The sequence below is a fragment of the Streptacidiphilus sp. ASG 303 genome, assembly GCF_020991365.1.
Classification (GTDB): Bacteria; Actinomycetota; Actinomycetes; order Streptomycetales; family Streptomycetaceae; genus Peterkaempfera.
This window is the reverse complement of the sequence record NZ_JAJLRA010000032.1, coordinates 1-56,093: the sequence shown is the minus strand read 5'-3', so window position 1 is coordinate 56,093 and position 56,093 is coordinate 1. Positions and strand designations below refer to the sequence as shown.

Sequence of the window (56,093 nt, the reverse complement as noted above, 5' to 3'; positions counted from 1 at the left end):
ACCCGTCACCCCCGCACCTCCCGCCTACCCTCGCCCCATGCACCCCGTCGACCTCCTCGCCCACCTCCGCCGCGAACTCGCCGCCTTCCGCGCCTGCCTCGACGGCGACCTCGCCGCCCCCGTCGCACACTGCGCCCCCTGGACCCTCCACGACCTCGCCGAACACCTCGGCCGCTCCAACCAGTGGGCCACCGCCGCCGTCACCGAGAAGCACGGCGACCACCAGGCACCCCCCGCACCCCGCGACCCCGCCGCCCTCACCCGCTGGTTCGACCGGACCTCCGCCGACCTCCTCCACGCCCTCGACACCGACCCCGCAGCCGAGGCGTGGACCTTCCACCCGCCCCGCACCGTCGCCTTCTGGCAGCGGCGCCGCGCCCTCGAGGCCCTCATCCACCGCTGGGACGCCGAACAGGCCCTCGGGCGCCCGCACCCCCTCGACCCGGCCCTCGCCGACGAAGGCGTCGCCGAAGTCCTCGACACCCTCGCCCCACGCCAGGCCGCGCGCGGCCGCACACACGCGCCCCGCACCGCGATCCGCCTCCACGCCACCGACACCGGCACCACCCGCACCCACGGCCCCGGGCACCCCGTCGCCGAACTCTCCGCCACCGCCGAGGACCTCCTCCTCGCCCTGTGGAAGCGCATCCCCCTCGACGCCCCCGCCCTCACCTGGGACGGAGACCCCGCAGCCGGTCGCGCCCTCCTCACCCACCCCCTCACCCCCTGACCCCGCCGCCCCGCCCCCGGGACACCTTCCGACACCCGCCCCACCCCCGCGCGCCCCGCCGCACCCCCGGACGCCCCGCCGCACCGCACCCCCGCCCCCGCTCGACTAGGCTCGACCGCTATGTCACGCATCGACGGCCGCACCCCCGACCAGCTCCGCCCCGTCACCATCGAACGCGGCTGGAGCAAGCACGCCGAAGGCTCCGTCCTCGTCTCCTTCGGCGACACCCGCGTCCTCTGCACCGCCAGCGTCACCGAAGGCGTCCCCCGCTGGCGCAGGGGCAGCGGCGAAGGCTGGGTCACCGCCGAGTACTCCATGCTCCCCCGCGCCACCAACACCCGCGGCGACCGCGAATCCGTCCGCGGCAAGATCGGCGGCCGCACCCACGAGATCAGCCGCCTCATCGGCCGCTCGCTCCGCGCCGTCATCGACCACCGCGCCCTCGCCGAGAACACCGTCGTCCTCGACTGCGACGTCCTCCAGGCCGACGGCGGCACCCGCACCGCCGCCATCACCGGCGCCTACGTCGCCCTCGCCGACGCCCTCACCTGGGCCCGCGAGAAGAAGATCCTCCGCGCCAAGGGCCAGCCCCTCACCGGCACCGTCAGCGCCGTCAGCGTCGGCATCATCGACGGCACCCCCATGCTCGACCTCTGCTACGAGGAGGACGTCCGCGCCGAGACCGACATGAACATCGTCTGCACCGGCGACGGCCGCTTCATCGAGGTCCAGGGCACCGCCGAAGGCGCCCCCTTCGACCGCGCCCTCCTCGACCAGCTCCTCGACCTCGGCACCCTCGGCTGCGCCGAACTCGACCACATCCAGCGCAAGGCCCTCGAAGGCTGACCCGCACCCCCGCCCCACCGCCCGCGCCCGCCGGACCCGGACCCGCCCGGACCGGCGGGCGCGCCCGCGCGGCCCCCGGCCCGGCCCGCACCGCCCACCCGCATCTGTCAGGTGCCCGCCGGGTGCCCGCCCCGCAGCCCCACCCGGGGATAATCGGACGCCATGAGCACCCAGCGCCTCGTCCTCGCCACCCGCAACCGGCACAAGGTCACCGAACTCCGCGCCATCCTCACCGAGGCCGGACTGGACGTCGAACTCGTCGGCGCCGACGCCTACCCCGACATCCCCGACGTCCGCGAGACCGGCGTCACCTTCGCCGAGAACGCCCTGCTCAAGGCCCACGCCCTCGCCCGGGCCACCGGCCACCCCGCCGTCGCCGACGACTCCGGCCTCTGCGTCGACGTCCTCGGCGGCGCCCCCGGCATCTTCTCCGCCCGCTGGGCCGGCCGCCACGGCGACGACAAGGCCAACCTCGACCTGCTCCTCGCCCAGCTCTCCGACATCGCCGCGCCCCACCGCGGCGCCCACTTCGCCTGCGCCGCCGCCCTCGCCCTCCCCGACGGCACCGAGCACGTCGTCGAGGGCCGTCTCGAAGGCACCCTCCGCACCACCCCCTCCGGCACCAGCGGATTCGGCTACGACCCGATCCTCCAGCCCCACGGCGACACCCGCACCTGCGCCGAGCTGACCCCGGCCGAGAAGAACGCCATCAGCCACCGTGGCCACGCCTTCCGCGCCCTGGCCCCGGTCGTGAAGCAGTTCCTGGGCTGACACGACGCCGAAGGCCCGCCCGGGAAGTTCTCCCGGGCGGGCCTTCGATTCAAAGGAGAGTGCGGCCGAAGGGACTCGAACCCTCACGGATGCAAGATCCACTGGCACCTAAAGCCAGGGCGGCTGCCAATTTCGCCACGGCCGCATGAACTCCATCATGGTACTTGGGTCTTGCTCTCCACGGCACCCTCATGAGACGGCCGGAGGCGAACTTCCCCTCGAGCCCGATTGCCGTTGCACCAGGTGGCGGTCTGGGAGTGGCAGTTGGGGCAGAGAAAACGGAGGTTCTCCAGCCTGTTGTCGAGCCAATTCCCGTTCACGTGGTCGATCTGGAGGGTGAGCCGCCCACCCTGCCACTCGCCGGAGATGCCGCACTGGGTGCAGCGGTAGTCGAGCCCACTGTCCTCCATCGCCCGTCGCAGGCGGAGGTGGCCGATCCGGGAGGACCCCTCGGGCCGGATCCGGAGGATGTCGGTCACATCCCTTCCCGAACGGGGCCTCGACGTGAGGTCCGAGGAGCGATGGGTGAAGTGCGAGGTGTCGAGCTCCAGACGGAGGATGCGGGTGCGAACCTTGCGATGGTTCCCTGGCGTCGTCTCCAGCCCGAGCTTCCGCATGACCTCGGCGAAACTGGTGGACGCGGCCACCAACCTGCGCAGTTCTTCCGGGTCGGACGCGACACGGGCGTGCGAGAAGTGCGACGTGTCCAGCTCCAACTGCCTGACGGCGCGCCCCAGGGCGGCCCTGGTGCCGCTGTCCCCGTTGGTGATGCCGAGGAGCTTGGCGACCTCGCGGATGCTGCGGCCTCCCGCGACGGCGGCCGCGATCTCCTCCGCAGTGAATGGCAGCTCGCTGACCACCTTGTTCATCTGCGGGAAGTGGCCGATGTCGATGCCGGCGGCCTGGATGCGCCGCCTCAGGTGGGACATCGTCCCGCTCGCCGGAACGGCACCGAGCCGTCGCGCCACCTCTCGCATCGTGGTGGATGCTGCAACCGCCTCGGCGATCGCCTGATCGGTGTACCTGGTCCACGGGCTGCGCTGCCTGAAGTGATCGGTGCTGATGCCGTGTGCGGCGACGGTCTTCTGGAGCTGCTTGCGCCGCCCTCCGCTGATCTCCACGCCGAGTCGGCGCATCAGGTCGTTCCAGTTCCTGGACCGGGCGACCTCCTCGGTGAGGCGGTCGCGGTCGTAGACACCGTCCATCGGGTTCCCTCCCCGCCGTGGCGGGAGGGGTGGGCGCAGCGCGACTCCCCGATCCGCCGTGGCATCAGTGAGTCGTCGCATGTGCGGCCGTGTGGTCGGCCGTCGTACGGGAGAACGAGGGAGGGGCCGTCCGGGTTACGGGTCAGGAGAAGGGATTTGCCGAAGATCGGTTGACATGGTCCATACCAATCCGCGACAGTCCTTGTCCTGCGGTGGCGGAGAGTCCTGTCGGGGGGCCCGCCGCCACCGCTCCGCCCTGCCCGGGGGCCCGCCCGGGGAGGTCGGCCCGCCCGGGGCCGGGCGCGGGGGCCGGATCCCGGGCCGGGCGCCGGGTTTCAGACGCCGAGGTCCTTGAGGAGCTTGGCGACGTGGCCGGTGGCGCGGACGTTGTAGAGGGCCCGTTCGACCTTCCCCTCCTCGTCGACGACGACGGTGGAGCGGATGACGCCGGTGACGGTCTTCCCGTACATGGTCTTCTCGCCGAAGGCGCCGTAGGCGGTCAGGGTCTCCTTGGACGGGTCGGCGAGGAGGGTGACCCTCAGGTCCTCCTTCTCGCGGAACCTGGCGAGCTTCTCCGGCTTGTCGGGGGAGATGCCGAGGACGTCGTAGCCGGCGCCGGCGAGCACCTCGAGGTTGTCGGTGAAGTCGCAGGCCTGCTTGGTGCAGCCGGGGGTGAGGGCGGCGGGGTAGAAGTAGACGATCACCTTGCGGCCGCGGTGGTCGGCGAGGGAGACCTCCTTGCCGTCCGCGTCGGGCAGGGTGAAGGCGGGGGCGGTGTCGCCGGGCTGGAGTCGCTCGCTCACGGGGGATTTCTCCTCGGGGTGGGATGCGGCCGTGGTATCAGGAAAGGTACTCCGGTGGCGGGGTGCCGCTGAGCACCGAGGGACCGCGCCTGACAGACTGTTCATCATCGGACGAATACGGCACGGGTGAGTGAGGTGGCCCTCTTGGGCGAGGTCGGGACGCGTGGCAGGAGCGGCGGCCCGGACGGGCGTTCCGCCGCCGAGATCGAGGCGTCGATCGCGGCGACCCGCCGCCAGCTGGCGGCGACGCTGGACGAGATCGCGGTGCGGGTGCACCCGTCGACGGTGGCGGCGCAGGCGAAGGCGCGGGTGGCGGCGGCCGCCGACCGCACGGTGGGCCGTGCGTACGTGGCGGCGAACCGGGGTGTGGAGCAGGTGCGGGCGCAGTTCGTGGACGAGAAGGGCGGTCTGCGCCCGGAGCGGGTGCTGCCGGTGGCGGCGGTGGCCGTGGCCGCGGTGGCGGCCGTGGTGCTGCTGCGGCGCCGGGGCCGGTAGGAGGGGCGCGGCTTCTGTGCGCCGAGGGCCGGACCGGGCGGGTGCCCGGTCCGGCCCTCGCGTGTCGGGGGTGGGGCGGGGGAAGGTATTTTCGGGGTGTGAGTGAGACCAGGCTGGACGAGAACCTCGGCGAGAAGCTGCCGATCCGGATGCTGCACGACCGGGTGCTGGTGCGCACGGAGGGCGGGGAGGGTGAGCGTCGTTCGACGGGCGGCATCCTGATCCCGGCGACGGCGGAGCTGTCGAAGCGGTGCGCCTGGGCGGAGGCGGTCGCGGTGGGGCAGAACGTGCGCTCGGTGGAGCCGGGTGACCGGGTGCTGTTCGATCCGGAGGACCGCGCGGAGGTGGAGGTGCGGGGGACGGTGTACGTGCTGCTGCGGGAGCGGGACATCCACGCGGTGGCGGCGGAGCGGATCGGCGACGGCGGCGGGGGCACGGGCCTGTACCTCTGACCCGGGTCTCCGGTCCGTACCTCTGACCCGGGTCTCCGGCCCAAGACTCCGGCCGGTTCCCCGCCACCGGCCTCCGGCTGTTCCGGCGGGCGGCTGTTCCGGCCGGGCCCCGGGGTCTGCGGGGCGGCCGTCGTGGCGGTGTTCCCCGTCCGGGTCCGTGCCGGTGGTGCGGTTCCCGGGTGCGGCTGCGGGCCGCCTCCTCCGGTGCGGAGGGGGCGGCCCGCCGGTGTGTCCGGGTGCGGGTGCGGGTGTCCGGGCCGGAGGCGGGGGCCGCGTGTGCGGGCCTGCCGCGTGGTCCGGGCTGTCCACGGACCGGTGCGGGTGCGGCTCACGGGCGGACGGGGCTCACGAACGGACGGGGCTCACGAACGGACGGGGCTCACTGGCCGGTGAGGGGGACGGCGGGGCCGCTGCTCTGGCTGCCCTCGCCGCCGGGTGTGCCGCCGCTGCCGCCGCCGGTGTCGTTGGCGCCGATGGAGCCGCCGTCGCCGCCGCTGCCGCCGGCGGGTCCGCCGTCGCCGCCGCCGAGGGCGCCGCCGATGAGGCTGCCGCTGCTGGGCGGGCCGGAGGGCGGGGTGCTGTCCTCGGGGCTGCCGGGTTCGGTGGAGGGGCTGCGGGAGGGCTCGGGGGCGCTGGGGGTGCCGCTGGGGGAGGGGGTGCTGCTGGGGCTGGGGCTCGGGCTGGGTGAGGCGGTGGGGGAGACGAGCGGGGCGCCGGTGTTGCCGTTGCTGGGGGCGAGTTCGAACGCGGCGGTCGGTGTGCCCTTGAGGGCGCCGCGCATGTAGGCGGTCCAGATGCGGGTGGGGAAGGTGCCGCCGTTGATGCGGGCGAGGCCGGCGGTTCCGTTGAGGGAGAGGTGGTTGTGGGTCCTGGCGTCCTCGCGGAAGATGCCGACGGCGGTGACGAGCTGGGGGGTGTAGCCGGCGAACCAGGCCGACATGTTGGCGTCGGTGGTGCCGGTCTTGCCGGCGGCGGGGCGGTCGAGGTCGAGGGCGGCGTAGCCGGTGCCGCGGGGTGAGACGACGTCCTGGAGGACGGAGGTGACGGCGTCGGCGGTGCCGCGGTCGACGGCCTGGACGGGGTTGTGGGCGGGGAGGGGGGTGGCGGTGTTGTCGCGTTCGAGCTTCTGGACGGACCAGGGGGTGACGCGCCGGCCGTGGTCGGCGAGGGTGGCGTAGGCGCCGGCGAGGTCGAGGGCGCTGGGGGTGGCGGTGCCGAGGGCCATGGAGCTGTTGGCGGGGTTCATGCCGTCGACGGTGGAGGGGATGCCGAGGGCGATCGCGGTGTCGCGGACGTGCTGGAGTCCGGCGTCGACGGCTTCCTGGGCGTAGACGGAGTTGACGGACTTCATCATGGCGTAGCGGAGGGTGACGGTGCCGTAGTCGACGTCGTCCTCGTTGGGGGGTGCGTAGCGGCCGGGGCCGCCGGTGACGGGGCGGCGGCTGGTGCCGTCGTAGTAGGTCTGGGTGGTGATGCGCCGGCCGTCCTGGGTGGTGTGCTCGCCCTCGAGGCCGGCGGTGAGGTCGAAGACCTTGAAGGTGGAGCCGATGGGGTTGTCCTGGCGGGTGGCGTCGTTGAAGGGCTGGGTGGTGTAGTCGGGTCCGCCGTAGACGGCGACGACCTTGCCGGTGCGGGGGTCGACGGAGGCGCCGGCGACGCGGACGTCGGTGTCGGTCCTCGGGCGGCCCCGGGGGTCGAGCTGGTCGGTGAGCTCCTTCTTGACGGCGGCGGCGAAGGCGTCCTGCTTCTTCTTGTCGAAGGTGGTGGTGATCTTCCAGCCGCCGGCCTGGAGGGTGGCCTCGTCGACGACCTTGTTCCTCAGGAGGTAGTCGCGGGCGATGTCGACGAGGTAGCCGGCCTGGCCGCCGACGCCGGGGGTGGGCTGGCGTTCGAGCGGCTGGGGGAAGGCCATGGCGGCGCGGCGGGCGGGGGCGAGCCAGCCTTCCTCGACCATGCCGTCGAGGACGTAGTTCCAGCGGGCGACGGCGGCGCGGCGGTTGGCGGGGGTGGTGTTGCGGACGTCGTACTGGCTGGGGGCCTGGAGGAGGGCGGCGAGGTAGGCGCCCTGGGCGGTGGTGAGCCGGGCGGCGTCGGTGCCGTAGTAGGCGCGGGCGGCGGCCTGGATGCCGTAGGCGTTGCGGCCGAAGTAGCTGGTGTTGAGGTAGCCGTCGAGGATCTGCTGCTTGCTCTCGGTCTGGTCGACCTTGAGGGCGATGAGGATCTCCTTGGCCTTGCGGGTGAGGGTCTGCTCCTGGGTGAGGTAGTAGTTCTTGACGTACTGCTGGGTGATGGTGGAGCCGCCCTGGGTGCCCCGGCCGGTGACGGTGTTGAGGGCGGCGCGGAGGCTGCCCTTCACGTCGACGCCCTTGTTCTTGTAGAAGCTGCGGTCCTCGGCGGAGACGACGGCGTGCTGCATGTCGAGGGGGATCTGGTCGAGGGGGACGGACTCGCGGTTGACGTCGCCGGTGCGGCCGAGTTCGGTCTTCCCGTCGGAGTAGTAGTAGACGTTGCTCTGGGCGACGGCCTGGGCGTTGGCGTCGGGGACGGCGACGGTCAGGTAGAGGAGGACGAAGGCGCCGGCGCCGACGAGGACGAGCAGGAGGAGGGCGGCGAGGAGGCCGCGCCAGGTGGGGAGCAAGCGTCTGAGGCCGGTGCGCCGGGCGCGGCGCGCTTCGTGTGCGGCCTGTCGGCGGGCGCGGCGTGCGGCGCCCTTGCTCTGCTCGCTCATGGCTCCTGCTCGGTGTCGTGCATCGGGGCGCGGCCGTTGGGGGAACGTCCGGCTCCTCCAGGCTCACACCTTCGCATCATCGGTAACGATTGCCGGGGCGGCGCGCCCCCGGCGCCGGTTGTGGCGGTTCTGTGACGGGGGGTGTGGCGGGGGCCACTCGGGAGGGTGGCGGAGGGGGCCGAAGGGGGAGTAATCGGGTGCGCCTGCGGGAGGTGGGCGCTACCCTGCGAGCACAACCGAAGACCGTGCGCGTGCGGCCGTGCCGTGCGCGCGCTGCTGTGCTCCGCGCCGACTCCCGGGACCCCCGGGGTGTCCGGGTGCGGGGCCGTTCGGCGTGCCCGGGTGCGGAAGGCCCGTTCGCGCGTCGACTTGTCGACATGGAGGTCGTGTGCTGCTCACCCTCTACGGCTCCGTGGCCCGCGGATCGTTCCGCCGCCACGCCACCTACCGCGCGGCGACCTTCGCCGGCGCGTTCACCAACACCGCCTTCGGCTTCATCCTCAGCTCCACCTACCTGGCCCTGTGGCACGCCCGGCCGGGCCTCGGCGGCTACAGCGCGGAGGCGGCGGTCACCTACATCTGGATCGGCCAGGCGCTGCTGGCGACCGTCGCGGTGTGGGGCGGCGGCTTCCAGGACGAGCTGCAGGCCCGCATCCGCAGCGGCGACGTGGCCGTCGACCTGTACCGGCCGGTGGACCTGCAGGCCTGGTGGCTGGCGGGCGACCTGGGCCGGGCCGCCTTCCAGCTCCTGGCGCGGGGCGCCGCGCCGCTGCTGGTGGGGGCGCTCGCCTACCGGCTGCGGCTGCCGCACGCGGCCGAGACCTGGGCGGCGTTCCTGCTGTCGGCGGCGCTGGCGGTGACGGTCAGCTTCGCGGTCCGCTACCTGGTGTCCCTCACCGGCTTCTGGCTGCTGGACGCGGACGGGGTACGGGCGCTGGTCGGGATCACCGGGATGTTCCTCTCCGGGATGCTGCTGCCGCTCGCCCTCTTCCCGGGGGCGCTGGGCGCCGCGGCCCGGGTGCTGCCGTGGTCGGCGATGGTGCAGGTCCCGTGCGACGTGCTGCTGGAGCGGCGTACCGGCGGGGCGCTGGCCCGGGCGCTGGGCTTCCAGCTGCTGTGGGCGGTGCTGCTGCTGGGGGCGGGCCGGGCCGTGCAGGGGGCGGCGACGCGGCGGGTGGTGGTGCAGGGTGGCTGATGTCGAGGACGGGCCGGGCTCCCCTGCCGCCCCCGGCGCCGGGGGCGGCTCCGCTCCCCCCGTCGGGCGGCTGCCGGGCCGGACGGCGTGGGGGCTGCGCGTGTGGTGGATGACCGCCGCGATGTGGACGCGTTCGGCGATGGCGTACCGGACGTCGTTCGTGCTGATGACGGTCGGCAACCTGGCGGCGACGGGGATGGACTTCGTCGTGATCGCGCTGATGTTCCGGCACACCGGCAGCCTCGGCGGGTGGGGGCTGCGGGAGGTGGCGTTCCTGTACGGGACCGCGGGCCTGGCGATGGGCCTGGCGGACCTGCTGGTCGGCAGCATCGACAAGCTGGGCGAGCGGATCCGCCTCGGCACCCTCGACGTGGTGCTGGTGCGCCCGGCGCCGGCCCTCGCGCAGATGGCCGCGGACCGCTTCGCGCTGCGCCGGATCGGGCGGCCGCTGCAGGCGTCGGCGGTCCTGGCGTGGGCGCTGGCGGGGCTGCACGTGGACTGGACGTGGGACCGGGTGCTGCTGCTGCCGGTCATGGCGGTCTGCGGCACGGTGATCTTCGCGTCGCTGTTCGTGGCCGGCTCCTGCCTGCAGTTCTGGGCGGCGGACGCGGCGGAGGTGCAGAACACCGTCACCTACGGCGGCGCCACGCTCCTGCAGTACCCGCCGACGGTCTTCGCCCGGGAGCTGGTCGCGGGCACCGTGTTCGGCGTGCCGCTGGCCTTCGTCAACTGGCTGCCGGCGCTGCACGTCCTGGGCCGCCCCGACCCGCTGCACCTGCCAGAGGCGTTCCGCTTCGCCTCCCCGGCGGCCGCCGCCCTGGCGGCGGCCGCGGCCGGCCTGCTGTGGCGGGCCGGTCTGCGCTCGTACCGCGGCACCGGCAGCTGAGCCCCCGTCGCGGACCCCACCGGACACGAGAGGACGTGAGAGGGACCATGGCACTCATCGAGGTCGACGGCGTCAGCCGGACCTTCACCGTGCGCGCCCGCGCCGGCCGGTTCAGGAGGACCAGGAGGGAGGTGCGCGCCGTCGACGGGCTGGACTTCACCGTCGAGGAGGGCGAGTGCGTCGGCTACATCGGGCCCAACGGCGCGGGGAAGTCCACGACGGTGAAGATGCTCACCGGCATCCTGGTGCCCAGCGCCGGGCGGCTGCGGGTCGCCGGCGTGGACCCGGCGCGGGAGCGGGTGCGGCTCGCGCACCGCATCGGCGTGGTCTTCGGGCAGCGCACCACCCTGTGGTGGGACCTGCCGCTGCGGGACTCCTTCGAGCTGGTGCGCCGCGTCTACCGGGTCCCCGCGGACCGCTTCCGCCGCAACCTGGACCGCTGCCTGGAGATGCTGGACCTGGGGCCGCTGCTGGACACCCCGGTGCGGCAGCTCTCCCTGGGCCAGCGGATGCGGGGCGACCTGGCGGCGGCGCTCCTGCACGACCCGAGAGTGCTGTACCTGGACGAGCCGACGATCGGGCTGGACGTGGTCAGCCGCAACCGGGTCCGGGAGTTCCTGCGGGAGGTCAACACCGGGCACGGCACGACGGTGCTGCTCACCACGCACGACCTCACCGACGTGGAGCGGCTGTGCTCGCGGGTGATGGTCATCGACCACGGCCGGGTGGTCCACGACGGGGGCCTGGCGGAGCTGCACGCGGTGGGGGAGAGCGAGCGGACGCTGGTGGTGGACCTGGCCGCGCCGCACCCGCCGGTGGAGGTGGCGGGGGCGCGGGTGGTGCGGGTGGAGGGGCCGCGGCAGTGGCTGGCGTTCCCGGCGTCGCGCAGCGCCGCGCCGCTGGTGGCGGAGGTCGCGGCCCGCTACCCGCTGGTGGACCTGTCGGTGCGGGAGCCGGCGATCGAGGACGTGATCGCGCGGCTGTACTCGGGGGAGCGGGCCGGGGCGGCGGCCGGGGCGGGGGAGGGGGCCGCGGTGCGGTCGGGCTGACGGGGGTGTGCGGGCGCCGTCCGGCCGGTCCCCGCGGGCCGGCCGGGCACCGCATACGGTGGGCTGCGGGCCCGGGCGTCTCCTGCCGGGCGTCCGGGTCGGCGGCCTTCGTGCGGCCGGAGCGGGGAGGATCGGGGTCGTGACGGGTGCGGACGGGAGCGCGGGCGTGGACGTGGGTGCGGGCGGCGGCGCGGAGCAGGGCGGGGGCGGCGGGGTGGACGCGGGCCCCGGCGGCGCCACCGCCGTGTCGGGCGTGCGGTTCACCGCCTCCGACGAGGCGAAGCGGCGCGGGGTGCGCCGGATGAAGGTGCTGGCCACGGGCCTGCTGCTGGTGGCGACGGTCGTCTACGGGCTGGCCCGGTGGGCGGGGGCGTCGGGCGCGGGCGCCTGGGCCGGGTACGTGGAGAGCGCGGCGGAGGCGGGCATGGTGGGCGCGCTCGCCGACTGGTTCGCGGTGACGGCGCTGTTCCGCCGCCCGTTCGGGCTGCCGATCCCGCACACCGCGATCATCCCGACGAAGAAGGACGTCTTCGGGCGGAGCCTGGGCGCGTTCGTGGGGGAGAACTTCCTGGCGGCGCACGTGGTGCGGGGGCGGCTGCGGGCGCTGGGGGTGGGCGGGCGCGTCGGCCGGTGGCTGGCGGCGCCGGGCAGCGCGGAGCGGGTGACGCGGGAGGCGTCGGCGGCGCTGCGCGGCGTGCTGGCGGTGCTGCGCGACGAGGACGTGCAGGCGGTGGTGGGGGAGGCGGTGACGCGGCGGTTCTCCTCGCAGCAGGTGGCGCAGCCCCTCGGCCGGATGCTGGGGCGGGTGGTCGCGGACGGCGGCCACCGGGGCGTGGTGGACCTGGTGGCGGTGCGGCTGCACGACTGGCTGGTGGAGCACCGGGAGGAGGTGGTGCAGCGGATCGCGGAGGAGTCGCCGGGGTGGACGCCGAAGTTCATCGACCACCAGGTGGGGGTGCGGGTCCACAAGGAGCTGCTGCGGTTCTCCGCCGAGGTCCGGGACGACCCGGCGCACCCGGCGCGCGGCGCGGTCGACGGCTTCCTGGCGGACTTCGCGCGGGAGCTGCGGACCGACCCGGGCACGATCGGCCGGGTGGAGCGGGCGAAGGAGCAGCTGCTGGCGCGCCCCGAGGTGCAGGAGCTGATCGCCTCCTCGTGGAGCGCGGTGCGGTCGCTGGTGCTGGCGGCGGCGGAGGACGAGGACAGCGAGCTGCGGCGGCGGATCCGCGACGGGGTGCGGTCGCTGGGGGAGCGGCTGGCCTCGGACGGGCGGCTGCAGCGGAAGGTCGACGGGTGGCTGGAGGACGCGGCCGAGTACGTGGTGGACACCTACCGGGACGAGATCACCTCGCTGATCTCGGAGACGGTCGCGGGGTGGGACGCGGTGGAGGCGTCGCGGAAGATCGAGGCGAACGTGGGGCGCGACCTGCAGTTCATCCGGATCAACGGCACGGTGGTGGGGTCGCTGGCGGGCCTGCTGATCCACACGGTCTCGGTGCTGGCCGCCGGCTGAGGCCGTGCGACGATGCGGGGGTCGTCACGGACGGGGAGCACGAGGAGCGAGGGATGTCGTCGGTGGGTGCAGGGAACGGGACGGGAGCGCAGGCCGGGACGGGTGCGGAGGCGCGGACGGTGGACGCGGCGGGCGCCGCGGGCGCGGACGGGCTGGGGGCGTTCATCGCGGGGATGCCGAAGGCGGAGCTGCACGTCCACCACGTCGGCTCGGCGTCGCCGCGGGTCGTCGCCGGGCTCGCGGCCCGGCACGAGGGCACCACGAAGGTGCCGTCCGACCCGGGGCTGCTGGCGGAGTACTTCACCTTCCGCGACTTCGCGCACTTCATCGAGGTGTACCTGTCGGTGGTGGACCTCATCCGCGACGCGGAGGACGTGCGGGCGCTGACCTACGGCGTCGCCGAGGACATGGCCCGGCAGAACATCCGGTACGCGGAGCTGACGGTGACCCCGTACAGCTCGGTGCGCCGCGGCATCCCGGACGTCGCCTTCATGGAGGCGATCGAGGACGCGCGCCGGGCCGCGGAGGCCGAGCTGGGCGTGGTGCTGCGCTGGTGCTTCGACATCCCGGGCGAGGCCGGCCTGGAGTCCGCGGAGGAGACGGCGCGCCTGGCGCTGGACCTGGCCCCGGAGGGCCTGGTCAGCTTCGGCCTGGGCGGCCCCGAGGTGGGGGTGCCGCGGCCGCAGTTCAAGCCGTACTTCGACCGGGCGCGGGCGGCCGGCCTGCACAGCGTGCCGCACGCGGGGGAGACCACCGGTCCGCAGACGGTGTGGGACGCGCTGCGGGACCTGGGCGCGGAGCGGATCGGCCACGGCACGCAGGCGGTCCGCGACCCGCGGCTGGTGGACCACCTGGGCGAGCACCGCATCCCGCTGGAGGTGTGCCCGACGTCGAACATCGCGACCCGGGCGGTGGAGCGCATCGAGGACCACCCGATCCGGGAGATGGTCGCGGCCGGCCTGCTGGTGACGGTGAACAGCGACGACCCGCCGATGTTCGGCACCGACCTGAACACCGAGTACGCGGTGGCGGCGCGGCTGCTGGACCTGGACGAGGCGGGCGTCGCGGCCCTGGCGCGCAACGCGGTGGAGGCGTCGTTCCTGGACGGGGCGGGCAAGGCCCGGCTGGCGGCGGAGATCGACGCGCACCTGGCGCGCCACCGGGGGGCGTGACGCGTCCGGGCGCCGGGGCGTGCACCGGTGCGGGGGGTGCGGGGGGCGTGCGGTGCAGGAGGGCGCGCTCGGCGAGCGTCCAGGCGGTGGTGGTGAGCAGGTAGAGCCCGGCGGCGAGGGGGAGGACGGCGGCGGCCGCGACCGTGCCGAGGGAGAGCCAGGGGGCGACGGCCGCGACGCGCGCGCCGGGGTCGTCCGGGCGGTCGGGGGCCGGGGCGGCTGCTGCCGCGGCCCGGCGGGCCCGGAGGGCCGAGGCGACCGCCACCGCCGCGACCGCGCCGAGGAGGGCCAGGAAGACGCCGAGCTGCTGCGGTCCGGCGGCTGCGGCGTCGGCGAGCCGGGAGCCCAGGGGGACACCGGCCAGCGTGCCGCCGGGCACACCCCCGGGCGCGGTGAAGAGCCGGTACGCCACCGAGAGGACCGGGGCCTGCGCCAGCACGGCCAGGCAGCCCGCGGCGGGGGAGACGCCCTCGTCGCGGTGGAGCGCGCCCAGGGCCTCCCGCAGCCGCTCGGGGTCGCGGCCGTGGCGGCGGCGCAGTTCCGCGACGCGGGGTGCCAGGCGGGCCCTGGCCCGCTCGCCGCGGGCGGCGGCACGGGCCAGGGGGTGCAGCAGCAGCCGCACGCCCAGGGTGAGGAGCACGACCGCGGCGGCGGCGGGGACGGTGTGGGCGAGGCCTGCGACGGCGGCGCGGGCCACGGCGACGGCGGGGTCGAGGAGGTCGAACGGGGACATGGCGGAGAGCCCTCCGGGGTCTCGTCGGGTGACGGGCGGCTGCGGAGGACGGCCGCGCGGCGCGGCGTGCGCGGGAGCGCGGTGCGGTCGTGGGCTTGTCCGGCCGTGCGCGCCGGTCGGGCGCGCGTGCCCCTGCCGCCGGTCGGCGGGGGCCGGTGCGTCGTGCCGTGGGGACGGAGGACCGGCCTCCTGCGGGGAGGCGCCCGGTCGGCTCCGGCGACGGCGGGCCCGCCCCGGGGCGTCCCCGCGCCGCCGGTCGGCGGCGCGGGGGGAGGGGGCGTGCCCGGGGCGGCCCCGGACGCGGTCCGGGGCGCGGCGTGCACCGGGTGGGGGTGGTCGGACGGGCCCTACGCGGCCGTCGGGGCCGCGGCGGAGGGGGCCCGGGGGCGCGACCTGCCCCGGGCGTCCGGGTCGCGCTGGGGGAGGAAGGCCGTGCGCCGGGCGCGCAGGCGCAGCGCCCGGTCCCGGACGGCGTGCGGCGCGGACGCCCCGAGCAGGCGGGCGGTCACGAGGACGCCCGCCACCAGTCCGGCGAGCAGGGCGAGGGTGGCGGCCGCGGCGAGGGCGGCCAGCGCCGCGGGCGCGGCGGGCGCGGCGAGGAGGTGGGCCAGGGCGTGCCACGTCTGGCCGGCGGCGGCTGCGAGCAGCTGCACGGTCCCCCTCCTGACGGTCGGTCGCTTCCCGCAGTGTACGGCGGGGGCGGCCGCCCGGCGGGTCGTTCCGGCGGGTTCCCGGGGCGGGGGGACGGGCCGGCCGGTCCGCGGCCTCCTGGCCGGGCCGGGTCGGGCGGGGAGGCGGGCGCGGAGGCCGCGGGGACGTGCGGTGAGGTGGCCGGTGAGGACGGTCCGCGGCCGGGCACGACGCACGTCGTGCCCGGCCGGCGGAGGGGCGGAGGTGCGGGGCCGGGACCGGGCTGGTGACCGGCCCCGGCCGTGCGCGCCGGGGCTCAGGCGCCCGCGAGGTGGCGTTCGAGCCCGGCGACGACGAGGCGGTGGTCCTCGGCCTGGGGCAGGCCGGAGACCGCGACGGTGCCGACGACGCCGACGCCGGAGACGGTGAGCGGGAAGGCGCCCCCGTGGGCGGCGTACAGGTCCGGGTCCAGGCGGGACTTCTCCTCGAAGGTGGAGCCCTTGGCGAGGAAGCGCAGGCCCACCAGCCAGGAGGCGTGGCCGAAGCGGTCCACCACGCGGGACTTGCGCAGGATCCAGGCGTCGTTGTCGGCGCTGGTCCCGGGCAGGGCGCAGTGGAAGAGCTGCTGGCCGTTGCGGCGCACGTCGACGGTGACGGCGGCGCCGCGGGCGCGGGCGAGGTCGGTGAGGGTGGTGCCGAGGCGCCAGGCGTCGTCGTTGTCGAGGCGCGGCAGGACGAGGCGCTTCTCCTCGGCCTCGACCAGCTGGATGAGTTCGGCGAGGTCGGTGGGGTTCACGCGCGCCCGCTCCCTTCGGCGGTGTCCGTGGTGTCCGTGGTGCCCGTGGTGCCCTGCCCGGCGTCCCCGCCGGTGAGGTGGACGGTGGTGCCGGCGGCGGCCGAGCGGCGGGCGGCCTCCAGGACGGCGAGGACGGCGACCGCGTCGCGCGGGTCGACGGGCGGGGCCGCGCCGTCGCGCAGGGCGGCGGCGACGCCGCGGTAGAAGGCGGGGTAGTCGCCGGCCTCGGTGGGGAGCGGCGCGCTGTCGTCGGGGGTGCCGAGGACGCCGTACGCGGACTCGGGCTCGGTGCCCCAGGGGCGGCCGTCGCCGGGGCGGCGGCCGGCGCGCAGGTCGGCCTCCTGCGGGTCGAGGCCGTGCTTGGTGTAGCCGGCGCGGTCGCCGAGGACCCGCAGGCGCGGGCCGAGCTGGGCGGCGGTGGCGCTCGTCCACAGGTGGGAGCGGACGCCGGAGGCGTGGGTGAGGGCGACGAACGCGTCGTCGTCGACGGCGGCGCCGGGGCGGCGCACGTCGACCTCGGCGTAGACGGCGGTGGCCGGGCCGAAGAGGGTCAGGGCCTGGTCGACGAGGTGGCTGCCCAGGTCGTACAGGGTGCCGCCGACCTCGGCGGGGTCCGCCAGCTCGCGCCAGCCCGCCTTGATCTGCGGGCGCCACCGCTCGAAGCGGGACTCGAAGCGCCGCACGGAGCCGAGGGCGCCGGCCTCCAGCAGGCGGCGGACGGTGAGCAGGTCGCCGTCCCAGCGGCGGTTCTGGAAGACCGTGAGCATCAGTCCGCGCTCCTCGGCCAGGCCGACGAGGGCGGCGGCCTCCGCGGCGGTGCCGGCGAGGGGCTTGTCGACGACGACGGGCAGCCCGGCCTCCAGGGCGGCGCGGGCGAGCGGCACGTGGGTGCGGTTGGGGGAGGCGATCACGACCAGGTCGAGCGCGGAGGGGTCCGCCAGCAGCTCCTCGGGCGCGTCGACGGCGCGGGCGCCGGGGTGCTCGCGGCGCAGCTGCTCGCGGCGCTCCGGGCTGGAGGTGACCACGGCGTCCAGCCGCAGCCCGGGGGTGGTGGCGATCAGCGGGGCGTGGAAGGCGGAGCCGGCGACGCCGAAGCCGACGAGGCCTGTGCGGAGGGGATCGGACATGCCCTCCACTTAAACAACAGTGTTGCGAAAGTGCAAGAATGGCCGCGTGAGCAGTGCACTGAACCTGCCCGCCCTGCGCGGGCACAACGCCTCCGTGGTCCTGGGGCTGCTGCGCGGCCGCGACGGCGTCAGCCGCGGCGAGCTCGCCGCGGGCAGCGGGCTGACCCCGCAGGCCGTCAGCAAGATCGTGGCCCGGCTGCGGGACGAGGGCCTGGTCGCCGAGGCCGGCCGCGGCGAGCCGACCGGCGGCAAGCCGCGCACCCTGCTGCGCCTGGTGCCCGAGGCCGGGCTCGCCGCCGGGGTCCACCTGGACCGCGACCGGGTCGCGGTGCTGGTCGCCGACCTGGCGGGGCGCCCGGTCGCCCTCCGCGAGGCCGGGCTGCACCCGGAGGACCCGGCGGCGGTCGCCGACGGGGTCGCGGCGGTGGTGCGGGAGGCCGCGGCGGCGGCGCAGGGGGCGGCCCAGGGGGCGGGGGCGGCGCGGAGGGCGGCGGCGGAGGGCGGCACCCCCCTGCTGGGCGTCGGCGTCGGCTGCCCGGGGCCGCTGGACCACGCCGCCGGGGTGCTGCACCGGGTGACCGGCCTGCCCCGCTGGGACGGCTTCCCGCTGCGGGACGCCCTCGCCGAGCGGCTGGGCCTGCCGGTCGTCCTCGACAAGGACACCAACGCGGCGGTGCTCGCCGAGCCCGTGCGGGCCGGCTCCACGGTCTACCTCCACCTCGGCAGCGGCCTCGGCGCCGGGCTGGTCCTCGACGGGGCGCTGTACCGGGGGGCCCGCACCAACGCCGGGGAGTTCGGCCACCAGACGGTGCAGCTGGACGGCCCCCGCTGCGACTGCGGCAACCGCGGCTGCCTGGAGGTGCTCTGCCTGGCCGCGCTGCGGGCCGGCGACACGGCGGGTGCGGCCCGGCTGCTGGGCGTCGGCGCGGCCGGGCTGGTCCGGCTGCTCGACGTGGACCGGGTGGTGCTGGGCGGCCGGGCCGTCCTGGCGGCGCCGGACGTCTTCGTGCGGGGCGTCGCGGCGGAGCTGGCCGCGCGCGTCCCCGACCCGGCGTGGCAGGCGGTCCCGGTGTCGGTGGCGCGCGCCGGGGAGCGCGCGGTGGCGCGGGGGGCGGCCGAGCTGGTGCTGGCGCCCCTGTTCGCCTGAACTTCACCTGTCCTGCCGGGTGCATGACACGGTTGCGCTCCTACGGTGGAGGCCCGCCCGCTCCCGTCGCACGGAGGACAGCATGCCCCGCCGCTCCCTGACCACCGTCGTCTCCGCCCTCGGCCTCGCCGCCGCCTCGCTCGGCCTGTGGACCGGCGCCGGCACCGCGCAGGCCGCCGCCGCCGTCCCCACCCCCGACCACACCGTGGTCGTCGTCTTCGAGAACCACTCCTACGGGCAGATCATCGGCAGCTCCAGCGCCCCCTACATCAACTCCCTCAAGGCCGGCGGCGCCAACCTCACCGCCTCCTACGCCCTCACCCACCCCAGCCAGCCCAACTACTTCGACCTGTTCTCCGGCGCCACCCAGGGCATCACGAACGACAACTGCTACACGCCCGGCTTCAGCTCCGCCCCGAACCTCGCCTCCGAGCTGATCGCCGCCGGCCGCACCTGGGCCAGCTACAACGAGTCGCTGCCGAGCCAGGGCTCCACCACCTGCAGCAGCGGGAAGTACGCCCGCAAGCACAACCCGTGGTTCGGCTTCTCCAACGTGCCGACCTCCAGCGCCCGCACCTTCGCGCAGTTCCCCACGGACTACGGCACGCTGCCCCAGGTCTCGTTCGTCATCCCCAACCTGTGCAGCGACATGCACGACTGCTCGGTCTCCACCGGCGACACCTGGCTGAAGAACAACCTCGGCGCCTACGCGACCTGGGCGAAGACCCACAACAGCCTGCTCCTGGTCACCTTCGACGAGGACAACGGCACCAGCGGCAACCACGTCGCCACCGTCCTCTACGGCCAGCCCGTGCTCGCCGGATCCTCCACGGCGACCACCTACGACCACTTCGACGTGCTGCGCACCCTCGAGGACATGTACGGCACCGCGCACGCGGGCGCCGCCGCCACGTCGTCCGACATCACCGGCGTCTGGAACTGACGGCCGGCCCGCCGGCCCGCCGCACCCCTCCCGGGCGTCCGGGAGGGGTGCGGCCCGCCCGTCCCCCACCGGTCCCCGCCGGTCCCCGCCGTCCTCCCGTCCCCGTCCCGCCCCGCGGACGCCTCGTCCCGGTCCGGGAGCTGCGACTACGCTGCGATCGTCGGGGGAGCCATCACGCGGAGAGGCCGGGACGCACGGTGCCCGGGCGCCCGCCGGGAGCAGGGAGAGGCACGTGGCAGACCGCAGGCCCATCGAGTCGTGGCTGACCGACATGGACGGGGTGCTCGTCCACGAGGGCACGCCCATCCCCGGGGCCAAGGAGTTCATCGCCCGGCTCCGCGAGTCGGGCAAGCCGTTCCTGGTCCTCACCAACAACTCCATCTACACCCCGCGCGACCTCGCCGCCCGGCTGGCCGGCAGCGGTCTGGAGGTGCCCGAGGAGTCGATCTGGACCTCGGCACTGGCCACCGCGAAGTTCCTCGACGGACAGCGCCCGCGCGGCACCGCCTACGTCATCGGCGAGGCCGGCCTCACCACCGCCCTGTACCAGATCGGGTACGTCCTCACCGACGTCAACCCTGATTACGTCGTACTCGGCGAGACCCGCACCTACAGCTTCGAGGCGCTCACCAAGGCGATCCGCCTGATCAACGGCGGCGCCCGCTTCATCGCCACCAACCCCGACGAGACCGGCCCGTCCGCCGAGGGCGCCCTGCCCGCCACCGGCTCGGTGGCCGCCCTCATCACCAAGGCCACCGGCGTGGAGCCCTACTTCGTGGGCAAGCCCAACCCGCTGATGATGCGGGAGGCCCTCAACACCCTCAAGGCCCACTCCGAGAGCACCGCCATGATCGGCGACCGCATGGACACCGACGTGGTCGCGGGCATGGAGGCCGGCCTGGAGACCGTCCTCGTCCTCACCGGCCTGACCCGGCCCGGCGAGGTCGAGCGCTTCCCCTACCGGCCGGGCCGCGTCGTGAAGTCCATCGCCGACCTCATCGACGAGGTCTGAGCCGGGGCGGACGCCGAGGAGCCCCTGCCCCGGAGGCCTTCTCCGGGCAGTGGCCCGCCGCCCGGACCGGACCGTCCCCGGGCCGCCGGCCGCGACAGCGGCGGCCCGGAACACCGAGGGCGGGCGGCGCAGGCGGACCGGGCCGCGGACCGTGGACCGGACACCGCCCGGGACCGCTCCACCGTCCGCGCGGCCGATACTCGGATGCGTCCGGCGGGCGGTGCTCCCTATGATCCGACGATGCAGGACGAGGACGATGTGCCGACGGCGGAGCGGGTGCCGTGCCGGCGAGGCAGGCGGACCGCTTTCGCACCACTCGACGTCGATGACGCCGAACTGGTCCACGCATGGCGGTCCGAGCCCGTTGCCGCCCACGAGCTCGGGGTGTGGCCCCGGTCCCTGTCCGCTGTCCGCGAGCGCATCGAGCGCGACCTGGAGGACACGGACCGCGACGACTTCGTGGTCCTGCTGCCCGACGGTACGCCGGTCGGCCACATCGCCCTCGTCGATCAGGACATGGCCGACGGCACCGCGAGCGTCACGATCATGCTCGCGGAGCAGTGGCGGGGACAGGGCCTGGGCACGGACGCGCTCGATGCACTGCTCGACCTCGCATTCGGCGAGCTCCCCCTCCACCGCATCGAGGCCGGCACCCACAGCGACAACACCGCCTGCCTGACCGCCCTCGCCAACGCCGGGTTCGTGCAGGAGGGGACACGCCGTTCGGCCTGCCTGCACAGGGGGAGCCGCAAGGACCTCGCCGTGCTGGGCATCCTGCGGTCGGAGTGGGAGGCGCTCGACCGCCCCCGGGCCTGGGACCTCTGAGGGATTCCCGCGGGGCTGTCCGCGGGCCGGGCCGGTCGGCCGTGTTCCGGTCCGGGGACCTCGCAGGTGGGCCAGGGCGCGCGTACGGCGGCGTCCGCACCAGCGTTCGGCGCGACCGGCCGCAGCCGGGGAGGACGGCGCGCTCCCCGCCGTGATGGCGCACGATGTCTCCGGACGCCGGCGCACCGGCCCGGCCGGACGAGGACCGGCTGACGAGCGCGAGCGGGGGTTCAGGCAGGCGGCGGGAAGCCTCCCCGAACGTGTGGAGCGAGGTTCAGTCCAGCCAGATCAGCAGTGCATCACCCGTGCGTGCTGCTGCTGAGAAGAAGGCCACCAGGGAGTCGTACCGGCTGCGGGCCCACTCCAGGGCCTCGGGGCGGTCCCAGATGAAGGGATAGACCCCTGCCCGGCCCACTTCCGCGGGATCGACTCCTCGGACCAGGTCGTCGTAGCCGACCCGGTCGAGATTCCCGGCAGCGAAGCGGACACGGTCGGCCGGGAGGCACATGGGTGGCCCGTAGCCCCAGTCGTCGTCCGTGACGGGCTCGTCGCCATGCACGACATCGACGGGAAAGGCGGCGCGGCGCAGGAGGAAGCCCAGCACGTCCCAGCACTTGTCGGTGCTGAAGTGCCGCGCTTCCGAGGCGGGGAAGTCCGTCTTTTCTTCTGCGTCCTGAACCTGTTCGATGTGCTCCAGCGCCCAACCCGGGTCCTTGACGGCCCGGTCGAGCTCGGCCGGCGTGACGCGCAGGTAGTGCCCGATCATGCTCATGGCCGCACCGTAAGGGGTGCCGCCGACACCCGGCGCGCCCCGCGCCCCCTCCGCCCGGGTGGCCCGGCGCCTGCCCGCCGTCGAGGAGGACCGCGCGGCACCACGCCCGGTGGTGCGCCGGAGGGGCGCAGGCCGCAGCCTGCGCCCCTCCGGACCTGCAGAACACGTCAGTTGACGGTGAAGGAGCAGAAGGCCGAAGCCGTCCTGGCCCCGTCCTTGATGGTGCCGTGGACCTGCAGGGCGTACCAGCCGCTCTCGGGCGGGGTCCACGAGATCTGCGCCCCGCTGCGGGCGCCGGCCTGCACCGTGGTGCCCTCGTCCCGGTTGACGGAGTACGTGGAGCTGACCGCGCCCTTGACCTCGGGGGTGAAGGTGAAGGTGCCGGGTACGCCCGCGCCGCCGCCCGAGTCGTTCTCGGGGTAGACGTCCGAGGTCACGGTCGGGGGACGGTCAACGCCTTCCGGGCCGCGGCCGACTGTGGCTTTGTCCCGCCGTTGTGTCATGCGTCCTGAAGGCGGCACCTGCGGGAACCGTGCCTCTTCCCCATTCCCGCCATCGGCCCCCACGAACGGTGGAAAAATTCACAGGGCCTCCACCCAGATCAAGTCGCAGATCCTGATCTGCCGTTCTTCCGGGTAGATGCTGTAGTTGAAGAATACGGGATCGTTGAATACGTGCACGCTGTACCAGGTGACGCCTCGAATGGTCATGGGCAGGCCCGGCGGCGGGTGGCCGGACGTGACCGTGGTGCCGACCTCGATCGCCAGCGCGCGGAGAAAGCGGATGATGCTGTCGCGCAGCTCGACGCGGCCTGCGTCCCGCATCCCGTTGAGCACTTCGGAGGCCGTGATCTGGATGACCGCTTTCCAGCCCGTCGAGTCGGGCTGCATCAGCCTTCCTCCTCCGGAAGCTCGACGAGCCCCACTGCGGCGACGGTGTCGTCGAGGCGCTGGTCCCGCCCGGGGACCGACTCGAACATGGCTTCGAGCCACCATGCGGTCATCACCGTGTCCAGGCCGCCCCCCTCCCCGGCCCCGGCCACGGCGGCGCGGAAATCTCCGCGTCGGGCATGAGGAAGGGCCTCGGTGACGGCGGAAATGGTGTGCGGAATCGCCCGTATCCGAGAGGTGCCGCCCGATGGGGAAGTGCTGTCGGAATTCACCTGAATCTCACATCCTTACCGCCTGAATGATTCAGCACATGTGCTCCCGCGTCAAGTGCCGGGCGAGTTCGAGGATATGAAGAATTGGGGGCCGGTGCGGTCTTCGCGGAGGCGGTGGCGGCCGCTCCTCTCGGAAGGTGCCGCTGCCGTCCGGCAGCGGGCCCGGGCCGCGGCTGGGGACGGGGACGGTTCGCGCGTTCCTCCGCGGCGCCGTGGCGCCGGCGGCCGCGACACCGGTCGACCTCCTCCGGGACCAGGGTGAGGGCGTGTCAGGCGAAGGCGGCGGCGAAGCGGCGCTGCCAGGGCGTCTCGACGGCGCGCGGGTCGTAGTGCGCGCGGACGTAGGCGACCGCCTCGGGCCCGGGAACGCCGTCGAGCACGGCGAGACAGGCCAGGGCGGTGCCGGTCCGGCCGCGCCCGCCGCCGCAGGCGACCTCGACGCGTTCGGACCCGGCGCGTTCCCACGCCTCGCGCAGCGCCTCCCGGGCCGCGGCCCGGTCGGACGGCAGCCGGAAGTCGGGCCATCGCAGCCACCGGGCCTCCCAGGGCACGGGCGCGGGCCGGCGGCCCAGCAGGTGGAGGGCGAAGTCCGGCGGCGGTCCGGGCGGGCCGCGGCCCGGGAGGCGCTGCGCGAGGCGTGGGAACGCGCCGGCCCGAGGGCAGGCGCAGCACACCCGCCGCCGCGGGGTCCCAGGTGGAGGCCGTCACGGCTCGAGCGCCGTGCGGTGGCGCCGTGGCGCTCCGGCGGGAACGGGGAGGGCGCGTTCCCCGGGCGGGAGGGGGCTCAGCGGTAGTCCTCGGGGTGCGACTGCATCCACGTGTTGATCCTGTCCCGGGTGCCGACGAGGAGGTCCTGGTGCCGCCTGAGGTTGGGGAAGGAGACGTCGCCGCCGAGAGCCGCCTGCATGGCCCCGATCCAGGCGAGGGGGGCGTGGAAGTGCTCCGCGCCCTGGGGGTCCGCCTTCATCGACGCGCCGAGGTCGTCGAGGTCGGTCAGCACCCTCGTGAGGAAGTACCGGCAGTTCCCCGGGGTTCCGCAGCCGTCGTTGTAGGTCGCCTGGAGCACGGCGAAGGAGTCGCGGACCGCCGGCACCGCCGCGCCGGGCGCCGCCTCGCTGGTCGGGTAGGGGCTCGACGACCCGGCGGGGGCCGCAGCGGGTGACCCGGAGTCCTCCGCGGCGGGGCCGCCGGGGGAGGCCGGAGCCGCAGCCGGGGTGGCGTCGTCGGAGACCGGCGCCGCGGTGCCGCCGTGCCCTGCCGAGCAGGCCGCCAGCAGCGCGGCCGCCAGCAGGACCGGAGCTCCGCGGCGTGCGAACGCGGTTGTGCGCATGGACTGTCCCCCCGTGGTGATCGATGCGTGGTGGTCGTCTGCCTATCGGTTCGGCCGGTGTGCTGTCCACCGCCTTTCCGTATGCGCACCTTTTGTGCAGGGCCGCCGTCCTCCCGGAGGCGGCCCTGCCGCGCACGGGCCGCCTCGCCGCAACCGCCCCCCCGCCGGGGGCACGGCGCGCCCGCGGGGTGACGGCCGGGCGAGGCGGCCCCGGCCGGGCACGACCCCCCCGGGTCACGCCCGACCATGCGCACGACCGCTCTGTGCCGGCCGGTTCGTACCCGGTCGTCCGCGCGCACCGCGGCCGACGGGAGGCGGGGGCCCGTATCACGTGCCGCCCCTCACCCACGGGTCACTCACGGGCCGCTCGAGGGTCGCTCACGGGACCTTGGGGCCGTCGATGAACGTGCCGTCGCTGTCGTAGACGTACGGGTTGGGCCTGCAGCCCCTGAGGCCTTTGATCTGCTGCATCATCGCCGGTGCCGGCAGGCCGGGGCCGGGGCAGGTGCGGTGGCCGTAGCCCAGGTCGTGGCCGGCCTCGTGATTGATGATCAGCGTGTGGTAGGCGTGGGGGCGGCCGGCGTACTGGGGGCTCAGCTCGATCCAGCGCCTGAGGTTGACGATCAGGTTCGGGGCGACGCCGCAGTTGACCTCGCCGCCCGTGTCGAGCCCCCATCGGGCGCAGAGCCTGTCGGTCGTGCCGGGCGAGGCGAGTGTGACGAGCATCTCGTACGGGGGCCGGTCCACCTGCTGGAAGGAGGCCACGCCGTGCCGGGTCCAGCCCCGGGGGTCGGCGAGGATCCCCTTGATCTCCTTGGCGACATCGTCGACGTCCAGATTGGTGCCGTCCTCCAGCCGGACGGCGTAGCGGATCAGTCTGCCCCTGGTGCCGATGCGCTCCGAGGTGCCCTTGGCCCACGTGTAGGTGCCGGGGCCGTTCACGGGATAGGAGGCTTTCGGGGAGGGCGGGGGGGAGGGCTTCGGGGCGGCCGTGGTGTGCGTCGGGGGGTGCTTCGTGGGGGCGGCGGTGGCCTCCGCGGTGGGCGGGACCGCGACGGTGCGGGCCGGAGCCGGCGTGCCGGGCACCGTGAGCAGATGGCCGGCGCCGCACACCACGGCGACCAGGGCTGTCGTCACCACCGCAGGGAGACGCCACGACCGTCGGCGACGTCTCCCCGCGCGGCGACGTGCGGCGCGGCCCTGACCGGGGGGCGTGCGGCCGGGGCCGGCGCTTCTCCGGGGTGCCCCGGGCGGGCGGCCGGGGCCGGACGAGGCTCTCGTGGTGGATTGCTGCGTGGTCATCTCGGGCGTGTCTTCCGGTGGGGAGCGACGGCAGTGAGGAGGGCGGAGCGAGGAGGGCGGAGCGAGGAGGGCGGAGTGAGGAGGGCGGTCAGTGGGCGGCCAGCGCGGCTGTCGGCGCCATCCGCGCGGCCCGCACCGCCGGGTAGATGCCGGCCAGCGCGCCGATGGCCGAGGTCGCGCCCAGGGCTCCGCAGGGCACCCAGAGGGGAAGAGCGAACGGCCAGCCGCGGGTGGCGGCGAAACCCGCCGTCACGGCCGTGCCGAGCACGACTCCGCCGGCCCCGCCCAGCACGGCCAGCAGCAGCGACTCGACGAGGAACTGCCCGCGGACGGCACCGCGGGTGGCGCCGAGGGCCCGTCTCAGGCCGATCTCCGAACGCCGTTCCAGGACGGAGATCACCATCGTGTTGGCGACGCCGATGCCGCCGACGAGCAGGGCCACCGCGCCCACCCCGAGCAGCAGGCCGGTGAACGCGTCCTCTCCGGCCTGCTTGGCCGTCAGGGCGTCCGACGGGCGGGCCACCTTGACGTGCTCCGGGTGCTCCGGGTCGGCGGTGGCCGCCAGTACGTCGCGGACCGCGGTCACCGCGTCCTCGCGGGCACGGATCCACACGGTGGTCGCGTGCCCGTCGAAGCGCAGATAGTGCTGGGCCGCGGGCCAGCCGACCAGCGCCGCGCTGTCCAGCTCCGGTGCCAGCTCGACCGTGTCGAGAACCCCGACCACGGTGAACCGGCCTCCGCCGATCAGGACCTGCGTGCCCTGGGGCGGATCCGACAGGCCCAGCCGCGCGGCGCTGTCCGCGCCGAGGACCACCGCGGGGTAGTCGGCCTGGGCCGCGTTCGGCCAGTGACCGTGTGCGAGGGTCGCCCGCAGTGCGGGGAGCAGCCCCGGTGAGGCGGCGTAGACCGCGATGCCGTTCGACTCCGCGGCAGGGACCTTCTCGTTGCGGTAGACCAGCGCGTGCTTGACCCGCCCGGTCTCGGCGACCTCCTCCACCGGCCCGATGTTCCTGATCATGGTGGCCGCGCGGCGGGGCAGCACGGTCTCCTTGCCGTCCATCGTCGTTCCCGGGGCCACCCTGAGCAGGTTCGTCCCCAGGGCGTCCAGGCGGTGGTCCAACTCCGCGCGGCTGGACGAGGAGATCCCGATCACGGCCACCATCGCGGCGATGCCGACGGCGATGCCGAGGGCGGACAGGACGACCCGCAGCGGCCGGCTGCGCAGCCCGGATCCGCCGACCCTGAGCAGGTCGCGTCCGGACATCCGCGCCGGAGTGGGCCGACGGCTCATCGAGCGCTCACCTCCCCGGTGACGACCGCCGCGGAGGACACCTCGTGGTGGCCGGGGAGGCCGTGCCGGCCGGCCCCGTCCGAGACGACGCGGCCGTCCCGGATCTCGATGCGGCGGGGCAGCCGGGCGGCCACGTCCCTGTCGTGCGTGATGACCACGACCGTCGTACCGGCGGCGTGCAGTTCACCCAGCAGATCCATCACCCCGGCGCCGGAGGCGGAGTCGAGGCTGCCCGTGGGCTCGTCGGCGAGCAGCAGCGGCGGCTCGCCGACGACCGCCCGGGCGATGGCGGCGCGCTGGCGCTCACCTCCCGACAGCTCGTGGGGGCGGTGCGTGAGCCGGTGGCCCAGCCCGACCCGCTCCAGGGCCGCCGAGGCCCGCCTGCGCCGCTCGCGCAGCGGCGTGCCGGAGTACAGGAGCCCGTCGGCGACCGAATCCCTGATCGGCACGCCGGCCGGCAGGTGGAACTGCTGGAAGACGAAACCGATGGTGCGGGCGCGCAGCGCGGAGAGCGAGCGATCGGGCAGGGACCCGATGTCGTGCCCGTCGACGCGCACACTGCCGGAGGTGGGGACGTCCAGCGTCCCGATGAGGTTGAGCAGCGTCGACTTGCCGGAGCCGGACGGGCCGACGATGGCCACCGCCTCGCCGAGCGCCACCGTGAGGCTGATGTCGCGGACCGCGGCGACGCCGCCGGGGTAGGCGCGGGAGACGTGCTCCAGCACGACCAGGGCCGGGTCGACGTTCACTCGGCCACCTTCACCTTCATGCCCTCGGCCAGGCCGGCACCGCTGACCTCGACCTTGCCGTCGGCATACAGGCCGGGCCTGACGGCGACGACACGGCCGGCTCCCGCGGCGTCGACGACCTCGACTCCGTGACCGCCCCCCGAGAGGGCCAGCAGGGCTTCGACCGGGACGGCGAGCACGCCGGCGTGCCGTTCCTTCACCATCTCCGCGACCACCGGCCCGGTGGCGCCGCGGGCGCGGCTCTGCTCGGTGATGGACGCGGTGACGGTCCTGCTGTCGCCGCCTTCGGCGGAGGGGGAACTCTCCGCGGCGATCGTGGAGACCGTCGCCTCGGTCCGGGTGCCGTCGGCCAGCCGCAGCGTCAGCCCGGTTCCCTTGTGCAGCAGGGCCACATCGTCCTCCGGGACGTTCAGCACGGCGACGCGCGAGGTGCCCGCGACCGACACCACCTGCTCCGCCGCGGGGGTGCCGAGCCCGGAGAGCTGTTTGGTCACGGTGCGTGGCCCGGGCGCGTACACCACGTCGCCGAGCGCGATCCTTCCGGTGACGGGGCGTCCGAGGGCCTTCTGCCACCGGTCGACGGCGGCGACGACTCCGCTGTCGTAGTGGTCCCCCACCGCGAATCCCACGTACCCGAGGGCCCGCAGGTTCGTGGTGAACTGCAGCACGTCCGCACCCGTGGTGCCCTTCTTGAGCTCCCGGTAGGCGGGCAGGCCGCCGTACAGCAGCGTCACCGGGAGGTTGTCGATCCGGACCACCGCGTCACCGCGTCGCAGCACCGACCCGGTGGCGGGCAGCCAGGTGACCGTGCCCTGGGCGCGGACGGGCAGTGCCGTCGCCGTGCCGGTGCCCAGCTTGCCCTGGAACATCACCTGGTCGACGAGGGTGGTGCGGACCACGGTCGCCGTGTGGACCTGGCCCGTGGGCGTCTGCTGCTCGTGCCCGAAGGTCCCGGTGGCGAAGAGCGCCGCACCTGTGGCGGCGAGGGCCGACACCACTGCGGCCGTCGCCCACATCGCCGTGCGGCCGCGCCGAGTACGGCCTTCGTCGTCATGGCTCCGCCCGGAGCCCCGGCGGCGGCTCATCCGCCCGGGTGCTCGTTGACAAGGCCCAGCTTCTGGGTGCAGCTCTGCATGGCCTTCTCGAATCCGGGCTGCATCATGACCTTGCGGATGGACAGGGGGTCCCCCCCATGACCCCGGTTTCGGGATCGGGGTCCGCGTAGTCCTTGACCCCCTCAGCGCGCATGCACTTCGCCAGATCCCTGGCCTGCTGCAGTTCCTTCGCGGTCGGGGGCTCCGGAGTCCACTCCTCGTGCGGCTGCTTGTCCCGGCAGGCGTGATACGCAGGCAGGTCGGACTCCGGAAGCGACTTCCCCTTGGAGTCCACCAGGAGGGGCTGGTCCGGGTCGTGGTCCGGTTCGGGATCCCGCACGTCCATGCCGTGGTCGCGCAGGCACTTCGTGTAGGCGATCCACTCGTCGATGTTCTTCACCTTGCTGGTGGCCGACGCCTTCACGCCGGCTTTCGCCGGCCCGTCGGCCGAGGCGACGCCGACCTGCTTGTCCGCGCCGCACGCCGACAGCAGCAGCGTCGCCGTCAGTCCCAGACCCACCAGGGCCCCGTGCCGTCTCACCCGTGGCGTCACGGCCGCACCACCTCTCGAAGGCCCCGGCCGAGCGCTGTCGGGCTCGTACCACCGGGGCAGTCGGCAGCAGTGAAGCCGTGCGCGGGTGAACCCGCGGTGAGCGATCACGCTCACACCTGCTTCACATCGGTTTCGCATACTGAGGGGCAAGGCTTTCGAACACAGAGCGGAATCGCATGCGCGTACTGGTCGTCGAGGACGAAGAGATGCTGGCCGGCGCGATCGCCGAGGGACTGCGCCAGGAGGCGTTCGCCGTCGACGTCGTCCATGACGGCGCGGCGGCCCTGGAGCGGCTCGCGGTGAACGCCTACGACGTCGTGGTGCTGGACCGCGACCTGCCGGGCGTGCACGGCGACGAGGTCTGCCGGCAGGTGGCCGCCTCCGGCGGGGACGTCCGGGTGCTCATGCTCACGGTCTCGGTCACCGTGGCCGACCGGGTCGCGGGACTCGGTCTCGGCGCCGACGACTACCTCACCAAGCCGTTCGCCTTCGCCGAGCTCGTCGCCCGGGTACGGGCCCTGGGGCGCCGCTCACGACCGGCGGCACCACCTGTCCTGGAGCGCTCGGGCATCAGGCTCGACCCGACGCTGCGGCAGGCGTACCTGGACGGCAGATACCTGCCGCTGTCCCGGAAGGAGTTCGCCGTGCTGGAGGAACTCCTGCGCGCGCAGGGGGCGCCGGTGTCGGCGGAGATGCTGCTGGAACGGGCGTGGGACGAGAACATCGACCCGTTCACCACCGTCGTGCGGGTGACGATCCGCTCGCTGCGGCGCAAACTCGGCGAGCCCGCCGTGATCGAGACCCTCACCGGCATCGGATACCGGATCCCGTGATGCGCCGGTTCCTGGGCGGCAATCTGCGCCTGCAACTCACGGTCTTCTTCGGCCTGATGTTCTTCGTCGCGGGTACGGCGGTGCTGGCGGGTGCGGTGATCCTGGTGCACCACAGCATGGAGTACTCGCTCGAGGTGATCCCCGCGGAGTTCTCGACCTGGTCGACGGACGGTGGCGTGCAGATCCGAAAGGGCCAGATGTCGCTCTTCATCGATCCGGCGAGCCGGCAGATCATCCTCGCGTCGATGGATCACAACCTCGCCGTCAAGGGCGGTCTCACCGTCCTCGCGGTCGGCGTCGTCTCCGCCACCCTCGGCTGGCTCGTCGCCGGAAGGCTGCTGCGTCCGCTCGGACGCATCACCGCCACCGCCGAACGCATCGCCGGCCGCACCCTCCACCGCCGGATCGACCTCGACGAGCCCCCCGGTGAGGTGAAGCGGCTCGCCGACTCCTTCGACAGCATGCTCGACCGGCTGGACCAGGCCTTCGCCAGCCAGGACCGCTTCATCGCCAACGCGGCCCACGAACTCAAGACGCCGCTCGCGGTGGGGAGGACTCTGGTCGAGGTCGCGATGGGGCGCCGTGACGCACCGCCGGCGTTGGTGCGGCTGGGGGAGAACCTGCTCGAGGTCAACCATCGCCATGAGCGGCTCATCGACGCCCTGCTGACGCTGGCCCGCGCCGAGAGCGCGACCGGCGACCGGGTGCCGGTCGACCTGGCGGACGTCGCGCGTACGGTCCTGCGGAACACCGGGCACCTGGCACAGGCGCAAGGGCTCCGCGTCGGTGCCGAACTGTGTGCGGCGCCGGTCGCCGGGGACCCGGTGCTGCTGGAGCAGCTGGTACGCAACCTGGTGGAGAACGCCGTCAAGTACAACAGGCCCGACGGCTGGGTGGAAGTGCGGACCGGGACCAGCGCCGCCGGTTCACGGATCACGGTCTCCAACACGGGCTCCGTCATCGCCGCTCACGAGATCCCGGTGCTCTTCGAGCCGTTCCGCCGGCTCGTCGACCGGGTGGGCTCCGCCCGGGGCAGCGGACTCGGCCTGTCCATCGTCCGGGCGGTCGCCCGGTCGCACGACGGGGACGCCGACGCCCGGCCCCGCCCGGAGGGCGGTCTGGACGTCGTCGCCACCCTGCCCGCCCGGTACCCGGCCGGTACGTAGGGCTCCTCACCCCGCACGGTTCGCGGGCGGCGCCGGCGGACGATCGAGCAGGCGGGCCCGGGGGACGCCTCGCGGATGCCGTCGCGGACCCCCGGCGGATGCGCGGACGGCCGAACCGGTGCAGCGGCACGACGGTCCGCGCGGCCCCGGCGCCCCGCTCTCGGCCCCGCCGCGCCGCTGCGCCGTCCCCTCAGTGCGCGGCGCGGTGCTCGGGCGGGGTGTCGTTGACGGTGGCCAGTTCGGTGACCAGCAGCTCCACCAGCCGGGCCGCGGGCAGGGGCCGGGCCCCGCGGTGCCCGGTGCCCGCCCACAGGGCCATGCCGTCGGGGTCCCCCTGCTCGGCCGCGGCCCGGCGCAGCGGCGCCGTCAGGTGGTGCACCAGGGGATAGCAGGCGGTGGGGGCGGCCGCCCGGTGCTCGGCCACGAACCGGTTGACCAGGGCGCGGGCGGCCCGGCCGGAGAAGGCCGTGGTGACGGTGGTGGACGAGCCGAAGGCGCCGTGCTCCGTCCAGCGGGGGTCGGTCAGCGCGGCCTTGTGCAGCGGGTGGGCGCCGCTCTCCGGCGTGGCCAGGAACGCCGTGCCCAGCTGGGCCGCGGACGCCCCCGCGGCCATGACCGCCGCCATGCCGGCGCCGTCCATCACGCCGCCCGCCGCCAGCAGCGGCATCCGGGCGCCGTCCTCCTCCACCGCCTTGCGGACCGCGGGCAGCAGCTCCAGCAGGCCGGGGCCGGTGTCGGCGATGCCCAGCGGCTCGAAGGAGCCCCGGTGCCCGCCGGCCTCCGGGCCCTGCACCACGAGGATGTCGGCGCCGGCCCGCAGGGCGGCCACGGCCTCCTCGGGGGAGGTGACGGTGACCGCGATCTCGGTGCCCGCGGACTGCAGGCGGGCCACCACGTCGGGGTCGGGGCAGCCGAAGGTGAAGGAGACGAGCGGCACCGCCGTCTCGGCCAGGACGTCCAGCTTCTCCTCGTAGCCGTCGTCGTCCCAGGCGGGGACGTCCGGCAGCGCGGCGCCGTAGCGGTCCGCCTCGCCCGCCAGCTCCTCGCGGTAGCGGGCGGCCTCCTGCGCGGCGTGCGGGTCGGGGCGCGTGGGGGTGAAGACGTTGACGCCGAAGGGGGCGCCGGTGAGCGTCCGGGTCAGCGCGATCTCCTCCCGCAGGGTCTGCGGGGACTGGTAGCCGGCCGCGAGGAAGCCCAGCCCGCCGGCTCCCGAGACGGCCGCGGCCAGTGCCGGGGTGGAGCCGCCCCCCGCCATGGGGGCCTGCACCACGGGGTGCGGCAGGCGGGAGAGGAGGGTGCGGGGGAGCGGGGCGGAATGGTGGTCGGTGCCGTTCACGGCGGCGGCCTCCTCCGGTCTCGGGGCTTCTGGGTGCCGGGACTTGCGGGCGCCCGGGCACCGGGGCGTCCGGACGCCCGGCGGTCCCGCCGCCCGGGCACCCGGGCGGCGGGAGGCGGGGGCACCCGGGCCCCGGCGGCGTCCGGGTCCGGGTGCGCCCGGGATCCCGGGAGCGTCTGGGTCGACCGTACCCGCCCGGGCGCCCCGCACCCGTCTTCGCGCCACCGGGCTCCACCTGCGGCGGGTCGGCCTGTCGGTGGGGGCGTATACGGTGCTGTGTGACGGGGGTGGTCCGCGCGGGCCGCGACGGCCCCCGGACCGTCGTGGGGAACGTGGCCGTGGGAGGTCGTGAGCGTGTCGGAGCAGGATGCCGGTTCGGTCGTGGAGGCGTCGCGGGAGGAGTTCGCGCTGCCGGAGTCGTGGCGCCCCGTGCTGGCCGGCCAGACCGAGCAGCCGTACTTCCACCGGCTGGCGGAGTTCGTCGCCGGCGAGCGGGCCGCGCACCAGGTCTTCCCGCCGCAGGGCGAGGTGTTCTCCGCCCTGGCGGCCACCCCGTACGAGAAGGTGCGGGTGCTGCTCCTCGGGCAGGACCCGTACCACGACGACGGCCAGGCGCACGGCATGTGCTTCTCGGTGCGGCCGGGGACGAAGGTGCCGCCGTCGCTGCGCAACATCTTCAAGGAGCTCAAGTCCGACCTGGGCGTGGAGACCCCGGACAACGGCTACCTGATGCACTGGGCCGAGCAGGGCGTGCTGCTGCTCAACACGGTGCTGACCGTCCGCGCCCACGAGGCCAACTCGCACAAGGGCAAGGGCTGGGAGACGTTCACGGACGCGGTGATCCGGGCGGTCAACGACCGCGAGGAGCCCTGCGTCTTCGTCCTCTGGGGCAACCACGCCAAGAAGAAGCTGCCGCTGATCGACACCTCGCGGCACGCGGTGGTGCAGGGCGCGCACCCCTCGCCGCTGTCGGCGCGGCTCTTCCTCGGCAGCCGGCCGTTCTCGCAGATCGACAAGGCGCTCGCCGACCTCGGGTACGAGCCCCTGGACTGGCGCATCCCGGACCTCGCCGGCAGCTGACCCGGTCCGCGTCCGGCCGTGCGGACGGGCCGCCTGCCTGCACGGCCGTCGGCCCGTCGGCCCCATCAGGCCCGTCGGGCCTGATGACCTGACGGTCTGACAGGTCCGTCGCGCCGTCGGTCGGACAGGGGCCCGGCCGGTGCCTGACGGTCCGTCGTGGAAACCCCCGCCCCGGCCGGGCCCCTGTGCGAAGCTGGGAGCACAGGCGCCTGTCGGGGAGGGGAGGCGGGGTGCGCCGCGTGTGGAGGGCAGCGGCCGCAGCCGCACTGGCACTGGCAGTGGCCGCGGGCTGCACACGCGCCGGTGACGCCCGCGGCGAGCTGCCGCCGTCGGCCTCGGCGGCGGCCCCGCGAGGCCCGCAGGACAGGCCCCAGCCCGCCGGGCAGCAGTTCTACGTCTCCGCGGACGGCTCGGCCGCGCTGCAGGCCGAGGCCCTGCGCCGGGAGGGCCGGACGGACGAGGCCCGGGAGCTGGACCGGATCGCCGACCGGCCCGCCGCGCTTTGGCTGGGCGGACCGGACGCGGCGGCGAAGGCCGAGCGGCTGACCCGGCTCGCGGCCGCGGCCGGCCGCACCGCGCTCCTGGTCGCCTACGACATCCCGCACCGCGACTGCGGGCAGTACTCGGCGGGCGGCGCCGCCGACGCCGCCGCCTACCGCGCCTGGATCGCCGACGTCGCCGCGGGCATCGGCGACCGTCCCGCCTGGGTGGTGCTGGAGCCCGACGCGGTGGCGCACACCCTGGACGGCTGCGTGCGGGGCGCCCTCGCCGATGAGCGCTACGGGCTGCTGGCGGACGCCGTACGGGAGCTCGGGCGCCGCCCCCGGGTGCGGGTCTACCTGGACGCGGGCAACGCCGGCTGGGTGAAGGAGCCCGACCGGATGGCGGATGCGCTGCGCCGGTCCGGCGTCCGCGACGCCGACGGCTTCGCCGTCAACGTCGCCAACTTCTACACCACCGCCGACAGCGCCGCCTACGGCCGCCGGGTCTCCCGGGGCCTCGGCGGCGCCCGCTTCGTCATCGACACCAGCCGCAACGGCAACGGCCCGCTGGGCGGCACCGAGTGGTGCAACCCGCCCGGGCGGGCCCTCGGTGACGCGCCGACCACCCGCACGGGCCTCGAGGGCGTCGACGCGTACCTGTGGATCAAGAACCCGGGCGAGTCCGACGGCCAGTGCCGGCCCGGCGCGCCCGCACCGGGCCGGTTCTGGACCGAGTACGCCCTGGACCTGGTGCGCAACGCCCGGCGGTGACCTGTCCGGCCCCGACCTGTCCGGGACCTCCCGCGCGGATCCACCCGGCCGATCCCCGGCCGCCACCCGTGGACGGGCCGCCACCCGTGGACAGGCTGCCGCCCGTGGACGGGCCGCCGGACCGCCGGGCCGGGGCGGCCCCCGGCCCGGCTGCCCGTCCCGCGCCTCCTCAGACGACCCTCACCCAGCGGGCCACCGACGGCGTGCCCCGCCGGTCCGTCACGAAGAGCATGTACCAGCCGGGCGGCACCAGCGCCGCGTTCCCCGGCACGGAGAGCCGCACCGCGCCGCCGGAGCGGGTGACCCCCAGGGCGACCGAGCGCTGCTCCACGTCGGTGACGTGGGTGACCGAACTGGGCCGCATCAGCCGGGCGGTGGCGATGTCCGCGGGCGCCGGCGTGGTGAACGCGGCGGCCGAGCCGCGCCGCAGCACGGCGGGGCCGCCCGTCAGCCGGGGCCGGTCGCCGTGGAACAGGTACGCCGGGGTGAAGACCTCCACCCGCTGCTCGAAGGTGGCCGGTTCGGTGTCGTCCTTGTCCGCGAAGAGCGGGTCGGATCCCATGGTGACGACCCGCCCGTCCGGCAGCAGCAGCGCCTCGGAGTGGTAGTCGCGCCCCACCGACGGGTCGGCGGCGGGCGTGAAGGCGTTGCTGCCGGGGTGGTAGACCTGCGCCCTGAGGATGTCGCTGCGGTGCTTGCCGCGGTAGTCGGCGGAGCCGCCGGTGGTGAACACGGTGTCGTCCGGCAGGATCACGCTGTTGAGGTAGCGGGTCCCCCCGGCGGGCAGGTCCGGCCCGGGCGTGAAGTGCGGGTCCGGCGCGGACAGGTCGACGATGTCGGTACGGGCGGTGGACCTCGGCGACTCCCCTACGCCGCCGCCGCCGAGCACCATCACCCGCTGCTCCTGGGCCGGCGGCAGCAGCACGGAGGACGAGGTCTCCGTCAGCTCCGGGTCGCGCAGCCCGGGCACGGCGGTGAAGGTGTTCCGCTGCAGGTCCCAGATGCCCGGGTCGCGGCCCTCGGTGGCCGGGCCGTAGCCGGAGTTGGATCCGGAGTAGAAGAGCTGCCCCTTCGCGGTGAGGAAGAGCGACGGGTAGGTGGGGAAGTAGTGGTCCGGGGCCTTGGCCCAGGTCCTCGTCCGCGGGTCGTAGACCTCGTTGTCGTCGCCCGTGAGGATCCGCCCGGTGTCGTCCAGGCCGGAGACGGTGACGACCCGGCCGTCGGGCAGGCCGGTCAGCGTGGGGTACCAGCGGGCGAACCGCATGTCCGGCACCGGCTCGTACTGCTCGGTGACGGGGTCGAACTCGTAGGCGGAGCGGATGCCCTGGAAGTCCTGCTTGTCCAGCGTCATCCGGTCGCCCATGCCGTAGAGGTTGCGGGCGTCGGCGCCGGTCAGGCCCCTGATGGCGTACTGGGCCGGGGTGGCGGTGACGTACCGGCCGCCCTCGGCCACGGCCTCGACGAAGACGTGCTGCTCGCTGGCGGTGACCCTGACCTGCGGGCGGCGCCGGCCGGACCGGTCGGCGGCCCGGACGGTGGTCTTCACGGCCGGGGGCACGACGGCCCTGGCGGTGGAGCGGTACGCGCGGCCGTCGGGGGCGGTGAAGACGGTGCCCCTGGGCAGGACGTGCCCGTGGTCGGGGTCCTCGTTGCGGATCCGCATGGTGCCCGCGGCCCTCGTCACCGCGCTCTTCAGCGCCTCGTAGCGCAGGGTGCCGCCGGCGACCAGGACGCGCCCGTCGGGCAGCGAGGTGTGGCCGCCGCAGAACATGTCCGCGGGGGTGGGCACCAGCTTGTAGGTGTTCCGCACCGGGTCCCAGAGCAGCGACCGGAAGGTGCCCGCGTCGAAGTTCTGCCGGCTGTTCCCCGAGCCGGCGACGATCAGCACCTTGCCCGTGCGCAGCAGCGTCGCGTGGATGGCGTTGACCCGGAAGTGCTCCGGGATGCGGACGGTCTGCCAGAAGCCGTACTGCGCCTTGTAGGCGGGCCTGGAGATCTCGTACCGGTGGTACCGGTCGCCGGCGAAGCCGAGGACCGCGGGCGCGTTCATCCCCGCCACGGCCAGGAGGACCGTGCTGCCCATGGCGAACCGGCGCGTCCTGCCGGTCGTCCGCGGCCACGTGCGGAACCTCATGTCCGGTCACCCCCCGTGCGGCGGAACCGCGGGCGGGTCCGCTCGAAGCCCCATATCAGCAGGGGCAGCAGGCTGAAGAAGAGCGCGATGCACGCCCAGGTGCGCATCGCCGCGTGGGTGTGGCCGGTCACGAAGGAGGCGGCCAGCGAGCCGCCGAAGACCAGCACCCAGAAGAGGTGGATGCGGAAGGTCCGCAGCCGGTCCGGGCTCGCCGAGTCGCCCTTGGGCGTCACGACGAAGCTGCTCCGGCGCCGCAGCAGGGCCTGGAGCAGGGCGGCGGCGTAGATCGGGCCGCAGAGCGCGGACATCATCATGCCCGCGATCCCCGACGACCCCTCCGGCTCGTGCGGGCTCACGTTGTGCCGCCGGTTCCAGGTGTACAGCAGCACCTGCAGGGCGGCGGCGTCGCTGTAGAGCATCATCCAGATCTGCGGGGAGACGTGGACGCCCGAGGCGCCGAACCCCAGGTAGAGCACGCTGGAGACGCCGCCCAGCAGCCAGGTGAGCCCGGCCGTCGGGTAGAAGCAGACCATCAGGGTGTAGTTGAGCAGCCTCCCGGGCGGGAGCCGCCAGGCCGCCCGCCAGAACTGCGTCAGCAGGGTCTCGTAGGTGCCGCGGCTCCAGCGCAGCTGCTGGCTGAAGAAGTCCGTCCAGGAGGAGGGGCCCTCGCCGACGGCGAGCACGTCGGGCGTGTAGACCGACTTCCAGCGGGCCCCCGTCGCGGGGTTCCGCCGGCGGTGGAGCTCCAGGCCGGTCGCCATGTCCTCGGTGATGGAGTCGTACAGGCCGCCGATCTGCTGCAGGGCCCTGATCCGCACCGCGTTGTTGGTGCCGACGAACATCGGCGCCCCGTAGCGGTTGCCGGCCCGCTGGACCAGCGCGTGGAAGAGGAACTGCTGGCTCTCCGAGGCCTTGGTGACGGCGGAGTCGTAGTTGCCGTAGACCTGGGGGCCGACCACGAACGCGACGTCGGGGTCGCGGAAGTAGCCGAGCATCCGCTCGCAGAAGCCGGGCACCGGCACGTGGTCGGTGTCCACGGAGACGAGGAAGTCGTAGCCGTCGCCGTGGGCCTCCAGCCAGCTGTTGTAGTTGCCGTGCTTGGTCCGCGCGCGGAAGCCGCCGCGGTCGGTGTTCCACCGCTCCACGCCCTTGCGGGAGAAGTGCCGGACGCCGAGCCCGGCGCAGAGCTCCCGCATCCGGGGGTCGTCGCCCTCGTCCAGCAGCCACACGTCGTACGGGCCGTCGTGGCGGATCCGCAGCGCCGCGGAGAGGGTCGCCCGGACCATCTCCAGGGGCTCCTTGCCGGGCACGCAGGTGGTGAGGAAGGCGACCCGGGTGCCCGTCTCGGGCACGACCGGGACGGGGTCGCTGGCCACCAGGGTGGCGTGGGTGTTGGAGACCACGTTGACGACGCGGAAGACCTCGATCACCGCGACGATGGTGATCATGGCCTTGTCGCAGACGAGCAGCCAGGTGTGCGTCTCGCCGGGGCGGTGCGGCCAGTGGCTGGGCAGCAGCAGCCAGACCAGCAGCACCGCCTCCAGCACGGGTGCGCCGACCAGGAGCAGGGCGGCCCGGACGCGGTGCCGCTCGCGGCGGAGCAGGCTGCGGTACTCGACCCGGTACGGGCGGCGCGGGCCCGGCCGGGTCAGGGGGCCGGCCAGCCTGCTGTGGCGGGCGTAGTCGTACCCGGGCGGTGCGCCGGCGTCCGCCTCGGGCGGTGCGCCCGGCGGGCCGGGGGGTGCGTCCGACGGTGCGGTGCGCGCTGCGTCCGGCTGCTCGGCGTGCGGTGCGGTGTGCGCTGTGTCCGGCGGTGCGGTGTGCGCTGCGGTGTGCGGGTCGGTGTGCGGTGCGCCGGGCGGTGCGCCCGGTGGTAAGGCGCACTCCGGGCCGGTCCGCTGGGCCGGCACGGTCCCGGGGCCCCCGGACCGGCGCGGCGGTGCGGGCGCGGCGGTGCGGTCCTGCGGGCCGTCGGACGGCGCGCCGCGCGCGGCGCGGTGCGGTCCGGCGGAGACCTGCGTCATGTCGGCTTCTCCCCCCACGGGCGCACGGCGCCCGTCGTCACGGTGCCCAGGGGTTGCCGGAACAGCAGGACTCGCGGGCATGCGGACATGCCCGGACGCGGCCACGGACCGATGCCCCCACGGGCCCGTGACCCCCCCGGGCCGCCTCGGCGGCCCGGGACCATCCCCCCGCCCGGCGCGCGGTGCCGGGACGGACGACTCCGCTTCCCCCCAGAGCCTTTCGGTCGAACTGTGTCGTTCTCCGCGATGCCGTCTCTCTTCGCCGCCCACTGTTGCGGCGGCCGAGGCTTGATCGCAACCGGTTGGGGCGAGGACGGCCCTGCCATGGTGAAGATTTAACGAAGGGCGGGGCGTATGCGCCCGTGCCCGTGATATTCGCGAAACCTTCCGCCCCCGGGGAGCCGCGGACGCCCCGGAGCGCGCCCCCGGCGCACCCCCGGGGAACCCTGACGCCTCCCCGTTCCGCCCCCGGAGGCGGCCCCCGTCGGGAACCCGGAGAACACACGACCGGACGCCCCCGTGGGGACGTCCGGTTGCGGTCGGTGGGCGGAGGGCGTCAGCAGGGAGCGCGCTCCAGGAGGCGCGCGCCGGTGGCCGCCCGCACCTGATCCTCCGTCACCCCCGGTGCGGTCTCGACCAGCCGCAGACCCTCCGGGGTGACGTCGATGACGGCCAGGTCCGTGACGATGCGGTCGACCACGCCCCGGCCGGTGGCCGGCAGGTCCAGCTCCTCCACGATCTTGGGGGAGCCGTCGCGGGCGGTGTGCTCCATCACCACGATCAGCCGTCGTGCGCCGTGGACGAGGTCCATCGCGCCGCCCATCCCCTTGACGCTCCTGCCCGGGATCATCCAGTTCGCGAGGTCGCCGCGGGCGGAGACCTGCATCGCGCCCAGCACCGAGACGTCGATCCGGCCGGACCGGATCATGCCGAAGGAGAGCGCCGAGTCGAAGTAGGCGGCGCCGGGCGCGGTGGTCACGGTCTCCTTGCCCGCGTTCACCAGGTCCGGGTGCTCCTCGCCCTCCTGCGGGTACGGGCCGACGCCCAGGATGCCGTTCTCCGAGTGCAGCACCACCTGCACGCCCGGCGGCAGGTGGTTGGGGATCAGGGTCGGCAGGCCGATGCCGAGGTTCACGTACTGTCCGTCGCGCAGCTCCCGGGCGGCGCGGGCCGCCAGCGCGTCGCGGTCGAGCGGCGCGGCGGCCCCGGCGGCGGACCCGGCGGCGGGGGCGGACGCGTCCGCGGCGGCAGGGACGGCAGGGGCGGCGTTTGCGGCGGGTGCGGCGGCGTTCGCGGGCACGGTCAGACCTCCTGGAGGGCGGCGGGGCGCACGGTGCGGCGCTCGATGCGCTTGTCGGACGGGTCGGCCGGGACCACCCGGTCCACGTACACCCCCGGCAGGTGCACGGCGTCCGGCGGCAGTTCGCCCGGCTCCACGATGCGGTCCGCCTCCACCAGCGTGATCCGGCCGGCGGTGGCGCACAGCGGGTTGAAGTTGCGGGCCGCGGCGTGGAAGGAGCAGTTGCCGTGCCGGTCGGCGACCTCGGCCCGGACCAGGGCGAAGTCGGCGGTGATCGCCTCCTCCAGCAGGTAGCGGCGGCCGCCGAACTCCCGCACCTCCTTCGGCGGCGAGGCCACCGCCACGCTGCCGTCGGGCGCGTACCGCCACGGCAGGCCGCCCTCCTCGACCTGGGTGCCCACACCGGCGGGGGTGAAGAAGGCGGGGATGCCGGCGCCGCCGGCCCGGAGCCGCTCGGCGAGGGTGCCCTGCGGGGTGAGCTCCACCTCCAGCTCCCCGGAGAGGTACTGGCGGGCGAACTCCTTGTTCTCGCCGACGTACGACGAGGTCATCCGTACGATCCGGCCGGCCCGCAGCAGCAGGCCCAGCCCCCAGTCGTCCACGCCGCAGTTGTTGGAGACCACCCGCAGGCCTCCGGTGCCCGCCGCGGCCAGCGCGCCGATCAGCGTCGACGGGATGCCGCACAGCCCGAAGCCGCCGACGGCCAGCAGTGCTCCGTCGGGGATGTCCGCCACCGCGTCCGCGGCCGAGTGCAGGACCTTGTCCATCGCGTTCCTCTCGCTCCCCCGGGTCCGATCGGCCGGCCCGTTCCGCCGGCCCGTTCCGCCGGGCGGGTACGCCGGGCGGGTCCGTCCGGCGTGCCGGTCCGGTGTGCCGTCCGGTTCCCGGTCTTCCGGCCATGACCACCCTTCCCGCGGCCCGTGCCCGCCTTCCATGGCGGCCGTCCACACAACTCCGGGCGGTGAAGCGGTATCCGGCCACATGTCCGCGGCGGCGGGCTCCTCCTACGGTTCCGGCAGCCACCACGCCACCGCAGCCGCCACAGGAGCCGGTCACCATGCCTCAGTCCCGCCGCCCCCGCAGACCCGCCCGCACCCTGACCCTGGCGGCCCTCGCCGCGACCACCCTCCTCGCGGCGGGCTGCGCCAAGGCCGGCACCGCCGGATCCACCACGGACGGCGGCGACGCGGCGAAGGCCCCCGTCAGGATCGGCCTCGTCTACTCCCGCACCGGTCCGCTCGCCGCCTACGGAAAGCAGTACCTAGAGGGCTTCAGGGCCGGCCTCGACTACGCCACCCACGGCACCGGGAAGGTCGACGGCCACCCGGTCGAGGTCGCCGAGCAGGACGACGCGGGCGACCCCGCCAAGGCCGTCTCCGAGGCGAAGGGCCTCATCGGCAAGGGCTACAGGATCCTCGCCGGGTCCACCGCCTCCGGCGTCGCCCTGCAGCTGGCCCCCATCGCCGCCCAGAACAAGGTCCTGTTCATCAGCGGGCCCGCCGCCGCCGACCAGGTCACCGGCATCAACAAGTACACCTTCCGCTCCGGCCGGCAGAGCTACCAGGACATCCGCACCGCCGCCTCCTTCGTCGGCGACGCCAAGGGCCGCAAGGTCACCGTCCTTGCCCAGGACAGCGCCTTCGGACAGGCCAACGTGGCCGCCGTCAAGGCCGTCCTCGGCGGCGAGGGCGCCTCCGTGGGCTCGGTGCTCGCGCCCCCGAGCGCCACCGACCTCACCCCCTTCGCCAAGCAGGCCAGGGCCGCCAGGCCGGACCTGCTCTTCGTGGCGTGGGCCGGCGACACCGCCCCCGCCCTGTGGCATTCGCTCGACCAGCAGGGCGTCTTCGGCTCCACCAAGGTCGTCACCGGCCTCGACCTCGCCGCCTCCTACCCGCTGTTCGGCGCCGCCGGCGAGAAGATCTCCTTCCTCAACCACTACTTCGCGGACGCCGCCGGCACCCCCGTGGAGAAGGCCATGGACGCCGCCCTGCAGAAGGCCGGCGCCAAGGCCGACCTCTTCACCCCCGACGGCTTCACCGCCGCCCAGATGGCCGTCCACGCCGTCGAGGCCGCCAAGGGCAGCACCGCCGACACCGACGCCCTGGTGAAGGCCCTGGAGGGCTGGTCCTTCGACGGCGTCAAGGGCCGGCTCACCGTCCGCGCCGAGGACCACGCGCTGCTCCAGCCGATGTTCCAGGTGAAGCTGACCGGCAGCGGCGCCGCCGCCAGGCCGTCGGTGGCCAGGGTGCTCGGCCCGGACGAGGTCGCCCCGCCGGTCGCGAAGACGGCGGGCTGACCGGTGGCCGACCCCGCAGCCGCCGCGGTCGCCGCGGCGGCCCCCGCCGGAGCCACCGCCGGAGCCCCTGCCGCGGCCCCCGTCCTGCGGCTGCGCGGGCTCGGCTGGGCCGTCGGCGGAGCCACCATCGTCGAGGACGTCTCCCTGGAGGTCGCCGAGGGCGAGTTCGTCGCCTTCATCGGCCCCAACGGCGCCGGCAAGACCTCCCTGTTCAACCTGGTCTCCGGGATCACCGCCGCCACCGCCGGCTCGGTCGAGCTCGACGGCGTCGACGTCACCGCCGAGCCCGTCCACGCCCGCGCCCGCCGCGGTCTCGGCCGCACCTTCCAGACCTCCTCCCTGTGGCCGGGCATGACCGTCGCGGACCACGTCCGCCTCGCCGCCCAGGCGGCGGGCGGCGGCTCCCACCGCATCTGGCGGCGCGCCGGCCGGTACGACCGGCAGGTCGCCGAGACCCTGGGGCGCACCGGCCTCGCCCACCGGTCCGGCACCCTCGCCGGTGCCCTCTCCCACGGCGAGAAGCGCAAGCTGGAGCTCGCCGTGCTCCTGGTCGGCGAACCTCGGCTGATCCTCCTCGACGAGCCCATGGCCGGCGTCTCCGCCGAGGAGGTCCCCGCCCTCACCGACCTCATCCGCTCCGTCCACCGCGACCAGGGCCGGACCGTCCTCATGGTGGAGCACCACATGGACGTCCTGCTCGGCCTCGCCGACCGGCTGGCCGTCATGCACCACGGCACCCTGCTCGCCCTCGACACGCCCGCCGCGGTGACGGCCGACGCCACCGTCCAGCAGGCCTACCTCGGGGAGGCACTGTGACACCCCCCGCGACACCCTCCCCGGCGCCGTCCGGGGGCCCCTCCGCACAGCCGCCGTCCCCCTCCGGGGAGGCGGCCGCGGAGCCCCTCCTCTCCGTCCGCGACCTGCGCGTCGTCATCGGCGGCCGGCACGTCCTGCACGGCGTCGACCTCGACGTCGCCCCCGCCGGCGTCACCGCCCTGCTCGGCCGCAACGGCGCCGGCAAGACCACCACCGTCCGGGCCGTCCTCGGCCTGGTGCCGCGCACCGGCAGCGTCCGCCTCGGCGGCGAGGAGACCGTGCACCTGCCCACCCACGCCGTGGTCCGCCGCGGCGTCGGCTACGCCCCCGAGGACCGCGGGGTCTTCGCCGCCCTCACCGTCGCCGAGAACCTCCGCCTCGCCGAACGCGACCCCGACCCCGACTACGCGCTCGTGCACGGCCTCTTCCCCGAACTGAGGCAGCGCGCCCGGCAGCCCGCCGGCACCCTCTCCGGCGGCCAGCAGCAGATGGTCGCCATCGGCCGGACCCTCCTCAACCGCAACCGCCTGGTCATCGCCGACGAGCCCACCAAGGGCCTCGCCCCCAGGGTCGTCACCGAGGTCGCCCAGGTGCTGGAGCGCGCCGCCGAGGCCGTGCCCGTCCTGCTGGTCGAGCAGAACCTCGCGGTCGTGCGCCGCCTGGCGGGCGGCTGCACCGTGCTCGCCGACGGCCGCACCGCCCACCGCGGCGCCACCGCCGACCTGCTGGAGGACGCCGAGGCCGCCCGCCGCCTCCTCGGCGTCGGCCGCCACCCCGCAGCAGCCCCCCAGGAGGCCCGCCCCTGATGGACACCGTCGTCCTGCTCACCCTCACCGGCCTCGGCCTGGGTGCGCTCTACTTCCTCGTCGCCTCCGGACTGTCGCTGATCTTCGGCCTGATGGACGTGCTCAACTTCGCCCACGGCGCGCTGCTCTCCGTCGGCGCCTACGCCACCTGGTGGGCCGCCGACGGCCACCTCCCCGGCGCGGGCCCCGACGGCGCGGGCTTCCTCCTCTCCGTCCTCTTCGGCACCGCCGTGGGCACCGCGGCCGCCGTCCTGCTGGAACTCGCGCTCATCCGCCCCCTCTACACCCGCCCCCGTGAGCAGGTCCTCGCCACCGTCGGCGTCGGACTCGCCGTCCCCGCCCTGCTCATGGCCGTCTGGGGCGCCGACGCCCGCCCCTTCCCCAAGCCCGCCGCGCTCTCCGACACCGTCCGCCTGCTCGGCGCCGCCGTCCCCGCCGACCGCTTCGTCCTCGTCGCCGCCGCGGCCGCCGTCCTCGTCGTCCTCCGGCTCTTCCTCGGCCGCACCCGGCACGGCCTCGTCGTCCGCGCCGGCGTCGAGGACCGGGCCATGGTCACCGCCCTGGGCATCGACGTCCGCAAGGCCTTCACCCTCGTCTTCGCCATCGGCGGCGCCGCGGCCGCCCTCGCCGGCGCCCTGGGCGGCCTCTACTTCGGCTCCGTCAGCCCCGGGCAGGGCACCTCGCTGCTCATCTTCGCGTTCGTCGTCGTCGTCATGGGCGGCATGGGCTCCGTCACCGGGGCCGCCGCCGCCTCCGTCGCCGTCGGCCTCGTCCAGCAGTTCGCCAACTACTACACCGCCGCCGGGCTGGGCGACCTCTCCGTCGTCGTGCTCCTCGCCGTCCTGCTGCTGGTCCGCCCGCGCGGCCTGGCCGCCGCAGGAGCCGCCGGGAGGCCCGCATGACCACCGGGACCATCATGCAGGCACCCACCGACAACCCCGCCGACGACGCCTCCGCAGCCGGTTCCGCCGGACCCTCCCCCCTGCGCCGCGCCGCCCGCTGGTGGCCCGCCGCCGTCCTGCTCCTCCTGTTCACCGCGCCCTTCAGCACCCTGCCGCTGCCCGGGCTGCTCGACGGCCCCCCCGGCAGCCCCGGAAGCCTCCAGCTCCTCGCCCTGTGCATGGTCTTCGGCGCCCTCGCCACCGGATACGACCTGCTCCTCGGCCGCACCGGACTGCTCTCCTTCGGCCACGCCCTCTGGTTCGCCGCCGGCCTGTACGCCACCGACATCGCCATGCTGGAGCTCCACCTCGGGCTGCTCCCCGCCGCTCTGCTCGGCACGGCCTTCGCGGTGCTGCTCGCCCTCCTGCTGGGCTCGGTGAGCCTGCGCGTCACCGGCATCGGCTTCTCCATGGTGACCCTCGCCTTCGCCCAGGCCGGGTCGATCCTCGTGCAGCGCGACCCCGGCGGGCTCACCGGCGGCGAGGAGGGCCGGTCCGTCCCCGCCGACCGGCTGCCCGGCGCCCTCGTCGGCATCGGGAACACCGCGAACCTGTACTGGATCGCCCTCGGCTACCTGGTGCTGACCCTCGTCGTCGTCCACCGCGCCGTCCACTCGCCCGCCGGCCGCGTCTGGGAGGGCATCCGGGAGAACGAGCGCCGGGTGGAGGTGCTGGGCCTGCGGCCCCACGGGTTCAAACTGGCGGCCTTCGTCCTCGCCGCGGCCCTGGCCGCCGTCGGAGGCGTGGTCTACCTTCTGGTCTCGGGAGGGGCCACCCCCCAGGCGGCCACCTCCGACTTCACCCTGTCCCTGCTCGTCATGGTCGTCCTCGGGGGCTCGGGCACCCGCTGGGGCCCGCTCCTCGGCGGCGTCCTCTACACCTGGGCGGACCACCGGCTCGGCGACCTCGCGAACTCCGACGCCGTCCGGGGCCTGCCCGCCGTCCTGCGCGTCCCGCTCTCCCAGCCGCTCTTCCTCCTCGGCGCCCTCTTCGTCGCCGTCGTCTACCTGCTGCCCGGCGGCGCCGTGCGCCTGCCGGCCCGCATCCGCGAGGCCAGGGCCGCCCGCTCGGGCCGGTCCGCCCGGCCGGAGCGTTCCGGCCGGTCCGCCGACCGGACAGACCAGCCCGACCAGACCGCCGACCGAACCGCCGGAGGCACCACCGCATGACCGCCACCCGTCCCGAGGAACTGCGCGTCCCCGTCCCCGGCGGCGAGCTCGCCGTGCTCCGCTGGCCCGCCGCCGACCCGGCCGCCCCCACCGTCCTCGCCCTGCACGGCATCACCGCCAACGGCCTCTCCTGGGGCGAGGTCGCCGAGCAGCTCGCCGGCCGGGCCGCCCTCGTCGCCCCCGACCTGCGCGGCCGCGCGGGCAGCCGCGACGCCGCCGGCCCCTACGGCCTCGCCCGCCACGCCGACGACGCCGCCGCCGTCCTCGACCACCTCGGCCTGGACGGCGCGGTCGTCGCCGGACACTCCATGGGCGCCTGGGTCGCCGCGCTCCTCGCCGTCCGCCACCCCGGCCGGGCCGGCCGGCTGGTCCTCGTCGACGGCGCCGTCAGCTTCCCCCTCCCGCCCGGCACCGCCGAGGAGGACGCCCTCGCCGCCGTCCTCGGCCCCGCCATGGCCCGTCTGTCCATGGCCTTCCCCTCCCGCGACGCCTACCGGGAGTTCTGGCGGCGGCACCCCGCCCTCCACGACGACCTGTGGACCGCCCGGCTCGACGCCTACCTCCAGCGCGACCTCACCGGCACCGAGCCCGAACTGCGCTCCTCCTGCGTGGAGGAGGCCGTGCGCACCGACGGCGCGCAGGTCCTCCTCGACCGCGAGGCGGCCGCGGCCGTCCACGCGCTGCCCTGCCCGGCCGTCCTGCTCCGGGCCGAGCGCGGCCTGCTGGACCAGCCCCAGGGCATGTACGACGCCGACCGGCTCGCCGCCGCCGGCCTCGACCCCGCCCGCGTCACCGTCCTCGCCGCGCCCGGCACCAACCACTACTCCGTCCTCCTCGGCGCGGCGGGCGCCCGCACCGTCGCCGGCCTGCTCCTGGAGGCGCCCGCACCGGCCGCGTGACCCGGCGGGCGCGGGCCCGCGATGGCATGATCGGGGGACCCGGCCCGCCCTGACACCCGCTCCCCGGCCACCAGCCGTCCGTCACCAGCCGTCCGTCACCAGTCCGCCGTCACCAGCCGGCTGCCACCAGTCGGCCGTCACCGCCTGCGGAGGAAGCCCGTGGCCGCCGACCTCGCCCCTCTGCCCGACGACTGGGGGCGCGCCCTCGCCGTCGTCGCCCACCCCGACGACCTGGAGTACGGAGCCGCGGCCGCCGTCGCCGAGTGGACGGCGCAGGGCCGCGAGGTCGCCTACCTCCTCGCCACCCGCGGCGAGGCGGGCATCGACACGCTCGAGCCGGGGGAGTGCGCCCGCGTCCGCGAGGCGGAGCAGCGGGCGAGCGCCGCCGCGGTCGGCGTCACCGCGGTGGAGTTCCTGGACCACCGCGACGGCGTGGTGGAGTACGGCGTGCCGCTGCGCCGGGACATCGCCCTCGCGATCCGCCGCCACCGGCCCGAGCTGGTGGTCACCCTCAACCACACCGACACCTGGGGCGGCACGGCCTGGAACTCGCCCGACCACTGCGCCGTCGGCCGCGCCGTGCTGGACGCCGCCGGCGACGCGGGCAACCGCTGGATCTTCCCGCCCGCCCCGGGCGGCGGCGACCCCGAGCCGTGGGACGGGGTCCGCCGGGTCGCGGTGGCCGGCGCCGACCCGACCCACGCCGTGGCCGTGTCGCAGGAGTCGGTGGAGCGGGCGGTGGCGTCGCTCGCCGAGCACCGCGCCTACATCACCGCCCTGACCGGGCCGGACGGCGACCCGGCCGCCTACGCGAGGGAGTTCGTCGCGGGGGTGCTGGCCCGCTCCGCCGAGCGGTTCGGCGGCCGGTCCTCCGTCGCCTTCCGCGTCTTCGAGCGCTGACGGAGCGCCGGACGGTGCGGTGCCGGCCGGTGCGGTGCGGTGCGGTGCCGGACGGTCAGGTGTCGGCCCGGCGCAGCACCAGGGTGACGAACCCGAGGACGCCCCGGTAGCCGCGCAGCCACGCCGTGCGGTGCTCCTCCGCGGCCTTCAGCGCGTCGGCGGCGTCCGGGTCGTCCGGGTGGTCGAGCGCCCACCGGGCCAGCGAGCCGGTCCAGGACCACTCGTAGTCGCCCCACTCCTCCGGGGTGCTCGTGTGCGCGTACACCGGCGTCCAGCCGTCGGCCGCGACCAGGTCGACCGTGCCCGGCAGGTCGTCCCACACGCAGGGGCCGTCCAGTTCGGCGCGCACCGCCGCGTCGGGCTCCTGCTCCCAGAACGCCTCGCCCACCAGCACACGGCCGCCCGGGGCGAGGTGCTCCCGGGCGGCCGCGAGGGTCTGCCGCAGACCGCCGTAGGCGTGCGTGGCGCCGACGCTGAGGACCACGTCGAAGCTCCGGGCCGAGGTGAACTCCGCCGCCGGCATGTGGTGCAGCGCCAGCCGGTCGGCGACCCCGCGCCGCGCGGCCTCGTCCCGCACCCGGTCCAGCGCCGCCCCGTCGGTGTCCACCCCCTCGGCCAGCGTCCGCGGGTGCCGCTCCAGGACGCGCAGCAGCCACTCGGCCTGCCCGCAGCCCAGGTCCAGGGCGCGTTCGTCGCCCCGGACCACGGAGCGGTCGAGCAGCCGGGCCACCGAGGCGTCGGCCAGCGGGGCGGCTATCGGATGGTGGGCGTGGGCGAGGGCGCTCATTCTGCGACGGTCCATCCGGGCACCCTGGCACCGCGGGACCCGTTCCGCACCCGGTTTTCGCCGGCGGGCGGCGGGCGGCGGGCTACGGACGGCGGGCGGCGCGCCCCCGGCCCGGCCCGCCGGCGGCCCGCCCCGTCAGCCGCCCGCCGGCGCCGACGCGGAGCGCGACGCGGAGGGCTGCAGGGACCGCGACGGGGACGCCGACCCCGGTGCGGCGGGCGGGCCGGACGGGGAGGGGGAGCCCGACGCCGAGGAGGGCGAGGCGACGCCGAGGAAGGACTCCCAGCCCCCGGCCGGCTTCTGGCCCGGGTTCAGGGTGCGCAGCTTCCGCAGCACCGACGGGTCCTGGGCCTCCAGCCACTGCACCAGCTGCCGGAAGGAGACCATGCGCACCTCCGGGTGCCCGGCGATCTCGGTGAGCGCCTCCTCGACGGCGTCCATGTAGATGCCGCCGTTCCACTGCTCGAAGTGGTTCCCGATGAAGAAGGGCGCGCGGTTGCTGTCGTAGGCGCGGCGGAAGCCGGCGAGGTAGGCGTCGCGGGCCTGGGCGCGCCAGGCGGCCCGGCGGGCGGGGTCGCCCTTGGGGTTCCCGCCGGACTGGTTGGCCATGATGTTGTAGTCCATCGACAGGACCTGGTACGAGTGCCCGGGGAACGGGATGGACTGCAGCGGGAAGTCCCAGATCCGGCCGCCCTGCACCTTGCCCGGCCACATCTGCATGCCCCCGGGGGAGCTGGCGTCGTAGGTCCAGCCCAGCCTGGCGGCGGTCGGCAGCAGGTTGCGCTGGCCCTCCAGGCAGGGCGTGCGGCCGCCGGTGAGCTCCTTCTCGTAGTCGAAGGGCAGCGGTTCCAGGTCGGTGAAGCCGGTGTTGGTGCGCCACTCGGTCACGAACGCCTTGGCCTGCCGGATCTCGCTGTCCCAGTCGGCGGGCGACCAGCGGCCGACGCCGTCCGGGCCGCAGAAGTGCCCGTTGAAGTGGGTGCCGATCTCGTGGCCCTCCAGCCAGGCGAGCCGCACCTGCTGCAGGGTGGCGCGGATGTGCTCGTCGGAGAGGTAGCCGATGGCGGACGCGCCGACGGGGTGGCGCGGCGGGTGGTAGAGGTGCTTCTTCGACTCGGGCAGGGTGTAGATGCCGCTGAGGAAGAACGTCATCGCGGCGTGGTGCCGCCTGGCGAGTCCGCGGAACCGCTCGAAGAGCCTGTTGTCGAGCTCGCCCGCCCCGTCCCAGGAGAAGACCACGAACTGCGGGGGGCGCTGCCCCGGGGCCAGGCGCTCCGGCTTCGGCTGCCCCGGCTGGGGGCCGGTGTCCGCGGTCGAGCCGTCCCCGATGGGCCTGGCCGGCTGCCGGCTGCCCAGGGTTCCGCCCCGCACGCCCCCGCCCGCGCTGCTGCTCCCGCCGGTGGGCCTGAGGCCCGTGTCGCTGCTCCCGCCCCGGCCGCCATCGCTCGAGCACGCGGCGACCGCCCCCAGTGCGGCTGTGGAGGCCGCAGCCGTCAGGACGGTCCTGCGCGAGATGGTGCCCATGCTCTCCCCTGGTCTGTCGTGCCCCACCGATCCGGGCAATTGTGCATGAACCGCCACTTGCGTCCCGCTGGCGGCCGCGCCCTCCCGACTCCGGTCCCGCCCCGCACCGCGGTCCCACCGGGGGCGGCGCAGTCCGAAAACTCGACAATCGGGAAGCCACACTACAAAGATCCATCGATCACACGGACGAACGCCCTCCTCGGGCGGCTCCCCCGCCGGGACCTTGTTGCCGTTTCGGGACACTCGCCTGCCTCTTCGCGCACGGCCCGGAACGCCGGCCCCGGACGGCCGCGACGGCCCGCCGCGAAGGTGCGGTCCGTCCGGCGGGCGGTGCGCGCCCGCCCCGGAGGGCTCCGCCGCCTCCACGGGCCCCGCCCGGGGGCCGCCCTGCCGTCGGACGCGCACCGCCGCCCACGGGCCGCCCGGGTGCGGCGCCGACCCCGGCGGCGGTGCGGCCGGAGGTCCGGTGGAGGCGGTGGGGACCGGCCCGGCGGTCACGGCCGACGGGGCCCGCGCCGCCGGTGCGGGCCGGGACGGGGCCCGCCGCGCCGGCGGCCGGGCCCCGCTCCCCGTCAGACGGTGGCGGCCGCCCGCCGCTGCCGCCTGACCAGGCGTGCGATCGACGCGCTGACGGCGGTGGCGGCCGCACAGGAGACGGCGAAGCCCAGCCACGCGGTGTTGAACCAGTGGCTGTTCAGCCAGCCCAGCGTGACGATGTACGCCGCCCACACCAGGGCCGCCACCGCGGACCACCGCACGAACCGGTGCGGGTTGTCGCTGCGGCCCATGGCGAGGTCGAGGACCGTCCGCCCGGCGGGCACGAACCGGGCGACGATCACCGTGCGGCCGGCCCGGGTCTCCAGGGCCTGCTGCACCCTGCTGGTGGCGCCGGCCCACTGCGGCCGCCGGTCGAGGCGGGCCTGCACCCAGGGCGCGCTGCGCCGGGCGAGCCGGAGCAGCATGAGGTCGCCGGCGAAGGAGGCGGCCGCCACACCGAGGGCCAGGAGGACGGGTGCGCCGTCCAGGTCCGCCGTCTTCAGGGCCGCCGCGATCACCAGCGTGCCGCTCGGGATGAAGGGGAGGAAGGCGTCGCCGAGCACGGCGGCGAAGGCGAGGATGAAGATCCACGACGAGCCGACGAGTGCCGCGGTGTCCATGAGCTGCTGTCCCTGCTTTCCCGAGGATCCGCTGTCCGGTTGGCCCGCTCCCGGATGGGTGCGGGGTGACCAGGGCCGTCGCCGCCCGGCACTGGGACCTTGTGCCGGGAACGTGCGGTCCTGCGGGTTCCGGGAGCCGGCGCGGCGGGTGCGGGCACACCCTCCGGGGCATCACTCCTGCTCGGCGGAGCCGTTCACATCGGAACAACAACCTAGCGTGTCGATATTCCATGCCCTCAAGCACCCCGGTGTGACGCGCTCGACATCCGCACCGTCCCGGTCGGGGCGGCGCAATTCTACGGTCGATGAATTCGTCGGGGCAAGACCGTTCCCGCACGTCGCCCGCCGCACGTCGCCCGCCCCCCGGCCGCGGGCGGCGGGAGGCCCCCGCGGCGGCCCGCCGCCCGCGGCCGGGCCGGCCGGACTCCCGGCGCGCCGCCGGGGATAGCGCTATCATGATCTTTCATGAGCAGCGGTAGCAGTGTGGCCCAGATCTCCGAGACCCTCCGGTCGGAGATCAACCGCTACTCTCCCGGCCAGAAACTCCCCTCCAACCGCGCCCTCGTCGACCGCTTCCACGTCAGCCCCGTCACCGTCTCCCGCGCCCTGGCCGCCCTCGCGGCCGAGGGCCTGCTGGTCACCCGGCCCGGTGCCGGCACCTACCGCGCCGACCGCCCCGCCGTCCCCGCACCCCCCGGCGACACCTCCTGGCAGCAGGTCGCCCTCGCCGTCGAAGGGCCCGAGGGACCCGACGCGGCCCCCCGCGCCGTCGATGCCACCGGCGTCCTCGCCTCCTTCGCCGCACCGCCCCCCGGCGTCATCCCCTTCAACGGCGGCTACCTCCACCCCTCCCTCCAGCCCCGCGACGCCATGGCTGCCGCCCTCGCCCGCGCCGGCCGCCGCCCCGGCGCCTGGGACCGCCCGCCGATCGAGGGGATCGCCGAACTGCGCGCCTGGTTCGCCCGCGAGACCGGCGGCCCGGCCGGCGCCGTCAGCGCCGCCCACGTCCTCGTGACCGCCGGCGGCCAGAGCGCGCTCACCACGGCCCTCCACGCCCTCGCCGCCCCCGGCTCCGCCGTCCTCGTCGAGTCCCCCACCTACCCCGGCACCCTCGCGGTCGCCCGTGCCGCCGGAGTCCGGCCCGTCCCCGTGCCGGTCGACGCCGACGGGGTCCGCACCGACCTCCTGGCCGAGGCGTTCGCCGCCACCGGGGCGCGCGTCTTCTTCTGCCAGCCGCTCTTCCAGAACCCCACCGGCGCCGTCCTCACCGCCGAACGCCGCCGCGAGGTCCTCGCCGTCGCCCGCGCCGCGGGCGCCTTCGTCGTCGAGGACGACTTCTCCCGCCGCCTCGGCCACACCTCCGGCCCCCCGCTGCCGCCCCCGCTGGCCGCCGACGACCCCGACGGCACCGTCGTCCACATGGCCTCGCTCACCAAGGTCACCTCCCCGTCGCTGCGCGTCGGCGCCCTCGTCGCCCGCGGCCCCGCGCTCCAGCGGCTGCGCGCCATCCAGGTGGTCGACACCTTCTTCGTGCCGCGCCCCCTCCAGGAGGCCGCCCTCGAACTCGTCGGCTCACCCGCCTGGACGCGCCACCTGCGCGCCGTCGCCGCAGGCCTCCAGCAGCGCCGCGACGCCATGGCCGCCGCCCTGCGCACCCACCTCCCGCAGGCCGTCCCGTACACGCTCCCGCACGGCGGCTACCACCTGTGGCTGCGCCTGCCCGACGGCACCGACGAGGCCGGACTCACCTCGGCGGCGCTCCGCGCCGGGGTCGCAGTCTCCCCGGGCCGCCCCTACTTCGCCGCCGAGGCACCCGGGCCGCACCTCAGGCTCAGCTTCGCCGAGACCGCCGGTGTCGAGGAGGTCGACGAAGGGGTCCGCAGGCTCGCCGCGGCCTTCGCCGAGGAGGGCTGACCCCCCACCGGCCCGACCCCCGTGCCGGGCCGGAGCGGCGTGCACCCGCGCGGCCGGGGGCGGCGTCCCCAGGGGGGACCGGTGCGGCCGGCGCCGTGTCACGGGCGGCGCCGACGCCGCCCGTGGCGATGATGCCCCCATGAACCAGCTGAGTCTCGGTGGGGCCTTCATCACCTTCCTCGCCGTCGTCGGGCCGCCCAAGGTGCTCCTCTCCTTCGCCTCGCTGGCCCAGACCCGGACCACACGCCAGCTCCGCACCCTCGCCCTGGTCTCCTCCGCCGGAGCCGCCCTGGTCGGCCTGCTCGCCGACGTCACCGCCCCCGCCCTCTTCGGGATCTTCCACATCAGCACCGAGGCGCTGGAGATCGCCGGCGGCGCGATCTTCTTCGTCTACGCCGTGGGCCTGGTCCTCGGCCTCCACTTCGGCGTCCAGGAGGAGGAGGGCGGCCCCGGCCTCTCCGACGGCATCCGGGAACTGCTCCTCCCGTACATCGTCAGCCCGCTGGCCATGACCGCCCTCCTCCTGGAGTCCACGGCCCGGAACGACTGGACCTGGCGGGCCGTCGTCGGCGGGGCCTACGTGGCCGTCGTCGCCATCGACCTGCTCTGCGTCCTGCTCCTCAACCGGGTCCTCCAGGCCACCCACCACACCACCGTCGAGCTCCTCGCCCGCCTGCTGGGCCTCCTCCTCGCCGCGGTCGGCGTCGACCTCGTCCTCGACGGCCTGGAGGGCCTCGCCGTCCCGCTGGGCCCCCGCGAGTACTGAGCGTGGGCCGTCGGCCGACCGCTACCCGCCGTGAACGGACGGCCGGCACGTGTCCCCGGCGGCGGTCCCGGTCCCGGTGGCGGTCCCGGCCACGGAGACCGGCAGCGTCGCGTACCCGCGCAGCGTCAGCCGGCCGCGGCGGGTCCGCACCCCCGCCGCCTCCAGCCGGGGGAACCGTCCCAGCAGCCGGCCGAACGCCGTCCCGCCCTCCAGCCGGGCGAGCGCCGCCCCGAGACAGAAGTGCGGGCCGCCCCCGAAGCTCAGCGGCTGGTTCCCCGGGCGTTCCGGGTCGAACTCCTCCGGCCGTGCGAAGCGCACCGGGTCGCGGTTGGCCGCACCGAGCAGCAGCAGCACCTCGCCGCCCGGCGGCACCGCCACCCCCTCCACCACCGCACCCTCCGGCGCCCACCGCGCCGTCAGCTGCACGGGGGAGTCGTAGCGCAGGAACTCCTCGACGTAGGCGGGGGCCGCCGACGGGTCCGCCCGCAGCGCCGCCAGGTGCGCCGGACGGTCCAGCAGCAGCGCCAGGCCGTTGCCCAGCAGGTTGGTGGTCGTCTCGAACCCCGCCGCCAGCAGCAGCACCAGGTTGTCCAGCAGCTCCTGGTCGCCCAGGCGCCCGTCGTCCTCGTCGCGCACCTGCACCAGCGCGCTCACCAGGTCGTCCCGCGGCTCCGCCCGGCGCTGCGCCGCCAGGTCCGCGAAGTACTCCAGCAGGGTCAGCGCCGCCGCGTCCGCGGCCTCCAGCTGCTCCTTCGAGTACACCGGCTCCAGCTGGGCGGCCAGGTCCGCCACCAGCGGACGGAACCAGAGCCGGTCCTGCTCGGGCACGCCGAGCAGCTCGCAGATCACCGCCACCGGCAGCGCGTAGGCGAACTCCGCCATGAAGTCCACCGGCGCTCCGTCGGCCCCGAGCCGGGCCAACCGGTCCAGCAGTCCGTCGGCGAGGCGCTCCACGGCAGGTGCCAGCGCGGCCACCCGCCGCGGTGTGAACGCCCTGCTCACCAGGCGGCGCACCCGCGCGTGCCCCGGGTCGCCGGAGAAGAGCATGGACTGGGAGAAGAGGCGGACCGACGGGTTGCCGGCCCACTCCGCCCACCGATCCTGCACCCACTCCGGCCCCTCCTCCCGCAGGGCCGGGTTCCGCAGGGCCCGGTTCAGCGCGTCGTACCCGACCACGACGGTGTACCCGCCTCCCAGGTCGACCACCGGTCCGTGCGCGTGCAGTGCGGCGTAGTACGGGAACGGGTCCTCCCGCCCCTCGGGCGAGAGCAGGGCTTCCACGGCTGCGACGGCGTCCATGGGACAAGCATGCCGCCCTGTTGACAGCCTGTCAGTAGGTCGGGACGACCGCGTGGAGCGCCGTTTTGCCTCGGACGCGGCCAGGCCGTACAGTTGACTGGTCGCTCGGCAGGGAGCACCGGACACGCGTCTGCGCGGACGGTCCCGGAGCGGCCATCTCCCCGATCCACCCCCTCCACGTGCGCGAGTGCGGCGACGGCGCGTGCCGTCCGCTCCGGACTCGCGTCGGTATCCGTATTCGCGTGCGAATGCGGCACGTGCGGCGGGTGCGGAAAAGGGAAATGCGGCGGGTTTGGACCTCCGGTCCGGATTCGCTAGAGTCTGATCTCGCCGACGGGGCCCGAAAAGGCCAGGTCGGCAGGCTTTCCGGAGTCGGAGGGCG

The 56,093-nt window shown here is 75.3% G+C and carries 53 protein-coding genes, 1 tRNA gene and 1 pseudogene (1 of these 55 running past the window's edge); 28 read left to right on the top strand and 27 right to left on the bottom strand.

Features of this window, described 5'->3' with window-relative positions:
• The 4 genes from LO771_RS26610 to rdgB all read left to right on the top strand — a co-directional run.
• Position 1, top strand: partial view of an MBL fold metallo-hydrolase gene (locus tag LO771_RS26610; RefSeq protein WP_230747203.1) — a 1-nt sliver only. The gene continues 749 nt to the left of window position 1, outside the view; a 1-nt sliver of its 750-nt coding sequence is all that appears in the window; its start codon lies off the left edge, out of view; only part of the stop codon is in view: it crosses the left edge, with 1 base visible at position 1.
• Positions 2-37: 36 nt separating this feature from the next.
• A complete protein-coding gene (locus LO771_RS26605; RefSeq protein WP_230747201.1) occupies positions 38-730 on the top strand; it encodes a maleylpyruvate isomerase family mycothiol-dependent enzyme in 693 nt (230 codons plus the stop codon).
• A 120-nt stretch (positions 731-850) separates the two neighbouring features.
• Positions 851-1,576: a ribonuclease PH gene (gene rph, locus LO771_RS26600; protein WP_230747191.1), complete on the top strand. Its 726-nt coding sequence runs from the start codon at positions 851-853 to the stop codon at positions 1,574-1,576.
• A 162-nt stretch (positions 1,577-1,738) separates the two neighbouring features.
• Positions 1,739-2,347, top strand: a complete 609-nt coding sequence (gene rdgB, locus LO771_RS26595) for an RdgB/HAM1 family non-canonical purine NTP pyrophosphatase (protein ID WP_230747189.1) — start codon at positions 1,739-1,741, stop codon at positions 2,345-2,347.
• Between the two features lie 60 nt (positions 2,348-2,407).
• On the opposite strand, the gene LO771_RS26590 is transcribed toward rdgB, so the two are convergent.
• From LO771_RS26590 to bcp, 3 genes are all read right to left on the bottom strand, one after another.
• A tRNA-Leu gene (locus LO771_RS26590) sits at positions 2,408-2,492 on the bottom strand.
• A gap of 10 nt (positions 2,493-2,502) precedes the next feature.
• Positions 2,503-3,552, bottom strand: coding sequence for an HNH endonuclease (locus tag LO771_RS26585; protein WP_230747186.1), 1,050 nt, complete (start codon positions 3,550-3,552; stop codon positions 2,503-2,505).
• Positions 3,553-3,887: 335 nt separating this feature from the next.
• Complete coding sequence (gene bcp, locus LO771_RS26580; protein ID WP_230747184.1) at positions 3,888-4,355, bottom strand: thioredoxin-dependent thiol peroxidase; 468 nt, start codon at positions 4,353-4,355, stop codon at positions 3,888-3,890.
• 144 nt (positions 4,356-4,499) lie between these two features.
• Here bcp and LO771_RS26575 point away from each other — a divergent pair, with 144 nt between their 5' ends.
• Both LO771_RS26575 and LO771_RS26570 read left to right on the top strand, forming a co-directional pair.
• Entirely contained in the window at positions 4,500-4,850 is a 351-nt protein-coding gene (locus tag LO771_RS26575; RefSeq protein WP_230747183.1) for a DUF3618 domain-containing protein, read from the top strand.
• A 149-nt stretch (positions 4,851-4,999) separates the two neighbouring features.
• Positions 5,000-5,302 carry a co-chaperone GroES gene (locus tag LO771_RS26570; protein ID WP_374228257.1) on the top strand — a complete coding sequence of 101 codons (303 nt, stop codon included), beginning with the start codon at positions 5,000-5,002 and terminating at the stop codon, positions 5,300-5,302.
• A 379-nt stretch (positions 5,303-5,681) separates the two neighbouring features.
• On the opposite strand, the gene LO771_RS31165 is transcribed toward LO771_RS26570, so the two are convergent.
• Positions 5,682-8,030, bottom strand: a complete 2,349-nt coding sequence (locus LO771_RS31165) for a transglycosylase domain-containing protein (protein WP_304944868.1) — start codon at positions 8,028-8,030, stop codon at positions 5,682-5,684.
• Positions 8,031-8,421: 391 nt separating this feature from the next.
• Between LO771_RS31165 and LO771_RS26560 the strand changes: the two genes are divergently transcribed.
• The 5 genes from LO771_RS26560 to LO771_RS26540 all read left to right on the top strand — a co-directional run bounded on the left by LO771_RS26560 (position 8,422) and on the right by LO771_RS26540 (position 13,845).
• A complete protein-coding gene (locus LO771_RS26560; protein WP_230747245.1) occupies positions 8,422-9,225 on the top strand; it encodes an ABC-2 family transporter protein in 804 nt (267 codons plus the stop codon).
• Positions 9,226-9,334: 109 nt separating this feature from the next.
• Entirely contained in the window at positions 9,335-10,111 is a 777-nt protein-coding gene (locus LO771_RS26555; RefSeq protein WP_230747243.1) for an ABC transporter permease, read from the top strand.
• 47 nt (positions 10,112-10,158) lie between these two features.
• Positions 10,159-11,160, top strand: coding sequence for an ATP-binding cassette domain-containing protein (locus LO771_RS26550; RefSeq protein ID WP_230747181.1), 1,002 nt, complete (start codon positions 10,159-10,161; stop codon positions 11,158-11,160).
• A gap of 139 nt (positions 11,161-11,299) precedes the next feature.
• A complete protein-coding gene (locus LO771_RS26545) occupies positions 11,300-12,673 on the top strand; it encodes a DUF445 domain-containing protein (RefSeq protein ID WP_374228255.1) in 1,374 nt (457 codons plus the stop codon).
• A 173-nt stretch (positions 12,674-12,846) separates the two neighbouring features.
• Positions 12,847-13,845, top strand: a complete 999-nt coding sequence (locus LO771_RS26540) for an adenosine deaminase (protein ID WP_230747238.1) — start codon at positions 12,847-12,849, stop codon at positions 13,843-13,845.
• A 67-nt stretch (positions 13,846-13,912) separates the two neighbouring features.
• Here LO771_RS26540 and LO771_RS26535 read toward each other — a convergent pair.
• The 4 genes and pseudogenes from LO771_RS26535 to LO771_RS26520 form a co-directional block, all read right to left on the bottom strand.
• Positions 13,913-14,578 (bottom strand): annotated as a pseudogene (locus LO771_RS26535) (YidC/Oxa1 family membrane protein insertase); the annotation flags it as partial.
• A 347-nt stretch (positions 14,579-14,925) separates the two neighbouring features.
• A complete protein-coding gene (locus LO771_RS26530; protein WP_230747179.1) occupies positions 14,926-15,231 on the bottom strand; it encodes a DUF6412 domain-containing protein in 306 nt (101 codons plus the stop codon).
• Between the two features lie 293 nt (positions 15,232-15,524).
• Complete coding sequence (locus LO771_RS26525) at positions 15,525-16,004, bottom strand: heme-degrading domain-containing protein (RefSeq protein ID WP_230747177.1); 480 nt, start codon at positions 16,002-16,004, stop codon at positions 15,525-15,527.
• Entirely contained in the window at positions 16,001-17,131 is a 1,131-nt protein-coding gene (locus tag LO771_RS26520; protein WP_230747176.1) for a Gfo/Idh/MocA family oxidoreductase, read from the bottom strand. Before LO771_RS26520 ends, LO771_RS26525 begins: the two co-directional genes overlap by 4 nt.
• A gap of 46 nt (positions 17,132-17,177) precedes the next feature.
• Between LO771_RS26520 and LO771_RS26515 the strand changes: the two genes are divergently transcribed.
• From LO771_RS26515 to LO771_RS26500, 4 genes are all read left to right on the top strand, one after another.
• The gene (locus tag LO771_RS26515) at positions 17,178-18,278 is read left to right on the top strand and encodes an ROK family transcriptional regulator (protein ID WP_230747175.1); all 1,101 of its coding nucleotides are present in this window, start codon (positions 17,178-17,180) and stop codon (positions 18,276-18,278) included.
• Positions 18,279-18,360: 82 nt separating this feature from the next.
• Positions 18,361-19,221: an alkaline phosphatase family protein gene (locus LO771_RS26510; protein WP_230747173.1), complete on the top strand. Its 861-nt coding sequence runs from the start codon at positions 18,361-18,363 to the stop codon at positions 19,219-19,221.
• 232 nt (positions 19,222-19,453) lie between these two features.
• Complete coding sequence (locus tag LO771_RS26505; protein ID WP_230747172.1) at positions 19,454-20,233, top strand: HAD-IIA family hydrolase; 780 nt, start codon at positions 19,454-19,456, stop codon at positions 20,231-20,233.
• A 240-nt stretch (positions 20,234-20,473) separates the two neighbouring features.
• The gene (locus LO771_RS26500) at positions 20,474-21,058 is read left to right on the top strand and encodes a GNAT family N-acetyltransferase (protein ID WP_230747171.1); all 585 of its coding nucleotides are present in this window, start codon (positions 20,474-20,476) and stop codon (positions 21,056-21,058) included.
• A gap of 274 nt (positions 21,059-21,332) precedes the next feature.
• On the opposite strand, the gene LO771_RS26495 is transcribed toward LO771_RS26500, so the two are convergent.
• The 10 genes from LO771_RS26495 to LO771_RS26450 all read right to left on the bottom strand — a co-directional run bounded on the left by LO771_RS26495 (position 21,333) and on the right by LO771_RS26450 (position 29,278).
• Positions 21,333-21,830, bottom strand: coding sequence for a YfbM family protein (locus LO771_RS26495; RefSeq protein WP_230747170.1), 498 nt, complete (start codon positions 21,828-21,830; stop codon positions 21,333-21,335).
• 167 nt (positions 21,831-21,997) lie between these two features.
• Positions 21,998-22,267 (bottom strand): hypothetical protein, encoded by a 270-nt coding sequence (locus tag LO771_RS26490; protein ID WP_230747169.1) that lies wholly within the window; start codon positions 22,265-22,267, stop codon positions 21,998-22,000.
• A gap of 144 nt (positions 22,268-22,411) precedes the next feature.
• Entirely contained in the window at positions 22,412-22,720 is a 309-nt protein-coding gene (locus LO771_RS26485; RefSeq protein WP_230747168.1) for a hypothetical protein, read from the bottom strand.
• Positions 22,721-23,261: 541 nt separating this feature from the next.
• Positions 23,262-23,543, bottom strand: coding sequence for a protein-tyrosine phosphatase family protein (locus LO771_RS26480; RefSeq protein ID WP_374228254.1), 282 nt, complete (start codon positions 23,541-23,543; stop codon positions 23,262-23,264).
• A 233-nt stretch (positions 23,544-23,776) separates the two neighbouring features.
• Entirely contained in the window at positions 23,777-24,322 is a 546-nt protein-coding gene (locus tag LO771_RS26475) for a hypothetical protein (protein ID WP_230747167.1), read from the bottom strand.
• A 378-nt stretch (positions 24,323-24,700) separates the two neighbouring features.
• Positions 24,701-25,459, bottom strand: coding sequence for a DUF3152 domain-containing protein (locus LO771_RS26470; RefSeq protein WP_230747162.1), 759 nt, complete (start codon positions 25,457-25,459; stop codon positions 24,701-24,703).
• Between the two features lie 253 nt (positions 25,460-25,712).
• Complete coding sequence (locus LO771_RS26465; protein WP_308189010.1) at positions 25,713-26,888, bottom strand: ABC transporter permease; 1,176 nt, start codon at positions 26,886-26,888, stop codon at positions 25,713-25,715.
• Between the two features lie 23 nt (positions 26,889-26,911).
• Positions 26,912-27,664: an ABC transporter ATP-binding protein gene (locus LO771_RS26460; protein WP_230747159.1), complete on the bottom strand. Its 753-nt coding sequence runs from the start codon at positions 27,662-27,664 to the stop codon at positions 26,912-26,914.
• Positions 27,661-28,749, bottom strand: coding sequence for a peptidoglycan-binding protein (locus LO771_RS26455; RefSeq protein WP_230747158.1), 1,089 nt, complete (start codon positions 28,747-28,749; stop codon positions 27,661-27,663). The genes LO771_RS26460 and LO771_RS26455 overlap by 4 nt, the downstream gene beginning before the upstream one ends.
• A 73-nt stretch (positions 28,750-28,822) precedes the next feature.
• Complete coding sequence (locus LO771_RS26450) at positions 28,823-29,278, bottom strand: hypothetical protein (protein ID WP_230747156.1); 456 nt, start codon at positions 29,276-29,278, stop codon at positions 28,823-28,825.
• Between the two features lie 209 nt (positions 29,279-29,487).
• Here LO771_RS26450 and LO771_RS26445 point away from each other — a divergent pair, with 209 nt between their 5' ends.
• Together LO771_RS26445 and LO771_RS26440 are read left to right on the top strand one after the other, a co-directional pair.
• Entirely contained in the window at positions 29,488-30,144 is a 657-nt protein-coding gene (locus LO771_RS26445; protein ID WP_230747155.1) for a response regulator transcription factor, read from the top strand.
• Positions 30,144-31,310, top strand: coding sequence for a HAMP domain-containing sensor histidine kinase (locus LO771_RS26440; RefSeq protein ID WP_230747237.1), 1,167 nt, complete (start codon positions 30,144-30,146; stop codon positions 31,308-31,310). Before LO771_RS26445 ends, LO771_RS26440 begins: the two co-directional genes overlap by 1 nt.
• A 190-nt stretch (positions 31,311-31,500) precedes the next feature.
• On the opposite strand, the gene LO771_RS26435 is transcribed toward LO771_RS26440, so the two are convergent.
• Positions 31,501-32,646: a nitronate monooxygenase gene (locus LO771_RS26435; RefSeq protein ID WP_308189009.1), complete on the bottom strand. Its 1,146-nt coding sequence runs from the start codon at positions 32,644-32,646 to the stop codon at positions 31,501-31,503.
• Positions 32,647-33,054: 408 nt separating this feature from the next.
• Here LO771_RS26435 and ung point away from each other — a divergent pair, with 408 nt between their 5' ends.
• A complete protein-coding gene (gene ung / locus LO771_RS26430) occupies positions 33,055-33,726 on the top strand; it encodes a uracil-DNA glycosylase (protein ID WP_230747234.1) in 672 nt (223 codons plus the stop codon).
• A gap of 239 nt (positions 33,727-33,965) precedes the next feature.
• Positions 33,966-34,979 (top strand): glycoside hydrolase family 6 protein, encoded by a 1,014-nt coding sequence (locus LO771_RS26425; RefSeq protein ID WP_230747154.1) that lies wholly within the window; start codon positions 33,966-33,968, stop codon positions 34,977-34,979.
• 169 nt (positions 34,980-35,148) lie between these two features.
• Here LO771_RS26425 and LO771_RS26420 read toward each other — a convergent pair whose 3' ends face one another.
• The 4 genes from LO771_RS26420 to LO771_RS26405 form a co-directional block, all read right to left on the bottom strand.
• Positions 35,149-37,113 (bottom strand): galactose oxidase-like domain-containing protein, encoded by a 1,965-nt coding sequence (locus LO771_RS26420; RefSeq protein WP_374228253.1) that lies wholly within the window; start codon positions 37,111-37,113, stop codon positions 35,149-35,151.
• On the bottom strand, positions 37,110-39,137 hold the full coding sequence (locus LO771_RS26415; protein WP_230747151.1) for a glycosyltransferase family 2 protein: 2,028 nt from the start codon (positions 39,135-39,137) through the stop codon (positions 37,110-37,112). The genes LO771_RS26420 and LO771_RS26415 overlap by 4 nt, the downstream gene beginning before the upstream one ends.
• Positions 39,138-39,693: 556 nt before the next feature.
• Positions 39,694-40,314 (bottom strand): 3-oxoacid CoA-transferase subunit B, encoded by a 621-nt coding sequence (locus tag LO771_RS26410; RefSeq protein WP_230747223.1) that lies wholly within the window; start codon positions 40,312-40,314, stop codon positions 39,694-39,696.
• 125 nt (positions 40,315-40,439) lie between these two features.
• A complete protein-coding gene (locus LO771_RS26405; RefSeq protein WP_230747150.1) occupies positions 40,440-41,204 on the bottom strand; it encodes a CoA transferase subunit A in 765 nt (254 codons plus the stop codon).
• Between the two features lie 290 nt (positions 41,205-41,494).
• Between LO771_RS26405 and LO771_RS26400 the strand changes: the two genes are divergently transcribed.
• The 7 genes from LO771_RS26400 to LO771_RS26370 all read left to right on the top strand — a co-directional run bounded on the left by LO771_RS26400 (position 41,495) and on the right by LO771_RS26370 (position 48,264).
• Positions 41,495-42,733 (top strand): substrate-binding domain-containing protein, encoded by a 1,239-nt coding sequence (locus tag LO771_RS26400; protein WP_230747147.1) that lies wholly within the window; start codon positions 41,495-41,497, stop codon positions 42,731-42,733.
• Between the two features lie 84 nt (positions 42,734-42,817).
• On the top strand, positions 42,818-43,549 hold the full coding sequence (locus tag LO771_RS26395; RefSeq protein WP_230747221.1) for an ABC transporter ATP-binding protein: 732 nt from the start codon (positions 42,818-42,820) through the stop codon (positions 43,547-43,549).
• Positions 43,550-43,653: 104 nt separating this feature from the next.
• Positions 43,654-44,355, top strand: a complete 702-nt coding sequence (locus tag LO771_RS26390) for an ABC transporter ATP-binding protein (protein ID WP_230747219.1) — start codon at positions 43,654-43,656, stop codon at positions 44,353-44,355.
• On the top strand, positions 44,355-45,257 hold the full coding sequence (locus LO771_RS26385) for a branched-chain amino acid ABC transporter permease (protein WP_230747145.1): 903 nt from the start codon (positions 44,355-44,357) through the stop codon (positions 45,255-45,257). The genes LO771_RS26390 and LO771_RS26385 overlap by 1 nt, the downstream gene beginning before the upstream one ends.
• A gap of 14 nt (positions 45,258-45,271) precedes the next feature.
• A complete protein-coding gene (locus tag LO771_RS26380; RefSeq protein WP_230747217.1) occupies positions 45,272-46,465 on the top strand; it encodes a branched-chain amino acid ABC transporter permease in 1,194 nt (397 codons plus the stop codon).
• Positions 46,462-47,364 (top strand): alpha/beta fold hydrolase, encoded by a 903-nt coding sequence (locus tag LO771_RS26375; RefSeq protein ID WP_230747143.1) that lies wholly within the window; start codon positions 46,462-46,464, stop codon positions 47,362-47,364. Before LO771_RS26380 ends, LO771_RS26375 begins: the two co-directional genes overlap by 4 nt.
• 159 nt (positions 47,365-47,523) lie before the next feature.
• Positions 47,524-48,264 carry a PIG-L deacetylase family protein gene (locus tag LO771_RS26370; RefSeq protein WP_230747142.1) on the top strand — a complete coding sequence of 247 codons (741 nt, stop codon included), beginning with the start codon at positions 47,524-47,526 and terminating at the stop codon, positions 48,262-48,264.
• A gap of 55 nt (positions 48,265-48,319) precedes the next feature.
• On the opposite strand, the gene LO771_RS26365 is transcribed toward LO771_RS26370, so the two are convergent.
• The 3 genes from LO771_RS26365 to LO771_RS26355 form a co-directional block, all read right to left on the bottom strand.
• Positions 48,320-49,066 (bottom strand): cyclopropane-fatty-acyl-phospholipid synthase family protein, encoded by a 747-nt coding sequence (locus LO771_RS26365; protein ID WP_230747141.1) that lies wholly within the window; start codon positions 49,064-49,066, stop codon positions 48,320-48,322.
• Positions 49,067-49,186: 120 nt separating this feature from the next.
• Positions 49,187-50,575 (bottom strand): hypothetical protein, encoded by a 1,389-nt coding sequence (locus tag LO771_RS26360; protein WP_230747140.1) that lies wholly within the window; start codon positions 50,573-50,575, stop codon positions 49,187-49,189.
• Positions 50,576-51,147: 572 nt separating this feature from the next.
• Complete coding sequence (locus tag LO771_RS26355) at positions 51,148-51,732, bottom strand: DedA family protein (protein ID WP_230747139.1); 585 nt, start codon at positions 51,730-51,732, stop codon at positions 51,148-51,150.
• 465 nt (positions 51,733-52,197) lie between these two features.
• Between LO771_RS26355 and LO771_RS26350 the strand changes: the two genes are divergently transcribed.
• Together LO771_RS26350 and LO771_RS26345 are read left to right on the top strand one after the other, a co-directional pair.
• Entirely contained in the window at positions 52,198-53,646 is a 1,449-nt protein-coding gene (locus LO771_RS26350) for a PLP-dependent aminotransferase family protein (RefSeq protein WP_230747138.1), read from the top strand.
• Positions 53,647-53,785: 139 nt separating this feature from the next.
• A complete protein-coding gene (locus LO771_RS26345) occupies positions 53,786-54,412 on the top strand; it encodes a MarC family protein (protein ID WP_230747136.1) in 627 nt (208 codons plus the stop codon).
• Between the two features lie 21 nt (positions 54,413-54,433).
• Here LO771_RS26345 and LO771_RS26340 read toward each other — a convergent pair whose 3' ends face one another.
• Positions 54,434-55,711, bottom strand: a complete 1,278-nt coding sequence (locus LO771_RS26340; RefSeq protein WP_230747135.1) for a cytochrome P450 — start codon at positions 55,709-55,711, stop codon at positions 54,434-54,436.
• Positions 55,712-56,093 lie beyond the last annotated feature (382 nt).

Excerpts from the sequence above, each read along its gene's own strand:
- LO771_RS26465 (WP_308189010.1), bottom strand. The coding sequence starts at position 26,888 with ATGTCCGGACGCGACCTGCTCAGGGTCGGCGGATCCGGGCTGCGCAGC.
- LO771_RS26345 (WP_230747136.1), top strand. The coding sequence starts at position 53,786 with ATGAACCAGCTGAGTCTCGGTGGGGCCTTCATCACCTTCCTCGCCGTC.
- LO771_RS26340 (WP_230747135.1), bottom strand. The coding sequence starts at position 55,711 with ATGGACGCCGTCGCAGCCGTGGAAGCCCTGCTCTCGCCCGAGGGGCGG.
- LO771_RS26555 (WP_230747243.1), top strand. The coding sequence starts at position 9,335 with ATGACCGCCGCGATGTGGACGCGTTCGGCGATGGCGTACCGGACGTCG.
- LO771_RS26380 (WP_230747217.1), top strand. The coding sequence starts at position 45,272 with ATGCAGGCACCCACCGACAACCCCGCCGACGACGCCTCCGCAGCCGGT.
- LO771_RS26420 (WP_374228253.1), bottom strand. The coding sequence starts at position 37,113 with ATGAGGTTCCGCACGTGGCCGCGGACGACCGGCAGGACGCGCCGGTTC.
- LO771_RS26360 (WP_230747140.1), bottom strand. The coding sequence starts at position 50,575 with ATGGGCACCATCTCGCGCAGGACCGTCCTGACGGCTGCGGCCTCCACA.
- rph (WP_230747191.1), top strand. The coding sequence starts at position 851 with ATGTCACGCATCGACGGCCGCACCCCCGACCAGCTCCGCCCCGTCACC.
- LO771_RS26605 (WP_230747201.1), top strand. The coding sequence starts at position 38 with ATGCACCCCGTCGACCTCCTCGCCCACCTCCGCCGCGAACTCGCCGCC.
- LO771_RS26475 (WP_230747167.1), bottom strand. The coding sequence starts at position 24,322 with ATGCGCACAACCGCGTTCGCACGCCGCGGAGCTCCGGTCCTGCTGGCG.
- LO771_RS26375 (WP_230747143.1), top strand. The coding sequence starts at position 46,462 with ATGACCGCCACCCGTCCCGAGGAACTGCGCGTCCCCGTCCCCGGCGGC.
- LO771_RS26495 (WP_230747170.1), bottom strand. The coding sequence starts at position 21,830 with ATGAGCATGATCGGGCACTACCTGCGCGTCACGCCGGCCGAGCTCGAC.
- LO771_RS31165 (WP_304944868.1), bottom strand. The coding sequence starts at position 8,030 with ATGAGCGAGCAGAGCAAGGGCGCCGCACGCCGCGCCCGCCGACAGGCC.
- LO771_RS26510 (WP_230747173.1), top strand. The coding sequence starts at position 18,361 with ATGCCCCGCCGCTCCCTGACCACCGTCGTCTCCGCCCTCGGCCTCGCC.
- LO771_RS26500 (WP_230747171.1), top strand. The coding sequence starts at position 20,474 with ATGCAGGACGAGGACGATGTGCCGACGGCGGAGCGGGTGCCGTGCCGG.
- LO771_RS26550 (WP_230747181.1), top strand. The coding sequence starts at position 10,159 with ATGGCACTCATCGAGGTCGACGGCGTCAGCCGGACCTTCACCGTGCGC.
- LO771_RS26365 (WP_230747141.1), bottom strand. The coding sequence starts at position 49,066 with ATGGACCGTCGCAGAATGAGCGCCCTCGCCCACGCCCACCATCCGATA.
- LO771_RS26445 (WP_230747155.1), top strand. The coding sequence starts at position 29,488 with ATGCGCGTACTGGTCGTCGAGGACGAAGAGATGCTGGCCGGCGCGATC.
- LO771_RS26440 (WP_230747237.1), top strand. The coding sequence starts at position 30,144 with ATGCGCCGGTTCCTGGGCGGCAATCTGCGCCTGCAACTCACGGTCTTC.
- LO771_RS26540 (WP_230747238.1), top strand. The coding sequence starts at position 12,847 with ATGCCGAAGGCGGAGCTGCACGTCCACCACGTCGGCTCGGCGTCGCCG.
- LO771_RS26350 (WP_230747138.1), top strand. The coding sequence starts at position 52,198 with ATGAGCAGCGGTAGCAGTGTGGCCCAGATCTCCGAGACCCTCCGGTCG.
- LO771_RS26385 (WP_230747145.1), top strand. The coding sequence starts at position 44,355 with ATGGACACCGTCGTCCTGCTCACCCTCACCGGCCTCGGCCTGGGTGCG.
- LO771_RS26405 (WP_230747150.1), bottom strand. The coding sequence starts at position 41,204 with ATGGACAAGGTCCTGCACTCGGCCGCGGACGCGGTGGCGGACATCCCC.
- LO771_RS26355 (WP_230747139.1), bottom strand. The coding sequence starts at position 51,732 with ATGGACACCGCGGCACTCGTCGGCTCGTCGTGGATCTTCATCCTCGCC.
- LO771_RS26570 (WP_374228257.1), top strand. The coding sequence starts at position 5,000 with ATGCTGCACGACCGGGTGCTGGTGCGCACGGAGGGCGGGGAGGGTGAG.
- rdgB (WP_230747189.1), top strand. The coding sequence starts at position 1,739 with ATGAGCACCCAGCGCCTCGTCCTCGCCACCCGCAACCGGCACAAGGTC.
- LO771_RS26455 (WP_230747158.1), bottom strand. The coding sequence starts at position 28,749 with ATGAGCCGCCGCCGGGGCTCCGGGCGGAGCCATGACGACGAAGGCCGT.
- LO771_RS26415 (WP_230747151.1), bottom strand. The coding sequence starts at position 39,137 with ATGACGCAGGTCTCCGCCGGACCGCACCGCGCCGCGCGCGGCGCGCCG.
- LO771_RS26585 (WP_230747186.1), bottom strand. The coding sequence starts at position 3,552 with ATGGACGGTGTCTACGACCGCGACCGCCTCACCGAGGAGGTCGCCCGG.
- LO771_RS26485 (WP_230747168.1), bottom strand. The coding sequence starts at position 22,720 with ATGCAGCCCGACTCGACGGGCTGGAAAGCGGTCATCCAGATCACGGCC.
- LO771_RS26520 (WP_230747176.1), bottom strand. The coding sequence starts at position 17,131 with ATGTCCGATCCCCTCCGCACAGGCCTCGTCGGCTTCGGCGTCGCCGGC.
- LO771_RS26400 (WP_230747147.1), top strand. The coding sequence starts at position 41,495 with ATGCCTCAGTCCCGCCGCCCCCGCAGACCCGCCCGCACCCTGACCCTG.